The sequence below is a fragment of the Stutzerimonas zhaodongensis genome (genome assembly GCF_003696365.1).
GTDB classification, from domain to species: Bacteria; Pseudomonadota; Gammaproteobacteria; order Pseudomonadales; family Pseudomonadaceae; genus Stutzerimonas; species Stutzerimonas zhaodongensis.
Genome location: NZ_RFFM01000005.1, coordinates 115344 through 172782, shown reverse-complemented (window position 1 = coordinate 172782; position 57439 = coordinate 115344). Strand labels below are relative to the sequence as shown.

The 57439-nt window shown below is 59.1% G+C and carries 50 protein-coding genes (2 of these 50 only partly in view); 23 read left to right on the top strand and 27 right to left on the bottom strand.

What is annotated here, in order from left to right; genetic code table 11:
* Positions 1 to 1365, bottom strand: partial view of an MATE family efflux transporter gene (locus EA797_RS17870; protein ID WP_122167664.1) — the 5' portion only. It extends 21 nt beyond the left edge of the window; 1365 of the gene's 1386 nt are visible here — the first part of the coding sequence; the start codon lies at positions 1363 to 1365; its stop codon lies beyond the left edge, outside the window.
* 121 nt (positions 1366 to 1486) lie between these two features.
* Between EA797_RS17870 and pdxB the strand changes: the two genes are divergently transcribed.
* From pdxB to EA797_RS17830, 8 genes are all read left to right on the top strand, one after another.
* Positions 1487 to 2632: a 4-phosphoerythronate dehydrogenase PdxB gene (gene pdxB, locus EA797_RS17865; RefSeq protein ID WP_122167662.1), complete on the top strand. Its 1146-nt coding sequence runs from the start codon at positions 1487 to 1489 to the stop codon at positions 2630 to 2632.
* 95 nt (positions 2633 to 2727) lie between these two features.
* Positions 2728 to 4761 carry a DNA polymerase III subunit gamma/tau gene (gene dnaX, locus EA797_RS17860; RefSeq protein WP_122167661.1) on the top strand — a complete coding sequence of 678 codons (2034 nt, stop codon included), beginning with the start codon at positions 2728 to 2730 and terminating at the stop codon, positions 4759 to 4761.
* A gap of 16 nt (positions 4762 to 4777) precedes the next feature.
* A complete protein-coding gene (locus EA797_RS17855) occupies positions 4778 to 5104 on the top strand; it encodes a YbaB/EbfC family nucleoid-associated protein (RefSeq protein WP_122167659.1) in 327 nt (108 codons plus the stop codon).
* Positions 5105 to 5234: 130 nt separating this feature from the next.
* Positions 5235 to 5834, top strand: coding sequence for a recombination mediator RecR (gene recR / locus EA797_RS17850; protein WP_122167658.1), 600 nt, complete (start codon positions 5235 to 5237; stop codon positions 5832 to 5834).
* Between the two features lie 189 nt (positions 5835 to 6023).
* On the top strand, positions 6024 to 7013 hold the full coding sequence (locus EA797_RS17845) for an ABC transporter substrate-binding protein (RefSeq protein WP_122167656.1): 990 nt from the start codon (positions 6024 to 6026) through the stop codon (positions 7011 to 7013).
* A 96-nt stretch (positions 7014 to 7109) separates the two neighbouring features.
* Positions 7110 to 7853: an ABC transporter ATP-binding protein gene (locus EA797_RS17840; RefSeq protein ID WP_122167654.1), complete on the top strand. Its 744-nt coding sequence runs from the start codon at positions 7110 to 7112 to the stop codon at positions 7851 to 7853.
* Entirely contained in the window at positions 7853 to 8626 is a 774-nt protein-coding gene (locus EA797_RS17835; RefSeq protein ID WP_122167652.1) for an ABC transporter permease, read from the top strand. Before EA797_RS17840 ends, EA797_RS17835 begins: the two co-directional genes overlap by 1 nt.
* 9 nt (positions 8627 to 8635) lie before the next feature.
* Complete coding sequence (locus EA797_RS17830; RefSeq protein ID WP_122167650.1) at positions 8636 to 9346, top strand: type 2 periplasmic-binding domain-containing protein; 711 nt, start codon at positions 8636 to 8638, stop codon at positions 9344 to 9346.
* 22 nt (positions 9347 to 9368) lie between these two features.
* On the opposite strand, the gene EA797_RS17825 is transcribed toward EA797_RS17830, so the two are convergent.
* The 4 genes from EA797_RS17825 to hemN all read right to left on the bottom strand — a co-directional run bounded on the left by EA797_RS17825 (position 9369) and on the right by hemN (position 12758).
* Positions 9369 to 9983: an SCO family protein gene (locus tag EA797_RS17825; protein ID WP_122167648.1), complete on the bottom strand. Its 615-nt coding sequence runs from the start codon at positions 9981 to 9983 to the stop codon at positions 9369 to 9371.
* 2 nt (positions 9984 to 9985) lie between these two features.
* Positions 9986 to 10534: an adenine phosphoribosyltransferase gene (locus EA797_RS17820; RefSeq protein ID WP_122167646.1), complete on the bottom strand. Its 549-nt coding sequence runs from the start codon at positions 10532 to 10534 to the stop codon at positions 9986 to 9988.
* Between the two features lie 10 nt (positions 10535 to 10544).
* On the bottom strand, positions 10545 to 11279 hold the full coding sequence (gene fnr / locus EA797_RS17815; RefSeq protein WP_122167644.1) for a fumarate/nitrate reduction transcriptional regulator Fnr: 735 nt from the start codon (positions 11277 to 11279) through the stop codon (positions 10545 to 10547).
* Positions 11280 to 11378: 99 nt separating this feature from the next.
* A complete protein-coding gene (hemN, locus tag EA797_RS17810) occupies positions 11379 to 12758 on the bottom strand; it encodes an oxygen-independent coproporphyrinogen III oxidase (protein WP_122167642.1) in 1380 nt (459 codons plus the stop codon).
* Between the two features lie 201 nt (positions 12759 to 12959).
* Between hemN and nadE the strand changes: the two genes are divergently transcribed.
* The gene (nadE, locus tag EA797_RS17805; RefSeq protein ID WP_122167640.1) at positions 12960 to 13787 is read left to right on the top strand and encodes an ammonia-dependent NAD(+) synthetase; all 828 of its coding nucleotides are present in this window, start codon (positions 12960 to 12962) and stop codon (positions 13785 to 13787) included.
* Between the two features lie 54 nt (positions 13788 to 13841).
* Here nadE and EA797_RS17800 read toward each other — a convergent pair whose 3' ends face one another.
* From EA797_RS17800 to ccoN (EA797_RS17745), 12 genes are all read right to left on the bottom strand, one after another.
* Entirely contained in the window at positions 13842 to 14567 is a 726-nt protein-coding gene (locus tag EA797_RS17800) for a sulfite exporter TauE/SafE family protein (protein WP_122167638.1), read from the bottom strand.
* Entirely contained in the window at positions 14560 to 14769 is a 210-nt protein-coding gene (gene ccoS, locus EA797_RS17795) for a cbb3-type cytochrome oxidase assembly protein CcoS (protein ID WP_122167636.1), read from the bottom strand. The genes EA797_RS17800 and ccoS overlap by 8 nt, the downstream gene beginning before the upstream one ends.
* Before the next feature lie 48 nt (positions 14770 to 14817).
* On the bottom strand, positions 14818 to 17259 hold the full coding sequence (locus EA797_RS17790; protein WP_122167634.1) for a heavy metal translocating P-type ATPase: 2442 nt from the start codon (positions 17257 to 17259) through the stop codon (positions 14818 to 14820).
* A 7-nt stretch (positions 17260 to 17266) separates the two neighbouring features.
* Positions 17267 to 17770 carry a FixH family protein gene (locus EA797_RS17785; protein ID WP_122167632.1) on the bottom strand — a complete coding sequence of 168 codons (504 nt, stop codon included), beginning with the start codon at positions 17768 to 17770 and terminating at the stop codon, positions 17267 to 17269.
* A gap of 11 nt (positions 17771 to 17781) precedes the next feature.
* Positions 17782 to 19194, bottom strand: a complete 1413-nt coding sequence (gene ccoG, locus EA797_RS17780) for a cytochrome c oxidase accessory protein CcoG (RefSeq protein WP_122167630.1) — start codon at positions 19192 to 19194, stop codon at positions 17782 to 17784.
* Positions 19195 to 19330: 136 nt separating this feature from the next.
* Positions 19331 to 20248, bottom strand: a complete 918-nt coding sequence (ccoP, locus tag EA797_RS17775) for a cytochrome-c oxidase, cbb3-type subunit III (RefSeq protein ID WP_122167628.1) — start codon at positions 20246 to 20248, stop codon at positions 19331 to 19333.
* The gene (locus EA797_RS17770) at positions 20249 to 20431 is read right to left on the bottom strand and encodes a cbb3-type cytochrome oxidase subunit 3 (RefSeq protein WP_122167626.1); all 183 of its coding nucleotides are present in this window, start codon (positions 20429 to 20431) and stop codon (positions 20249 to 20251) included.
* Between the two features lie 6 nt (positions 20432 to 20437).
* On the bottom strand, positions 20438 to 21049 hold the full coding sequence (ccoO, locus tag EA797_RS17765; RefSeq protein ID WP_122167624.1) for a cytochrome-c oxidase, cbb3-type subunit II: 612 nt from the start codon (positions 21047 to 21049) through the stop codon (positions 20438 to 20440).
* Between the two features lie 12 nt (positions 21050 to 21061).
* Complete coding sequence (ccoN, locus tag EA797_RS17760) at positions 21062 to 22489, bottom strand: cytochrome-c oxidase, cbb3-type subunit I (protein ID WP_122167622.1); 1428 nt, start codon at positions 22487 to 22489, stop codon at positions 21062 to 21064.
* A gap of 344 nt (positions 22490 to 22833) precedes the next feature.
* Positions 22834 to 23769, bottom strand: coding sequence for a cytochrome-c oxidase, cbb3-type subunit III (ccoP, locus tag EA797_RS17755; RefSeq protein WP_122167620.1), 936 nt, complete (start codon positions 23767 to 23769; stop codon positions 22834 to 22836).
* A gap of 96 nt (positions 23770 to 23865) precedes the next feature.
* The gene (gene ccoO / locus EA797_RS17750; RefSeq protein WP_122167619.1) at positions 23866 to 24477 is read right to left on the bottom strand and encodes a cytochrome-c oxidase, cbb3-type subunit II; all 612 of its coding nucleotides are present in this window, start codon (positions 24475 to 24477) and stop codon (positions 23866 to 23868) included.
* Between the two features lie 11 nt (positions 24478 to 24488).
* Positions 24489 to 25913: a cytochrome-c oxidase, cbb3-type subunit I gene (gene ccoN, locus EA797_RS17745; RefSeq protein WP_122167617.1), complete on the bottom strand. Its 1425-nt coding sequence runs from the start codon at positions 25911 to 25913 to the stop codon at positions 24489 to 24491.
* An 81-nt stretch (positions 25914 to 25994) separates the two neighbouring features.
* Here ccoN (EA797_RS17745) and EA797_RS17740 point away from each other — a divergent pair, with 81 nt between their 5' ends.
* Positions 25995 to 26678, top strand: a complete 684-nt coding sequence (locus EA797_RS17740; RefSeq protein WP_122167615.1) for an alpha/beta family hydrolase — start codon at positions 25995 to 25997, stop codon at positions 26676 to 26678.
* An 84-nt stretch (positions 26679 to 26762) separates the two neighbouring features.
* Here EA797_RS17740 and EA797_RS17735 read toward each other — a convergent pair whose 3' ends face one another.
* Both EA797_RS17735 and acnA read right to left on the bottom strand, forming a co-directional pair.
* On the bottom strand, positions 26763 to 28331 hold the full coding sequence (locus EA797_RS17735) for a methyl-accepting chemotaxis protein (RefSeq protein WP_122167613.1): 1569 nt from the start codon (positions 28329 to 28331) through the stop codon (positions 26763 to 26765).
* A 230-nt stretch (positions 28332 to 28561) separates the two neighbouring features.
* Positions 28562 to 31237 carry an aconitate hydratase AcnA gene (gene acnA / locus EA797_RS17730; protein ID WP_122167611.1) on the bottom strand — a complete coding sequence of 892 codons (2676 nt, stop codon included), beginning with the start codon at positions 31235 to 31237 and terminating at the stop codon, positions 28562 to 28564.
* Between the two features lie 290 nt (positions 31238 to 31527).
* Between acnA and rlmM the strand changes: the two genes are divergently transcribed.
* Both rlmM and tusA read left to right on the top strand, forming a co-directional pair.
* Positions 31528 to 32577 (top strand): 23S rRNA (cytidine(2498)-2'-O)-methyltransferase RlmM, encoded by a 1050-nt coding sequence (gene rlmM, locus EA797_RS17725; protein WP_122167609.1) that lies wholly within the window; start codon positions 31528 to 31530, stop codon positions 32575 to 32577.
* 62 nt (positions 32578 to 32639) lie between these two features.
* A complete protein-coding gene (gene tusA / locus EA797_RS17720) occupies positions 32640 to 32891 on the top strand; it encodes a sulfurtransferase TusA (protein WP_122167607.1) in 252 nt (83 codons plus the stop codon).
* 18 nt (positions 32892 to 32909) lie between these two features.
* Here the strand turns inward: tusA and EA797_RS17715 are convergent, their stop codons facing one another.
* From EA797_RS17715 to coxB, 3 genes are read right to left on the bottom strand one after another with little or no spacing between them, the layout of a single operon-like run.
* A complete protein-coding gene (locus EA797_RS17715) occupies positions 32910 to 33269 on the bottom strand; it encodes a hypothetical protein (RefSeq protein ID WP_122167605.1) in 360 nt (119 codons plus the stop codon).
* Positions 33269 to 35800, bottom strand: a complete 2532-nt coding sequence (ctaD, locus tag EA797_RS17710; RefSeq protein ID WP_122167604.1) for a cytochrome c oxidase subunit I — start codon at positions 35798 to 35800, stop codon at positions 33269 to 33271. The genes EA797_RS17715 and ctaD overlap by 1 nt, the downstream gene beginning before the upstream one ends.
* On the bottom strand, positions 35797 to 36690 hold the full coding sequence (gene coxB, locus EA797_RS17705) for a cytochrome c oxidase subunit II (protein ID WP_122167750.1): 894 nt from the start codon (positions 36688 to 36690) through the stop codon (positions 35797 to 35799). Before coxB ends, ctaD begins: the two co-directional genes overlap by 4 nt.
* A 144-nt stretch (positions 36691 to 36834) precedes the next feature.
* Here coxB and EA797_RS17700 point away from each other — a divergent pair, with 144 nt between their 5' ends.
* Positions 36835 to 37299, top strand: a complete 465-nt coding sequence (locus tag EA797_RS17700) for a DUF2231 domain-containing protein (protein WP_122167602.1) — start codon at positions 36835 to 36837, stop codon at positions 37297 to 37299.
* A 75-nt stretch (positions 37300 to 37374) separates the two neighbouring features.
* Here EA797_RS17700 and EA797_RS17695 read toward each other — a convergent pair whose 3' ends face one another.
* Both EA797_RS17695 and EA797_RS17690 read right to left on the bottom strand, forming a co-directional pair.
* The gene (locus EA797_RS17695) at positions 37375 to 37788 is read right to left on the bottom strand and encodes a CopD family protein (RefSeq protein WP_122167600.1); all 414 of its coding nucleotides are present in this window, start codon (positions 37786 to 37788) and stop codon (positions 37375 to 37377) included.
* Between the two features lie 125 nt (positions 37789 to 37913).
* On the bottom strand, positions 37914 to 38756 hold the full coding sequence (locus tag EA797_RS17690) for an ion transporter (protein WP_122167749.1): 843 nt from the start codon (positions 38754 to 38756) through the stop codon (positions 37914 to 37916).
* A gap of 232 nt (positions 38757 to 38988) precedes the next feature.
* On the opposite strand from EA797_RS17690, the gene moaA reads away from it, so the two are divergent.
* The 4 genes from moaA (at position 38989) to ligA (ending at position 47381) form a co-directional block, all read left to right on the top strand.
* Entirely contained in the window at positions 38989 to 39984 is a 996-nt protein-coding gene (moaA, locus tag EA797_RS17685; RefSeq protein ID WP_122167598.1) for a GTP 3',8-cyclase MoaA, read from the top strand.
* Positions 39985 to 40278: 294 nt separating this feature from the next.
* Positions 40279 to 43767 carry a chromosome segregation protein SMC gene (smc, locus tag EA797_RS17680; protein ID WP_122167596.1) on the top strand — a complete coding sequence of 1163 codons (3489 nt, stop codon included), beginning with the start codon at positions 40279 to 40281 and terminating at the stop codon, positions 43765 to 43767.
* A gap of 181 nt (positions 43768 to 43948) precedes the next feature.
* Positions 43949 to 44773, top strand: coding sequence for a cell division protein ZipA (zipA, locus tag EA797_RS17675; RefSeq protein ID WP_122167594.1), 825 nt, complete (start codon positions 43949 to 43951; stop codon positions 44771 to 44773).
* 241 nt (positions 44774 to 45014) lie between these two features.
* Entirely contained in the window at positions 45015 to 47381 is a 2367-nt protein-coding gene (gene ligA, locus EA797_RS17670) for an NAD-dependent DNA ligase LigA (protein ID WP_122167747.1), read from the top strand.
* 123 nt (positions 47382 to 47504) lie between these two features.
* On the opposite strand, the gene queD is transcribed toward ligA, so the two are convergent.
* On the bottom strand, positions 47505 to 47861 hold the full coding sequence (queD, locus tag EA797_RS17665; protein WP_122167745.1) for a 6-carboxytetrahydropterin synthase QueD: 357 nt from the start codon (positions 47859 to 47861) through the stop codon (positions 47505 to 47507).
* A gap of 175 nt (positions 47862 to 48036) precedes the next feature.
* Between queD and EA797_RS17660 the strand changes: the two genes are divergently transcribed.
* Entirely contained in the window at positions 48037 to 49353 is a 1317-nt protein-coding gene (locus EA797_RS17660) for a Na+/H+ antiporter family protein (RefSeq protein WP_122167592.1), read from the top strand.
* A gap of 139 nt (positions 49354 to 49492) precedes the next feature.
* The gene (locus EA797_RS17655) at positions 49493 to 50605 is read left to right on the top strand and encodes an AI-2E family transporter (protein ID WP_122167590.1); all 1113 of its coding nucleotides are present in this window, start codon (positions 49493 to 49495) and stop codon (positions 50603 to 50605) included.
* Positions 50606 to 50637: 32 nt separating this feature from the next.
* Here the strand turns inward: EA797_RS17655 and EA797_RS17650 are convergent, their stop codons facing one another.
* Positions 50638 to 52602, bottom strand: coding sequence for a PhoX family protein (locus tag EA797_RS17650; protein WP_122167588.1), 1965 nt, complete (start codon positions 52600 to 52602; stop codon positions 50638 to 50640).
* A 319-nt stretch (positions 52603 to 52921) separates the two neighbouring features.
* Between EA797_RS17650 and zapE the strand changes: the two genes are divergently transcribed.
* The gene (gene zapE, locus EA797_RS17645; RefSeq protein WP_122167586.1) at positions 52922 to 54046 is read left to right on the top strand and encodes a cell division protein ZapE; all 1125 of its coding nucleotides are present in this window, start codon (positions 52922 to 52924) and stop codon (positions 54044 to 54046) included.
* 3 nt (positions 54047 to 54049) lie between these two features.
* On the opposite strand, the gene EA797_RS17640 is transcribed toward zapE, so the two are convergent.
* A complete protein-coding gene (locus EA797_RS17640; RefSeq protein ID WP_122167584.1) occupies positions 54050 to 54328 on the bottom strand; it encodes a peptidylprolyl isomerase in 279 nt (92 codons plus the stop codon).
* Between the two features lie 239 nt (positions 54329 to 54567).
* Between EA797_RS17640 and EA797_RS17635 the strand changes: the two genes are divergently transcribed.
* The 3 genes from EA797_RS17635 to EA797_RS17625 all read left to right on the top strand — a co-directional run.
* Entirely contained in the window at positions 54568 to 55656 is a 1089-nt protein-coding gene (locus EA797_RS17635; protein ID WP_122167744.1) for a gluconokinase, GntK/IdnK-type, read from the top strand.
* Positions 55657 to 55695: 39 nt separating this feature from the next.
* Complete coding sequence (locus EA797_RS17630; protein ID WP_122167582.1) at positions 55696 to 56973, top strand: TRAP transporter large permease; 1278 nt, start codon at positions 55696 to 55698, stop codon at positions 56971 to 56973.
* Positions 56974 to 57035: 62 nt separating this feature from the next.
* Positions 57036 to 57439 carry the beginning of a TRAP transporter substrate-binding protein gene (locus EA797_RS17625; RefSeq protein WP_122167580.1) on the top strand. The gene runs 607 nt beyond the window's last position, so only the first 404 of its 1011 coding nucleotides appear in the window; it begins with the start codon at positions 57036 to 57038; its stop codon lies off the right edge, out of view.

Below are 57439 nucleotides of genomic sequence, written 5' to 3'. Positions count from 1 at the left end.
CTGACGTATCGCGCGGCGAGCACTTCGTGCCAGGCGAATGCTCAGCAGTACGGCAGCGCAACTCAGGCCTGCGATCAGGCCTTGCCATAGGCCAGCAGGGCCGGTCGGTTCGCCAAGCGTGTCAGTGAGACCAAGCAAGTAGCCCACTGGCAAACCGATGCCCCAGTAGGCAAATAAAGTGAAGATCATCGTCATGCGTGTGTCCTGATAACCCCGCAGCGCGCCTGCTGCAGTGACCTGGACTACGTCGGAGAACTGGAACAGCGCCGCATAGAAAAACAGGCTGGCAGCGACTGCTATGACGGCCGAGTCTGTGGTGTAGATACGAGGAATCTGTTCGCTGAAAAGCAGCATGGTTCCCGCTGAAAAGCAGGCGTATACAAGGCTCGAGACAATACCCACCCCTGCAGCGAAGCGCGCATCCCTAGGCGCACCTCGCCCCAGCGCCTGGCCGATACGAATGGTAATGGCCATGCCCAGCGAAAGCGGAATCATGAAAATCAGCGAAGTGAAGTTCAGGGCGATCTGGTGCCCTGCTACAATGGTCGCGCCTAGCCCACCGATCAATAGGGCGATGACTGAAAAAATACTGGCTTCGGCAAATACCGCAACACCGATCGGCACGCCGACCGAAAGCAGACGGCTCAGTACTGACCATTGCGGCCAGTCGAAACGGGCAAACAACAGGCTGGGTTGGTAGTAGTGGGCGCGGCGCACCCAGATCAGCATGGCCAACAGCATGAAACACATGACCAGCGCGGTAGCCCAGCCGCAACCCACGCCGCCCATGGCGGGCACACCCAGCTTGCCGTAGATGAATATGTAGTTGAGCGGGATGTTCAGCATCAGTGCAAGTATGCCTACCACCATGCTAGGCCGGGTGTGCCCGAGTCCATCGCTGTAGCAGCGCAGCACCTGATACAGCGCAACCGCGGGAAAGCCGCATGCAACTGCACGCAAGTAAGCCATCGTGGGTTCAATTAGGGCTGGCTCGACATTCATCAGGTGCAGAACCGGTTCAGCATTCCACATCAGCAATGCGAACAGCGATCCCACTCCAAGGCCCATCCAAAGCGCCTGCCGTACCAATGGGCCGATCTGGTCGTGCTGGTCGCGGCCGAAACGCTGAGCAACATTAGGCGTAGTGGCCAGAATGATGCCCGTCACCAGCAGAAAAACCGGCACCCAGATCGAGTTGCCAAGCGCCACCGCTGCAAGGTCGTGGGGGCTTACCCGTCCCGCCATCAATGTATCGACGAAGCCCATGGCGGTGTTTGCCAGTTGAGCGATCATCATTGGAAAGGCAAGAGAGAAGAGGGTGCGCAGTTCGGTGCGTACCCGCCTGAGTCGGAGCTCAGCTGGCATTAGGTGCTATCCGGATTGTATACAGAAGCCGCCTAGTCTACGCCGCGGGGGAGGCAATCGGGAAGGCGGCGGAGAGGCGCAGGCCGGTCTAGAATGGGCAAGCTAATGAAGGAGCCTGCTGATGCGCATTCTTGCCGATGAAAATATCCCACTGGTCGAATCATTTTTTTCCGAGCATGGTGAGATTCGTCGCATGCCGGGCCGCAGCATCAATAAAGCCTCACTGGAAAACATCGAAGTGTTGTTGGTGCGCTCGGTGACGCGCGTCGATCGTGAACTGCTTGAAGGCAGCTCGGTGCGTTTCGTTGGCACTTGCACGATCGGCACTGACCATCTCGATATCGACTATTTCGAACAAGCGGGCATCGCCTGGGCAAGTGCTCCAGGTTGCAACGCGCGCGGCGTGGTCGATTACGTACTCGGCAGTCTGCTGGCCCTGGCCGAGGGGGAGGGCGTAGAACTGAAGCGACGCCGCTATGGCGTAATCGGCGCCGGGGAAGTGGGCGGCAGGTTGGTAGAGGTACTTCGTGGGCTGGGTTGGGATGTTCGGGTTTGCGACCCGTTGCGCCAGACACGCGACCTGGGCGAGTTTGTTGATCTCGAAGAAATCATCAGTGAGTGTGACGTCATCAGCCTGCATACACCGCTGACGCTGGAAGGTGAGCACTCAACCTTCCATCTGCTGGATAGCGATGTCCTACAACGATTGCAGCCCGGTACCTGGCTTATCAATGCGGCTCGCGGTGCCGTCGTCGACAACGCGGCGCTGCTTGAACTGCTGGCCCAGCGAACGGACATTCAGGCGGTGCTCGATGTCTGGGAAGGCGAGCCGCAAGTGGATGTCGCGCTGGCAGAACTGTGTTGGATCGCGACGCCGCACATCGCTGGCTATAGCCTTGATGGAAAGCTGCGCGGAACGGCGCAGATCTATCAGGCATTCTGCGCCGGCGAAGGTGTGGAGCCCAAGGTCGAGCTAGTTCGCCTGATTCCTGCGGCGCCGCTTCAAGGCCTATCGTTCGATGCCTCGGTGAAGGCCGAGGACCTGCTGGCAACAATCTGTCGTGCAGTCTATGACCCCCGCCGGGATGACGCAGCGTTTCGTCGAACCTTGAGCGGCAGCGAAGAGCAGCGCCGTGCCGAATTCGATCAGCTGCGCAAAGAGTATCGACCGCGTCGGGAAATCGACGGGCTTCAGATCCACCTCAGCGCTTCGGAGCCAGAACTTGAACGAGTCGTTCGCGCTCTGGGCGCACGCTTGATGCCCTGACCGCCGGCTCAAGAATGGACAGCGACAGGTCGGATGCAATTTATGGCCTGCTCCGCTAGCATTACGCGTCCTCTGCTTTATCCCGCGATGGTGTTATGAGTTATCAGGTACTAGCCCGTAAATGGCGTCCGCGCTCGTTCCGCGAAATGGTCGGCCAGACGCATGTGCTCAAGGCCCTGATCAATGCGCTGGACAGCCAGCGCCTGCACCATGCCTATCTGTTCACCGGTACTCGGGGAGTCGGCAAGACGACAATCGCCCGAATCATCGCCAAATGCCTCAACTGCGAAACCGGTATCAGTTCTACACCCTGTGGTGAATGCTCGGTCTGCCGAGAGATCGACGAAGGTCGCTTCGTCGACCTGATCGAGGTCGACGCCGCGAGCCGCACGAAGGTCGAAGATACGCGCGAACTGTTGGACAACGTCCAGTACGCCCCCAGCCGCGGCCGCTACAAGGTTTACCTGATCGACGAAGTGCATATGCTCTCGTCGCATTCCTTCAACGCACTGCTCAAGACACTTGAAGAGCCACCTCCTCACGTCAAGTTTCTCTTGGCGACAACTGACCCACAAAAGCTTCCGGTGACCATTCTTTCGCGCTGTCTACAGTTCTCGCTGAAGAACATGCCGCCCGAGCGGGTGGTCGAGCACCTCACCCATGTGCTGGGCGTCGAACAAGTACCCTTCGAGGAGGATGCCCTCTGGCTTTTGGGTCGTGCTGCCGATGGGTCAATGCGCGATGCGATGAGTCTCACCGACCAGGCCATTGCGTTCGGCGAGGGCAAAGTGCTCGCGGCCGACGTACGCAGCATGCTCGGGACGCTCGATCACGGCCAAGTATACGGTGTACTGGAAGCATTGCTGGAAGGTGACGCCCGTGCGCTGCTCGAAGCGGTACGTCATCTCGCTGAACAGGGGCCCGACTGGGGCGGCGTTCTGGCCGAGATACTCAATGTGCTCCACCGCGTTGCTGTTGCCCAGGCGTTGCCGGATGCTGTTGATAACGGGCAGGGCGATCGCGATCGAGTCCTGGCACTGGCAAGTGCCTTGCCCGCAGAGGATGTTCAGTTCTATTACCAGATGGGTTTGATTGGTCGGCGTGATCTGCCGCTGGCCCCCGATCCGCGCAGCGGATTCGAGATGGTTCTGCTGCGCATGCTTGCCTTTCGGCCGGCTGGCACCGATGACGCTCCTCGAACACCGCTAAAGAATTTGGGAGTCAGTCCGGCCACGACTGATTCCAGATCAACCAACGTGGCCGGTACGGCACATCTGGCTGCGCCGGTTCAGGCTTCGACAGCGACCCAGACGCCACAGCCAACGGCTGCTGCTACTGTATCGGACCCGCTTTCGACGCAGGGCTCGGCTTCGGCACCTGCCGACCCAGCTCAAGTACCAATTCCTGCTGCAGAGACCCCGTCTGGTGCGGTCGAGCCGACAAAGCCGGAGCGAGAACTGCCTGTCGTCGACGTGCCCTGGAATGAGCCGCCCTCATCGCCGCCAGTTGCGGTTGAAACAGAAGCGATTGAGCAGCTTGAAACGCATGCAGAAGAATCCGAGCACTTGGCTTCCGTCATTGAGGTCAACGAGCCGGATGATGACGAGCCGCCACTGACTGATGAAGATTACTTCGAGGTTGAAACGCAGGCAGAAGCCTTCATGGATGGCCTCGATGATCTCGTCGAGGATCCGGCGCCCGTCGAGCCGGCACCGGCAGTCGAGCCGGCGACCGGGCTTGCCGCTGAGTGGCTCGATATTTTCCTCAAGCTTGGCCTGGGCGGGTTGACCGGTAGTATCGCGGCCAACTGCACACTTATCTCGGTAGAAGGAGATCGCTGGCTGATGCACCTCGACCCCGCGCAAAGTGCACTATTCAACTCTACCCAACATCGCCGATTGAACGACGCGCTGAATCAATACCATGGGCGAACCATCAAACTGGATATCGAGCTGCAGACTCCAGAGCAGGAAACGCCCGCTCAGGCAGCGGCACGGCGGCGCGGTGAAAGACAGCGTGCAGCGGAGCAGTCGATCCAGGCAGACCCCGTTGTGCAACAACTGATGCAACAGTTTGCCGCCGTTATTCGCGATGGCACCATCGAACCCGTAGAACATTCCGAACCCTGATCCGAGGTAGATCCCCATGATGAAAGGTGGCATGGCAGGCCTGATGAAGCAGGCGCAACAGATGCAGGAAAAAATGCAGAAAATGCAGGAAGAGTTGGCCAATGCTGAGGTGACCGGCCAGTCCGGTGCTGGGTTGGTTAGCGTCGTCATGAATGGCCGGCATGACGTGAAACGCGTCAGCCTTGACGACAGCCTGATGCAGGAAGACAAGGAAGTCCTTGAGGATCTGATCGCAGCTGCTGTGAATGATGCGGTGCGCAAGATCGAGCAGAACAGCAAGGAGAAGATGGCGGGCATGACGGATGGCATGCAGCTGCCGCCCGGTTTCAAGATGCCTTTCTGAACACGTCAGGGCGCCGTTCTGGCACCCGCTATGCGACGCCCAGCCGTTGGATATCGCATATCAATGTGCGCTGACGGCTTTGGGCAAGCACTCTTCCAAAGTCTTAGCTTCGTCCCGCACCGGTGAAATCATGTCGTTCAGTCCCCTAATCCGTCAGCTCATCGACGCGCTACGCATCCTTCCTGGGGTAGGGCAGAAGTCTGCGCAGCGCATGGCGCTGCAAATGCTCGAGCGTGACCGTAGTGGTGGCGTTCGTTTGGCTCAGGCACTTACGCGCGCCATGGAGCAAGTCGGTTACTGCAGGCAGTGTCGAACCCTCAGCGAGGATGACCTATGCCCTCAATGTGCCGATCCGCGGCGGGACGATTCGCTGCTGTGCATCGTCCAAAGCCCTGTGGATGTTTTTGCCGTGGAGCAGACAGGGTTTCGTGGCCGCTATTTCGTGCTAAAGGGCCATCTGTCCCCGCTCGATGGACTAGGCCCTGAAGCCATCGGCATCCCCGAACTGCTAGTGCGTGTAGCGGAAGGCAGTTTCAGCGAGGCCATTCTCGCCACCAACCCCACCGTGGAGGGTGAGGCCACCGCCCATTACATTGCCCAGCTGTTGATTCCGAAAGGACTGACACTCAGCCGTATCGCCCATGGCGTGCCGCTTGGCGGTGAGCTCGATCTCGTTGATGGAGGCACGTTGGCCCACGCGCTGGCAGGGCGAAAGACAATAACCCTCTAGCCAACTTTGCCTAACTACCTCTCGTGACTCTCGAACTTATAGCAACGAGTTCGTAGCTTATGGCGTCTAGGCAGTGCCGTAGCGATAATACTTCGTGTAAAGTTCTAAGCCATAAGACAGTTATAGCTTTATGGAATATGTTGCTTCCATTTCGTTATAAGTGCGGCGAGTCCTAAATCGAGGTCGACGATGAAAGCTAAACATTGGCTAGTTCCTGCTTTGGTACTGTTGAGCGCTTTCGCTCAAGCTCAGGAGAATTTCAAGGTTGGGTACATCCGAGTGATGGATGACGCTCAGGCGATGGTTGCTCACGAGGGTGGGTTCTACAAAAAGCATGGCCTGGATGTAGAGCTTGTTGAGTTCAGCTCTGGTACCGACCTGATCAAGGCCATCATCGGGGGGCAACTCGATACGGGCGTGCTTGGATTCACCAACGCTGTTGCATGGGCTTCGAAGGGAGCTGATCTCAAAGTCGTGGGTGGTGCCCAGCAGGGCTATCACTCAATCGTTGCGCGCGAAGGCACTGGCATTGAGAAAATCGAAGATCTTAAAGGCAAAATCCTCGCCTCACAGAAAGAGGGCAGTACTGCCGATGCAGTTCTTCGCGGCGTTACGCTGAAAGATGCTGGGCTGACGCCCAATGACTTGAACATCATGGGCACCAGTCCCGCGGTTGCGGTGCAATCGCTGGTTTCGGGCCGCACTGATGCAGCCTTTCTCTTCGAACCGTACGATCGGATTGCACAACTCGTAGCGCCGGTTAAACAGATCTATGAAATCGGTGAAGTCTGGCCATTCCCGTGCATGGTTGTGATCACCTCTGGTGAAACCTTGGGCAAGCGCAAAGACGCCGTCTGGAAGTCGCTTGATGCACAGCGTGAGGCGATCGAGCTGTTAGAAAATCAGCCAGCAGAAGCGGCGAAGCTTATCGCCAACTACTTCATCGCCGAGCCGACATTGAAGACTCTCAGCCGTGGGGATCTGGCTCGCGAAGTGGTCATCGAAGAGGCCATCGCCACTCAAACATTCAGTGCCAAGCTGGGTAGCGACGATCTGGCTCGCATTCAAGAGTTGGCAGACATTCTTCAGGAGCTTGGCTCACTGAAGACCAAAGACGGTAAGCCGTTCGATACCAGCGGCATCCTCGATTTGTCCTGGCAGCAGGCTCGCGAACTCTGAGGCGGCCGTCGGATCGCTCCATCAACTGCCCGGCCTAGTGCCGGGCAGTGTCATTCAGCCCACAGTCGGGCAGTTACTTGAGGTCTTCAAAGCGCTATGCAGCTCAGGTTTGAAGAAGTAGACAAACGCTTTGGGCAGCTCGAAGTCATCAAAGGCTTCAGCGGTGAATTCGCCCAGGGTGAGCTGGTTGCCCTGGTCGGGCCCTCCGGTTGTGGCAAATCAACGCTACTGCATCTGGTTGCCGGGCTCGAAGACCCGACTGCAGGCCGTGTGCTTGCAGACGGCGAAAAAATTCCCGGCCCGAGTCCTCGTCGCACGCTGGTTTTCCAGGAGCACGCCCTGTACCCCTGGCTTTCCTTGCAGGCCAACGTTGCCATGGCGCTGGAGCTTCAGGGTGTAGCCAAAAAGGAAGCGTTCGAGCAGGCAAAAGCCTGGCTTGCCCGAGTCAGCCTGGATGGGTTCGAGCATTACTATCCGCATCAGGTATCCGGTGGTATGCGCCAGCGTACCGCTCTGGCTCGAGCGTTCATCGCCAAGCCAGAAGTGTTGCTGCTGGACGAGCCGTTCGGTGCACTGGACGCGCTAACTCGCATGGCGCTCCAGGATGTTCTGCGAGAGCTGATCGACGAGCATCAACCCACGGTTCTGCTGGTCACTCACGACGTAGATGAAGCGCTGTACCTCGCCGACCACGTGTTGGTGTTCAGCGCTCGGCCTGCGAAGGTACTGAAAACTTTCAATTTCAAGCATTGTGAAAAAAGCCACGACCTTTCCGAGTTCGCTGCAGAGCGGCGCGAGATTCTCCGGTTATTGGGAATCAAGACGGAGGTAGGGCACTGATGAGCCAGGGACGTCGTTTAACCGGTCCGAAAAAATACCTGGCCGTTGTGTTGGCCATTCTGTTTATCCTTCTCATTTGGCAGATTGCGGCTTGGAGCCTTCCGGCATTTCTGATGCCCGGCATCCCCGTCGTGTTCGAGCGATTGTTTACCACGGTGCAAGAGCCGGTGTTTCGTGAAGGCCTGTATGGCAGCATGAGTCGCTTGGGCAGTGGTTACTGTTTTGCATTGCTGTTTGGCATTGGTTTCGGGTTGCTCGGGGGCGTGTTGTTCTTCTTCCGGGAGATCCTACGCTCGGCCATTGTGATCCTGCAGTCGATCCCATCCATCGCCTGGGTCCCTTTGTTCCTGATCGTGATGGGCTTCGGTAATCTGCCTATCATCGTGGTGGTCGCGCTTGCCGCGTTCTTCCCAATGGCCTTGTCGGTAATGAATGCCACCGAGAGCGTCCAGCCCGTCCATGTAGCAGCCGCTCGGGTCATGGGGGCATCGCGATGGCAGCTATTGCGTCGGGTCTATCTTCCGGCGGTGATGCCGGAGCTCATTACTGGCGCGCAGCTTGCGTTCGGTAATGCCTGGCGGGCGTTGATTTCCGCCGAGATGTTGATCGGATTTGGACAGGGTCTCGGGCGTTCGCTAGCTTACTCGGGCGAAATTGCCGATATGGCAGGGGTGATGATGAACATCCTCGTCATTGCCATTCTCGCCACGCTGATCGATCAGGTCGTTCTGGAAAAATTCAAGCAAAGGATGCTGCGTTACCAGTACGTCTGAGGGGATGCCGTGAAGAAATTCCTGCTGCGACTCATGATGCTGACCGTTCCGGTTTCCGCTGGCGCGTCCGAAAATCCGCTCACTGCAGTCCCGGAAGGTGATTACCGGCCGCTCAAGGCAGCGGAAGCCGAAGTGGTGACGGACGGTTTCGAGGCTGCATGGATCGCAGCGCTGGGTGATTTGATGGGGCGCGAAATCACACTTGGCAAGAAACCAGGTCAAGCAGATCTGCGGTTTGGTGCGGTTCACCCTCGGGCGATTTACTACTCCAGCCGCATTGCTGCACTGACGGCAGCATCATCAGGGCCGGCGCAATGGAAGGATCTTTCTAGCGAAACCTTTTGCGTAATGGCTGGCAGTCCTCATGCCGACTTCGTCGTATCGACTTACGGCGGCGTCGCACGGGAGTATCCAAGCGCAGCGCAAACGCTCATCGGACTGAAGTTGGATGAGTGCCAGGCCGTTGTGGCTGATGAAGTTCTACTGCAGCAGATCGCGTCTCTGCCCGAGTGGCGCCGTTACAACCGGCTGCTGCCTCCGGTGGCCAATCAGGCCTTGGGTCTGGGGGTCAAGGCAGGCGACCCGGCCGTGCAACGGCAGATTGAGCAGGTCGCCTCCAGCCCAGCAGGAAAGACGAAGTTAGCCAGCATTACGCAGCAATGGATAGATGAAGTTGCATTTCAGGCTTACGTGCTGGCTGACACGCTGGACTGTCATTAACTCAATGCATGCCGCCGTAGCGTCACTCAGCTTCGATTAGCTGTGGGAGTGCCTGCTTCAAGCCCTCGAGCTTGAAGGGTGCTCGGATGTGCCCGCGCAGAGTGCCGTCTGGCCCAAGGATGGCCAGGTTGCCACTGTGGCTTACGCTGTAATCTCCCCTTGGTTCCTCTGCTGGGACGAAGGGTAGGCCTAGCGCCTTCGAGAGCTTTTGCAGCTGCTCCATTTCACCGGTCAGTCCCTTGAATCCTGCTCGGTAGTAACTCAGGTAGGTTCGCAGGACGTCTGGCGTGTCGCGCTTCGGGTCTGCGCTGACCAGTATTAGCTGGAGCTGATTGCTGACGTCGGAAGGCAGCTGTGCCAAGAGCTGACGCATATCGCTAAGTGTCGTAGGGCAAACGTCCGGGCATGCGGTAAAACCAAAAAACAGCAGGTGCCAGCGATCCTTTAAGGTTTCCGTTCTCACTAGCTGCCCTTGTTCGTCCAGCAGGTGGAGATTCGGTAGCTCCCGCTCGCGTGGCAGCAACAGGATGTTCGCTTCATCGAGTAAAGCATGGCGGTCCAGCGCAAGGAGGCCTGAGCTGAATGCCAGGAGGCCGGCCGCCAATGTGCTGCGAATGACGGCTGTGAGCAGGGGCATGCTTAGCGCTCGTTAAGCTCGAAGGCGGTCAGGGTGAAGGTAGGGATGCCCATATCCTGAAGCTTGCGAGAGCCGCCCAGCTCGGGGAGATCGATGATCGCAGCGGCTTCGTGGATCTGTGCACCCATACGCCGCACCAACTGGGCCGCCGCAACGAGGGTACCGCCGGTGGCTATCAGGTCATCGAGCAACAGCACCGAATCACCCTCGCATAGGCTGTCGGCGTGCACCTCGAGGAAGGCTTCGCCGTACTCGGTGGAATAAGATGCGGCCAATACGTCGGCGGGAAGCTTGCCCTTCTTACGGAACAGAATCAGTGGCCGGTTCAGTTCGTAGGCAATGATTGACCCGATAATGAACCCACGGGCATCCAGAGCGCCAACATGGCTGAAATCGCTTTCCACATACCGCTGAATCAGGCTATCCGCGACCATGCGCAGCGCCTTGGGCGATTGCAGGAGCGGCGTAATGTCTCGGAACACCACGCCAGGCTTCGGGAAGTCAGGGACAGGCCGGACCAGTGTCTTGATCGAGAACTCATCGAAAATCATGTGGGCTCCGTTAGGCGTCCATGTTTCCACCCGCGAGGGCACATAAGCGGATGGAATCCAGAATGCGGACTTCTTTGCCTTCCGCTTCGAGCAAACCGCTGGCCTGGCAGCGGGTGAAAACTCGCGAAACCGTCTCGACCGCCAGACCGAGATAGTTGCCTATCTCATTGCGTGACATGGGCAGACGGAACTGGTTAGCGGAAAATCCGCGAGCACTGAATCGAGCGGATAGATTGATCAGAAAGGTCGCGATACGTTCGTCAGCGGTTTTTTTGGACAACAGCATCATCATTTGCTGATCGTCTCGAATTTCCCTGCTCATGATACGCATCAGCTGGCGCCGCAATTGAGGCAGCAGCACGCTCAGCTCATCGAGGCGGTCGAACGGAATCTCACAAACTGATGTGGTTTCTAGTGCCTGGGCCGACACCGGATAGGTTTCGGTATCCATGCCCGACAGCCCGACCAGTTCGCTAGGCAGGTGGAAGCCCGTGATCTGTTCTTCACCGGCATCGGTCACGCTGAACGTGCGCAACGCTCCAGAGCGAATGGCGAATACCGAATTGAATGCGTCGCCCTGACGGAAAAGCGTTTCACCTTTCTTAAGTGGACGCCCGCGTTTGACGATGTCGTCTAGCGCCTTCATGTCTTGCATGTTCAGGGAAAGCGGCAGACACAGGCCGGAAAGGCTGCAGTCCTTGCAATTGGCTTGCGGCTGCTTGCGCACCTTGATCGACTCGGACATTGGCAGATCCTGAGAAACCCTACGAAGTGTGCAAGGGTAACTCAGGCAGATGCTCAAGGCCAATTGGCGAAGCGGTCGCAGGGGCTTTGCAACGGTGCTTCAAATGGCTCGGGACAATTGCAGCGAGGGGCTAGGTGAAGGGTGTTCGAACTGCATACAGACCTTGTGTGCCAGCAACCGTCCGGCTGGCAGAATCGTAATCATGTCTTGCTTGAGCAGGATGAGCCCGTCGGTGTTCATCTGTTCCAGCGATGGCCAGATCTCCTCGAAATACGATTTGAACCTGATCCCGAAGACGTTTTCGATCTCCTCGAAACGAAGCTCGAAGTTGCAGATCAGTGACTTGATAACCCGATGCCGGATCTGATCGTCTCCATTGCAGCGCAGCCCTCGCACTGTAGCCAGCTGGCGCTGGTCCATCGATTGCTGGTACAGCGTGATATCGCTGTTGTTCTGGCAGTAGAGATCGCCAATCTGGCTAATCGCGGATACGCCCAGACCGATAAGATCACATTGGCCATGGGTCGTGTAGCCCAGAAAATTGCGCTCGAGCTTGCCATCCTCCTGCGCCATTGCGAGTTCATCATCCGGAAGCGCGAATAGGTCCATGCCAATATATCGATAGCCGGCGTATGTCAGCATTTCCACGCCGTGTTGCAGCATGGTCAGTTTGTCGGGCTGTGACGGAAGCTCCGTGGCGTTTATTCGCCTTTGCGCCATGTGGCGCTCCGGCAAATGTGCATAGCTGGACAGGGATACGCGGTCCGGCTGAAGAGCGATGATCGAGCCTAGCGTGCGCGCGAATCCCGTAGAAGTTTGCCGCGGAAGTCCATAGACGAGGTCGACTTGGATCGAGCGGAACTGCAACGTTCTGGCAGCTTCGATGACAGTCTGGGTCTGCTTCAGGGGCTGCACCCGGTTAATGGCACGCTGTACATCCGGATCGAGGTCCAGCGAGCCGATGCTGATACGATTGAAACCCAGCTCGCGCAACAAGCCCATGGTCGGCCAGTTTGCCTCCCGCGGATCGATGGCAATGCTAACGTCGGCATGATCATCGTCCTTGAAATTGAAATGCTGACGAAGACCGGCCACTAGCCTGCGCAGCTCGTCATGGCTGAGAAAGGTCGGCGTACCTCCACCAAAATGCAGCTGCTCGACGATCTGGCCAGGGTCAAGGTGGCAGGCAACCATCTCGATTTCCTTTTCCAGCCTCTCCAGATAGGGCAATGCTCGTCCGCGGTCATTGGTGATGACCTTGTTTCGGTGACAGTGGTAGCAGACGTCCATGCAGAATGGCAGGTGCACATACAGCGAAAGCGCACGGCGTTCCTGACGGCTGCTGCGAAGCGCATGCAAAAGATCGAATGAGCTCAGGTTGCCGTCGAACCGAAGGGGGGGCGGATAGCAGACATGGCGCGGCCCGTCCTGATCGTAACGATGAATCAGGTCGGCATCCCAGCGAATGGCGTCGAGCATCTTACGGTCTCGGTTTGACTGCGGTAGCAGGATTCTAGGTCTGACGCAGACGCGTAGACTTGACCTGTATCAAGCGAGTCCAGACCCTGGTGCAAGCACTGGGACCGGCGGTACAAGGGTAGGAGATTTATCTGTCGAATTATGGTCGGATTAACGAGTCAGGGTCTTTAACCGTATCGCTCAACAGCATAGGAGAAACTCATGCATAGCCGTCAGCAAGAGATCGCTGCTGCACTTAACGTATGTCCCCCATTCGATGGTCCGTCAGCCATCCAGGCGGAAATCGACCGTCGCGTCGCCTTTATACAGACGTGCCTGCGCGAATCTGGATTGAAGACCTTGGTACTGGGCATCAGTGGCGGCGTCGACTCGACCACCGCCGGCCTGCTTGCCCAGCGCGCTGTAGAAGGCATGCGAGCGAAGGGCGAAGGCGATGACTACCGATTCATTGCAGTCCGGCTGCCTTACCAGGTTCAGCATGATGAAGACGAAGCACAGCTCGCGGTGGACACGATAAAGCCGGACGAATGCCATACGGTGAACATTGGCGCTGCCGTTCAAGGGCTGGCGCAGGCAACCGAGGCGCTTGGTGACCTGACCCCGGAGAAACGTGACTTCGTGTTGGGCAACACCAAGGCTCGGATCCGCATGGTGGCGCAATACACCATCGCCAACGCACGTCAGGGCCTGGTTATTGGTACAGACCATGCGGCTGAAGCCGTGATGGGATTTTTCACCAAATTCGGAGATGGCGCTTGCGACCTCACGCCTCTGGCTGGACTGGTGAAATACCAGGTGCGTGAGCTGGCAGCTGCATTGGGCGCGCCCGAGCAGTTGGTCAAGAAGGTGCCGACTGCGGATCTGGAAGAGCTGTCACCCGGCAAGCCCGACGAGGAAGCTCATGGTGTGAGCTATCAGCACATCGATGAATTCCTGCAAGGCCGAGCGATTCCAGACGAAGCAGCGCGGATCATCGTCGATACCTATGACAAGTCAGCACACAAACGTCAGTTGCCGAAAGAGCCCTGAGCCGACTCCATGGAGCGGTGAGCAGCCGTGTTGCTCACTTTCGTCAAGCGCTGGTCAATGTTGAAGGTGTGAGGACTGCTGTTGATGTGCACTGCTGCCATGGCCCATGACCCATTGCTGATGCGGGCCGGGCAGGGTCCATACACCGAACAGGATTACCGCTATACCTCCGGTCAGGCGCACGCCGCGTTTGCGAAGCATTGCGGTGATGCGTTCTGCGGCGAGGCCGGTTGCCACGAGCACGGGCCAGGTGCCGACACCAAACGCCAGCATTAGCAGCGCGCTTTCTAGCGCGTCGCCCTGACTCGCCGCCCAGAGTAGGGTGCTATAGACCAGACCGCATGGTAACCAGCCCCAGAGCGCACCCAGTAAGAGTGCCCGAGGCACGCTTTTGACTGGCATCAATCGGCTGGCGAAGGGTTGAATATGTCGCCATAAGCCTCGGCCCAAGGCCTCCACTCGCGTAAGCCCGCTCCACCATCCGGCAAGATAAAGTCCCATACTGATCAGCAGCAAAGCGGCTACGACACGTAACGCCATTGCTGCCGGGCTGTTGGCCACGGCCCAGCCGGCAAGGCCTATGAGTAATCCTGCAGTGGCGTAACTAAACACCCGTCCTATGTTGTAAGCGACCAGCAGACGCAGGCGCCTGCCACGCTGCTCCGGTGGGATGGCCATGGTCAGCGCGCCCATCAACCCTCCGCACATACCCAGACAATGCCCACCGCCGAGCAGGCCGAGCACCCAGGCTGACGCCAGCAACGGCAGAAGATCAGTCACTGCCGTCTTTCCTGCCGTCGCTACCTTCCTCGGCCTGTTTTATACCCGCGCGGTGCTTTGGGTCTTCCTCGTCGAACAGGATGCTATGAGCGGGGCCGTCAAGATCATCGTACTGGCCGCTGTCGACGGCCCAGAAGAAAACCCAGATGGCCAATGCAACGAGAACCACGGCAACCGGGATCAAAATGTAAAGTGCGGCCATAAGGGCCTCCAGAAGGTCACGGCAATTCGGCGTTGGCCGTCGAGTGACTTATCCTACGTCAGGCAGGGTGGATTGTCGGGTGGTAGCAGTTGGCAGGCGCGTCAACCGCAAGGCGTTCAGCACGACCAGCAAGGAACTGGCTGACATCCCTAGCGCCGCCCACATTGGGGTCACCCAACCGATCGCAGCGAATGGCAGGATCAAGCCATTGTATAGGCTCGCCCAGGCGAGATTCTCGATGATGATATGTCGGCTTCGACGCGCTATGGAGAATGCTTGGACCAAGCTGTCGAGACGATTGCTGAGCAACACCGCGTCGGCACTGGTTTTCGCCAGATCGGTGGCCGATCCCATAGCCACGCTAATATCCGCCGCGGCGAGCACCGGTGCATCGTTGACGCCATCACCTACCATCAGCACGCGGCGACCTTCGGATTGGAGCCTCTGAAGATAGACCAGCTTGTCTGTAGGCGTCATCCCTGCGTGGGCGTCCTCAATGCCGAGTCGACGAGCAATCTCGCCGACCATTGGCGAGCTGTCACCGGACAGCAGTACGGTGTGCCAGCCTTTATCTCTGCAAGCCTGAAGCAGGGCTGGTGCGTCGTCGCGCATCCGGTCGTCGAGCACCAGCCATGCCAGTGGTCCCTGAGCGTCGCCCAACAGCAGCCACTGCCCATCTTTGCCCGGGATCTCCGGTGCGACGCCTGAGTAACCAGCCGCAACGAAGTCGGGCTGGCCAATTCGAAGAACGCGTCCAGCAACTGATCCCTGCAGGCCAAGCCCAGGAATGCTGTCCACCGCATCGGCAGCTTGGGGCGCACGACCGAATGCACGAGCAATCGGGTGCTCAGAGCGGTTCTCCAGTGCGGCAGCCAATTCCAGGCAGGCATTTGCGTCCAGGTCGGCCAGGGGCTTGATCTCGCCCAGGGTCAGGCGTCCTTCGGTCAATGTGCCTGTCTTGTCGAAGATCACCGTATCAATGTGATTAAGGCCCTCCAGGACGTGGCCACGAGTGAGCAGCAGCCCGAGCTTGTGGAGTGTCCCGGTGGCCGTCGTCAGCGCCGTCGGTGTTGCCAGCGACAAAGCGCAAGGGCAGGTGGCAACGAGCAGCGCTAGTACGATCCAAAAGGCACGTTGCGGATCGATCTGCCACCAGATGAACCCAACCACTGCAGCGGTAAACAGCACGATGAGCAAGAACCACTGAGCAACGCGGTCGGCCAGTTCGGCCAGCCGTGGCTTGTCGGATTGCGCGCGTTCCAGCAGGCCCACAATGGCGGACAGGCGCGTGTTGTCGCCCAGCGCGTGAACCTCGATGGTCAGCGCACCTTCGACATTGAGTGTGCCGGCAGTAACGGCGTCACCCATGCCTCGCGGCTGCGGCAGGTATTCACCGGTAAGAACGGATTCGTCGACACTCGATTGTCCGCTCAGAATGCGGCCGTCGGCTGGAATCAGCGCGCCAGGCTGGATAAGCACGTGGTCACCGAGTTGCAGTTCGCTGAGAAGGATGCGTGCCGTCTGACCCTCATCATCAAGCTTGAGGCAGGACGCGGGTAATAAATTGACCAGCTGTGCAGTCGCTGCAGCCGTGCGTTCCCGTGCGCGGCGCTCAAGAAAACGTCCGGCCAGTAGAAACAGCGCAAACATGCCGACCGCGTCGAAGTAGAGTTCGCCTTGGCCGGTGATCGTCGACCAGACCCCGGCAAGGTAGGCGCCCCCAATCGCCAGTGATACTGACACGTCCATGGTGAGATGGCGGGTCCGCAGATCCCTAACAGCGCCTTTGAAGAAGTCCGTGCAGCAGTAGAAGACGATGGGCGTGGTCAGCAGCAGGGCAGTCCAGCGCAGGATACTTGCCATGCCTGGCGACAGGTCGATATTGAATTCCGGCCAGGTTGCCATGGTGGCCATCATCACTTGCATCCACAGCAGGCCGGTGACGCCAAGTTGACGCATGCTGCGGCGATTGGCCAGTGCGAGTCGCTCCGCAGCCTGGTCCGCTTGGTAGGGGTGTCCCGCATAGCCGATTCGGCGAAGCTCAGCAAGCAATTCGCTGAGTGGAAGGGTGGCGTCGTTCCAGCTGACCCGCAGTCTGTGGTTGGAGAGATTGAGGCTTGCCTCGTTGACTCCCTCCAGCCCACGCAGATGTTTTTCGATCAGCCAGCCACACGCTGCGCAGCTGATTCCCTCGATCATCAGAGCGGTGCTGGCAAACTCGCCTTCGTGTTGCACGAACGGCTGTTGCACATCTTTCCGGTCATAAAGCGCCAGCTCTTCAGTTAGCGCTTGCGGAAGAACCCCGGGGTTGATCGAGGTGTCGCTGCGGTGCAGGTAGTAGCTTTCAAGACCGCCCTGGACGATCGCTTCGGCTACAGCCTGGCAACCCGGGCAGCACATTGGCCGCTGTTCGTTCAGCACGCATGCCCGGTAGGTGCTGCCGGCCGGTACTGGAAGCCCACAGTGATAGCAGGGGACGGGGTTCGCCATCGACGCGTCAGTAACTCAGGTCTATTGGCTGGCCGCTGACGATCTCCTCTTCCTCGAACAGTCGCCAGTCCTGCTCACCCTCGCGCCCGATAAGCTCGACAAAACGTCTGCCGGTCACCGAATCCTGCATCTGCCCTTGATAAACCCCGTCACCCTGGGGCTGTAGAACGATGCGGCGATCTCGCTCGGGCTGCGTTGGGGACAGCAAGCTGAGCACCAATTGCTGAGGACGGCTGGATCCACTGAGTTGCACTTCAGCGATCCCGCGCTCGTCATTGAGGTTCAGCGTGGCCTGCACTTCCATGCTCTCAGCGAGCTTCTCGCGTTCGAGCGACTGATTGATACCTTTGCCGGCGTCGTAATAGTTATCCGATACCAAGGTGTCGGCGTTACGAATTGCGATGGTCAGCAGCGAAGTCCCAAGGACCACTGAAAACGCCAGGATAGCGATAACGAACCAAGCCCAGAATTGTGTGTACCAGCGGGTGTTCTCTTGCTCGGAGTTGCTCATGTACTACCTGTTTATCGAATAGATGGACCGATGAAGCGGCTCTCTGCCTCATCGTTGATCGAATCGTCATCCACGGACCTGATGTGGAAGACAATATCGTTAGTGCTGGAAGGGAGTTGCTCAGGTTTCACCGAAAGCTCAACCGGAACGGTGATCAGTTCACCTGCTTCGGCTTTGATCTCGTTCCGTCCCTCATACTGCAAGCCATCGAGGCCTGTCGCTTCGATGACGAAGGTTTGCTCGCTCTGACCCTTGTTCATTACCTTCAGCGTGTAGACGTTCTCGATCCTGCCTTGCTCGTTTTCCCGATAGAGGACGCGGTCCTTGAGAACGTCGAGCTTGACCAGAGAGCGGTCGCTGACGGCATAGGCGAAGACTCCCATCATCGCTACTAGCGCAACTGCATAGCCGATGAGCCGTGGGCGGACAAGACGGGTCTTCTGGCCGGACAGGTTGTGTTCGGTCGTGTAGCTGATCAGTCCGCGGGGGTAGTTCATCTTGTCCATGATCGTGTCGCAGGCATCGATGCAGGCTGCGCAGCCGATGCACTCGACCTGCAGGCCGTCGCGGATGTCGATACCGGTCGGGCAGACCTGAACGCACATGGTGCAGTCGATGCAGTCACCAAGGCCCATGGCTTTGTAATCCGCCTCTTTCTTCCTTGGCCCGCGCCGCTCACCGCGACGTGGATCGTAGGAAACGATAAGCGTGTCCTTGTCGAACATAACGCTCTGGAATCGAGCGTAAGGGCACATGTAGATGCATACCTGCTCGCGCAGATACCCGGCATTGCCATACGTGGCAAGCGTAAAGAAGCCCACCCAGAACAGCGCCCAGCCGCCAACCTGAAAGGTGAGCAAATCCGGGACGAGCTCGCGAATCGGAGTGAAATATCCAACGAAGGTGATGCCGATGGCGAGGGATACGCCTAGCCAAATCGAATGCTTGGCCAACTTGCGGAAGAACTTGTTGGCACTCATCGGTGCCTTGTCGAGCTTCATACGTTGGTTGCGATCGCCTTCCGTGACCTTCTCGGCCCACATGAAGACCCAGGTAAATACGCTCTGCGGGCAGGTATAACCACACCAGACCCGACCAGCGAACACCGTAATGAAGAACAATCCGAACGCGCAGATGATCAGCAACGCTGAAAGCAGGATGAAGTCCTGGGGCCAGAAGGTGGCGCCGAAGATATAGAACTTGCGCTCTGGCAAGTCCCAGAAGACCGCCTGGCGGCCGTTCCAGTTGAGCCACACGGTACCGAAGTACAGGGCGAAGAGAACGGCACCGCCAACGAGACGCAGATTGCGAAACAGGCCGGAGAAGGAGCGGGTATAGATCTTTTCACGCGCGGCGTAGAGGTCGGATGTCGCATTGACCTTTGCCGGTGGCGTTACATCATGAACGGGGATCTGCTTAGACATCGAATGCGTACCACGGCGGAGGGTGAGTGTCCCGGTCGATACATGCCGACCGGGATCTTTAGCTGACCTGCTGCGAATGGTACGCCTTGATAACCGGAGTCAGGTGCGACTGTAGGTCGCGCCTGAGCTGATGGGATCAGTTCTCCGACTTCTGCGAGAGGCTGTACACATAGGCTGCCAGCAGGTGCACCTTGTCGTTGCCAAGTATTTCTTCCTGGGCCGGCATGCGGCCGTTACGCCCGTAGCGCAGCGTCTGCTGGATCTGCGCGAAACTCGAGCCGTAAAGCCAGACGTTGTCGGTCAGATTAGGCGCGCCCATGGCCTGGGTGCCTTTTCCTTCAGGTCCGTGGCAGGCTACACAGTTGGCCGCGAACAGCTTTTGACCCTGCTCAAGGTCCACGTTGATGCCTTCAGGAATGTCACGACCGGCGAGGGTGCGGACATAACCGGCAACGTTGCGGATGCCTTCTTCGCCGATCACATCGCGCCACGCGGGCATTGCAGCCTGACGTCCGCCCATGATGGTGGTCTTGATGGTCTCGGGTTCACCGCCCCACAGCCAGTCGTCATCGGTCAGGTTAGGGAAGCCGTAAGCGCCCTTGGCATCCGAACCGTGGCAGACAGAGCAGTTGGAGGCGAACAGGCGACCACCCATTTTCAGGGCTTGCGGATCCTGAGCGACCTCTTCAACAGGCATCGCGGCGAACTTGGCGTAGAGCGGGCCGTATTGCTCGTTGGCCTTGTCTACTTCACGCTGCCACTCTTTGACCTGTGTCCAGCCGTCCTCGTAGCCGGGCAGCACACCCTTCCAGTTACCAAGACCGGGGTAAAGCGCCAGATAGCCGAGGGCGAAGATTACGGTGGCGATGAACAGCAGAAACCACCAGCGAGGCAGGGGGTTGTCGTACTCCTCGATGCCGTCATAGGAGTGGCCGACTGTCTCTTCGGTGCTGTCGCTGCGCTGCCCCTTGCGTGTTGCCAGTAACAGCCAGACCAGGGCTGCAATAGTCCCCAGGCTCAGCAGGGTGATGTACCAACTCCAAAACGTGGTCATTTATTTCTTACTCCTGGACGCTTCTTCATCACGCTTGTTGGCGTCGGGCTCGTCTGCGAAGGGCAGGTTGGCGGCCTCGTCGAAGCTTTGCTTGCGTTTGCTGCTGTAAGCCCAGAGCACGATGGCAATGAATGCGACAAATACCAGAATGGTGCCCAGACCGCGAAGAGTCCCGATTTCCATCATGCGTTACCGTTTGTTGGTGAGTGCTGTGCCAAGTACTTGCAGGTAGGCGACGAGGGCATCCATCTCGGTTTTGCCCTTGACGGCGTCCTTTGCACCGGAGATGTCTTCTTCGGTGTAAGGCACGCCTACGCTGCGCAAGGCTTGCATCTTCTTGGAGGTATCCTTGCCGTCGAGGTTGTGCTCGACCAGCCAGGGGTAAGAAGGCATCTTCGATTCCGGTACCACGTTACGCGGGTTGTAAAGGTGCGCACGGTGCCAATCGTCCGAGTAGCGACCGCCTACGCGGGCCAGGTCCGGGCCGGTACGCTTGGAACCCCACAGGAACGGATGGTCATACACGCTTTCACCCGCAACCGAGTAGTGGCCGTAGCGCTCGGTTTCGGCGCGAAAGGGGCGAATCATCTGCGAGTGGCAACCGACGCAACCTTCACGGATGTAGATGTCGCGGCCTTCCAACTGTAGTGCGGTATAAGGCTGCATACCTTCAACCGGCTCGTTGACGACATCCTGGAAGAACAGCGGGACGATCTGCGTCAGACCGCCGATGCTTACCGCCAGGATCATGAACAGGGTCAGCAGACCGATGTTCTTTTCGAGTATTTCGTGATTCTTCATCTATCCGTTTCCTCAGGCGATCTGTGCAGCGGCGTCGAATTCGGACGCCTTGGCCACACGTACAGTGCGCCAGGTGTTGTATGCCATCAGCAACATGCCAGCGAGGAAGAACGCACCGCCGATCATCCGCACCACGAAGCCGGGGTGGCTGGCTTCCAGCGCTTCGACGAAGGAGTAGGTGAGGGTGCCGTCTTCGTTGATTGCACGCCACATCAGGCCCTGAGTGATGCCGTTGACCCACATGGAGGCGATGTAGAGCACGGTGCCGATGGTCGCCAGCCAGAAGTGTGCGTTGATCAGGCCGATGCTGTGCATCTGCTCGCGAGCAAAGACTTTCGGGATCAGGTGGTACATCGAGCCGATGGTGATCATGGCTACCCAGCCAAGAGCGCCAGCGTGAACGTGGCCGATGGTCCAGTCGGTGTAGTGGGACAGTGCGTTGACGGTCTTGATGGCCATCATCGGACCTTCGAAGGTCGACATGCCGTAGAACGCCAGCGAAACCACCAGGAAGCGAAGGATCGGGTCGGTGCGCAGCTTATGCCAGGCGCCTGACAGCGTCATCATGCCGTTGATCATGCCGCCCCAGCTTGGTGCCAGCAGGATGATCGACATCACCATGCCCAGGCTCTGCGCCCAATCCGGCAATGCGGTGTAGTGCAGGTGGTGCGGGCCAGCCCAGATGTACAGGGTGATCAGCGCCCAGAAGTGCACGATCGACAGGCGATAGGAATAAACCGGACGCCCAGCCTGCTTAGGTACGAAGTAATACATCATGCCCAGGAAGCCGGTGGTCAGGAAGAAGCCCACGGCGTTGTGGCCATACCACCACTGAACCATCGCGTCCGTCGCACCCGAATAGATCGAGTAGGACTTGAACCAGGTGACAGGCACCTCAAGGTTGTTGACGATGTGCAGCATCGCCGTCACCAGAATGAAGGCACCGAAGAACCAGTTACCCACATAGATGTGCCTGGCCTTGCGCTTCAGAATGGTGCCAAAGAACACCACTGCATAGCTGACCCAGACAACGGCGATCAGAATATCGATCGGCCATTCCAGTTCGGCATATTCCTTGGAGCTGGTGAAGCCCTGCGGAAGCGTGATAACGGCCAGAACGATGACCGCCTGCCAGCCCCAGAACACGAACGATGCGAGGCCGTCCGAGAACAGGCGGGCCTGCGAGGTCCGCTGGACCACGTAGAACGACGTAGCCATCAAAGCGCATCCGCCGAAGGCGAAGATCACCGCATTGGTGTGCAGTGGGCGCAAGCGACCAAAACTGGTCCATGGCAGGTCGAGGTTGAGGGCAGGCCATACCAGCTGCGCGGCGATAAACACGCCAAGGCCCATTCCGATAATTCCCCACACCACCGTCATGATGGCGAATTGGCGAACCACCTTATAGTTATATGCAGTCTCACTTATTGCTGTGCTCATGCAAGGCTTCCACGCTAATGGCATTTCAAGGGGGCAAAAACGGCGGCAAGTATGGAGAAAGGAGGGGGGCAATGCAATCAAGGCCCAGGCCATCTCACGCCGTTCGGACCCTGATTCCAAGCGTTTTCCATGCTATTTACAGGGTCGTTTTGCACATCATGCCGATGTGTTGAGTCGAGGGCTTCGCCTTGTAATTCTGCGTGACTACGGCGAGTACAAAGAATATTAAAGCAGCGTAATGGTGGGGCAAATGGAGCAGGGGGCGGACGGTCTGCGACAGAGCGTCGCACAGGGTAGAAAATTGACCGAAAACAGGGCGGCGGAGCGCGCCGCCCTATAGAGGGTTACTGCTTGGCCAGGCGTTCAGGCTGTTGCGACAGGCTATAGACGTAAGCGGCCAGCAGATGGACCTTGTCATTACCCAGGTATTGCTCCTGAGCAGGCATCTGTCCGTTGCGACCATGACGTATGGTCTGCTGCAGTTGGGGCAGTGTGGAGCCGTAAATCCAGCCAGCGGAACTGGTCAGCTTTGGTGCACCCATTGCGGCCATGCCTTCACCGTTTGCACCATGACAAACCGAGCACGTCTGCGCATAGACTTGGCCTCCGGCAGCGGTATCGGCGACGGTGCCTTCTGGCAGCGTCAGACCTGCCAGCTCGCTACGTACATAAGCCGCAACGTTCTTCACGCCTTCTTCACCGATCACCTGGCCCCATGCAGGCATCGAGGCGACGCGGCCATGGAGAATGGATGCCTTGATCGTTTCGGCATCGCCACCCCAGCGCCATTCACTGTCCGCGAGGTTCGGGAAGCCGTTTGCACCTTTGGCGTCCGAACCGTGGCACACCGAGCAGTAGTTGGCGAAGAGACGGCCACCAATTTTCAGTGCGCGGTCGTCCTGTGCGACCTCGGCAACACTCATGGCTGAGTATTTGGCGAAGATGGGGCCGAATTTTTCGTCAGCCTGGTCGACCTCACGTTGCCATTGTTTGTCCTGAGTCCAACCGTCCTCGTAGCCAGGCATCATGCCTTTCCAGTTACCCAGGCCGGGGTACAGGACCAGATAGACAATGCCGAATACCAGCGTGCCGATGAACAGCATGAACCACCACTTGGGCAGTGGGTTGTCGTATTCCTCGATTCCGTCGAAGGAATGCCCCATGGTCTTGTCGGTCGTGCCTGGCGATTCGCCCTTGCGGGTTGCGAAGATCAGCCAGAACAGAGCGACAATGGTGCCCAGCGTCAGCAGGGCGATGTATCCACTCCAGAAAGCGTTCATCTGTTACTCCTGGACAGCCCGAACGCTCGAGCTATCCGCGATGTTGGGTCCCTGACGGCTGCTCTTGCAGCACGTCGTTCGCGATAGCGTGCCGCCTCAGCGCTTGTTCTGAAGCGCGGTGCCGAGTACCTGCAGGTAGGCCACCAGAGCGTCCATTTCGGTCTTGCCTTTTACGGCGTCGCCAGCGGCGGCGATGTCATCCTCGGTGTAGGGCACACCAACACTGCGCAAGGCTTTCATCTTCGCGGCGGTGTCCTTGCCGTTGAGGGTGTCTTCCACCAGCCACGGGTAGGACGGCATCTTCGATTCCGGCACGACATTGCGCGGGTTGTAGAGATGCGCACGGTGCCAGTCATCTGAGTAGCGGCCGCCGACCCGGGCCAGGTCCGGGCCGGTACGCTTGGATCCCCACAGGAACGGATGGTCGTACACGCTTTCACCCGCAACCGAGTAGTGGCCGTAGCGCTCGGTTTCGGCACGGAAGGGGCGAATCATCTGCGAATGGCAACCCACGCAACCTTCGCGGATATAGATGTCGCGACCTTCCAGTTCGAGCGCGGTGTAGGGCTTCATGCCTTCAACCGGCTCGTTCACAACGTCCTGAAAGAACAGCGGGACGATCTGGGTCAGGCCACCGATGCTTACCGCCAGGATCATGAACAGGGTCAGCAGACCGACGTTCTTTTCGAGTATTTCGTGCTTCTTCATCTGTCTGCTCCTCAGGCGATCTGCGCGGCGGCTTCGTACTCGGCCGGCTTGGCCGCCTGTACGGTGCGCCAGGTGTTGTATGCCATCAGCAACATGCCGGCGAAGAAGATCGCACCACCAATCATCCGCACCACGAAGCCGGGGTGGCTGGCTTCCAGCGCTTCTACGAAGGAGTAGGTGAGGGTGCCGTCTTCATTAATGGCACGCCACATCAGGCCCTGAGCGATTCCGTTCACCCACATGGAGGCGATGTAGAGCACGGTGCCGATGGTCGCCAACCAGAAGTGCGCGTTGATCAGGCCGATGCTGTGCATCTGGGCACGGCCGAATACTTTCGGGATCAGGTGGTACAGCGCACCGATCGACACCATGGCAACCCAGCCGAGGGCGCCGGCGTGCACATGGCCGATGGTCCAGTCGGTGTAGTGGGACAGTGCGTTGACGGTCTTGATGGCCATCATCGGACCTTCGAAGGTCGACATGCCGTAGAACGCCAGGGAAACCACCAGGAACCGCAGGATCGGGTCGCTACGCAACTTATGCCAGGCGCCCGATAGCGTCATCATGCCGTTGATCATTCCGCCCCAGCTCGGAGCCAGCAGAATCAGGGACATCACCATGCCCAGACTCTGCGCCCAATCCGGCAATGCGGTGTAGTGCAGGTGGTGCGGGCCAGCCCAGATGTAAACGGTGATCAGCGCCCAGAAGTGCACGATCGACAGGCGATAGGAATACACCGGACGTTCAGCCTGCTTCGGCACGAAGTAGTACATGATCCCGAGGAAACCGGCGGTGAGGAAGAAGCCCACGGCGTTGTGCCCGTACCACCACTGAACCATCGCATCCGTTGCGCCGGCATACAGCGAGTAGGACTTCATAGCGGTGACCGGCACTTCCAGGTTGTTGACGATGTGAAGAATCGCCACGGTCAGAATGAATGCACCGAAGAACCAGTTACCAACATAGATGTGCTTGACCTTGCGTGTCGCGAGCGTGCCGAAGAACACGACTGCGTACGCGACCCAGACGATGGTGATCAGAATGTCGATAGGCCATTCCAGCTCGGCATACTCCTTGGAGCTGGTGTAACCCAGTGGCAGACTGATCGCTGCCAGCAGGATCACCAGTTGCCAGCCCCAGAAGGTGAACGCTGCAAGCTTGGGTGCGAACAGCGTGGTCTGGCAGGTCCGCTGGACGGAGTAGTAGGAGGTCGCGAAGAGGGCACAGCCACCGAAAGCAAAAATCACTGCGTTGGTGTGCAAGGGTCGCAAGCGGCCGAAGCTGGTCCAGGGCAGGTCGAAGTTGAGGAACGGCCAGGCCAATTGCGCTGCGATGAAAACGCCGAGCCCCATCCCGACGATTCCCCACACCACCGTCATGATGGCGAATTGGCGGACCACCTTGTAGTCATAGGCGGTACTGGTTGCTGTGTTCATGTATGGGCTTCCATCCACGGTAATGAGCATGTTTGTTGTTGCACTGAGCAGACATTTCTTTCAGTAGAAAGCGGGGCAAGGATGGGCAATGGGCAAATGGCCGGTATTGACGCCGGTCAATACTCGCAGGGCAGTCAGATTCCGCTCGTCAGCGCTGATCACCCGCGCGGCGAAGTGCGGGCAAGTCTGATTCTTGCGCATGGTGCAGGGGCGCCGATGGACAGCCCGTTCATGCAGCAGATGACCGAGCGGCTTGTGGCCCGTGGTGTCGCGGTCTGGAGGTTCGAGTTCGCATATATGGCCGAGCGGCGCAGCACCGGACGTAAACGGCCGCCGAATCGGCAACCGCAATTGCTCGAACAATGGCGTGCTGTGTATCAGCTGGTGCGACAGCAAACCGCAGGGCCTCTAGCGGTCGGTGGCAAGTCGATGGGTGGCCGGATGGCTAGCCTGCTCGCTGATGAGTTGGCCGTCGATGCGCTGGTGTGCCTGGGTTATCCCTTCCATGCGGCAGGTAAACCTGAAAAGCCACGTGTTGCGCATCTGGCGCATATGCAGACTCCGACGCTCATCGTCCAAGGAGAACGTGATGCGCTGGGAGACCGGGATCGGGTGGCGAGCTATTCGCTTTCAACTGCAATTGAACTGCATTGGCTGGAGGCCGCGGATCACGACCTGAAGCCGCTGAAACGTTCAGGGTTCACCCACGAGCAGCATCTGGATGCAACGGCCGATGCGGTTGCGAACTTCCTGGCCAACCTTTGAGCCTGTTCGAATCGGCACGCCCGATACAGCTAGCTGCAACGGGCGTTGGTCTATTCGAAGTGACCGTAATAGACGGGCTGCGCTTCAGCGATTGAAGCGTTCCACCAGGCTGTACTGGGATTGCGCCGTTGCCGCCAGATCTTCCGAAAGCAGCGCCGAGCTTTGCGCATCTCCTGAAGTCTGATCAGCAAGACGAGCGATGTTACCGACGTTATGACTGATTTCGTCCGCTACCGAGCTTTGCTGCTCGGTGGCGGAGGCGATCTGTGCGGTCATGTCGATGATCCGCGCCACCGCTTCGCTGATGCCAGCGAGTGCCTTGTCAGCATCGATAACCCGCTCCACGCCTTGATTGGCCTGATTGCGACCCTGTTCGGTCGTCTCGACCGCCTGACGCGCCTGTTGCTGCAGTTTTTCGATCAACTGATGGATCTGTCCGGTAGCCGCTGCCGTGCGTTGGGCTAGCTGGCGGACCTCGTCGGCCACTACCGCAAACCCACGACCGCTTTCTCCAGCGCGTGCAGCTTCGATCGCGGCGTTGAGTGCGAGCAGGTTCGTCTGGTCGGCAATGCTCTTGATCACGTCGACCACGGTACCGATTTCGTTGCTGTTCTGCGCCAGCGCCGACACAGCATCACCGGTTTCGGTAACGGCGTGCGCCAGCCGCTCGATCGCCTTGCGGGTATCCGAGCCGATCTTCTGACCGTGCGCCGTAAGCTGATTGGCTTGTTCGGTGGCGTCTGCCGCCAGCGCCACATTACTCGCGACCTCCTGCGTGGTAGCCGCCATCTGGGTGATCGCCGCGGCGACCTGTTCGGTTTCATGGTGCTGGCGAGACAAGCCGTCGGAACAGCTGTGTGCCAGCTCGTCCGCCCGCTTGGCTTGTTGTTGGAGCTGAATGGCGCTGTCCTGCAGGCGCGTCAGACAGGTCTTCAGTCGGGCATGTTCGCTGAGCATTGCCATCTCCAGCTGGGCTTCGACACCCTGGCTGTCGGTGTACATCTGCGCAATAAGCGGATCACTGGTCGATTGCCGGGCCAGGCGCAGCAAACGATTCATGCCCCGCATCTGCCAGTGGCGGCCGGCCAGGCCTAAAGGGACAGAGAGCATGGCAGCGAGAACGAAGCCCCAGCCATGATTGAACCAGGCACCGATCATGAAGCCGATCTGGCTGATGATAATGAAGGGCAGCCAGTTGACCGCCACAGGCAGCCACTTGTCACGCCTTGGTACGCCGCTTTTGCCTGCGTTAAGGCGTGCGTATAGCGCTTCTGCGCGTTGCACCTGCTCGCGAGTCGGCTTGGTGCGGACCGACTCATAGCCGATGACCTTGCGCTGGGTATCCAGCACCGGCGTGACGTAGGCATTGACCCAGTAGTGGTCGCCGTTGATACGGCGGTTCTTGACGATGCCCATCCAAGGCTTGCCGTCCTTCAGCGTTGCCCACATATGGCCGAATACTGCAGCCGGAACGTCGGGGTGGCGAATCAGGTTATGTGGCGCGCCGATGAGATCGTTGCGGTCGTATCCGCTGACCTCGGCAAAGATATCGTTGCAGTAGGTGATCTTGCCGGTCAGGTCGGTGGTCGAGATCAGGCGCTGCTGATCAGGGAATGCATACTCGCGCTGAGTGACGGGTTGATTGTTTCGCATTGGGTACGCCTGGCAGTTCGAGGTGGCCCGGGCCACATTCATTTATCCGGTCGAGCCGTTAGGGCGGCATTTAGAGGAATGATGGCAAAATGGCGTCAAATCTGTGACCGTTGTGCTAAGCCAATTAACGGCCGTTCCACTTGAGACTTAAGCGCAAACACGACGACCGGCCAATAAAAAGCCCGTTGCAGACAGGCTGCAACGGGCTTCGACTTGGCGCGTGTGGCGTGTCAGCCTTCGATCAACTGCCGAAGAACGAAGTGCAGAATGCCGCCCGCCTTGAAGTATTGAACCTCGTTGAGTGTGTCGATTCGGCAAAGCACCTGGAAGCTGTCCCGGGTACCGTCGGCGCGCTCGACATCCACAGTTAGGAGCTGCCGCGGCTTGATATCGGCTCCCAGACCGCGAATCGACAACTTCTCGTTTCCGGTCAGGCCCAGGGAGTGCCGACTCTGGTCGTCCACGAACTGCAATGCCAGAACACCCATGCCGATCAGATTGGACCGATGGATGCGCTCGAAGCTCTCAGCGATAACCGCCTTCACGCCAAGAAGATTTGTACCCTTGGCCGCCCAGTCGCGGCTGGAGCCCGTCCCGTATTCCTTGCCCGCGATGACAACCAGCGGGACGCCTTCAGCCTGGTAGCGCATCGCCGCATCATAGATCGACAGGCGTTCGCCGCTTGGCTGGTACAAGGTATTTCCGCCTTCCTCGCCGCCAAGCATTTCGTTCTTGATACGGATATTGGCGAAGGTACCGCGCATCATGACTTCATGATTGCCGCGCCGAGAGCCGTAGGAGTTGAAGTCCTCGGGTTGTACGCCAAGCTGCTGCAGATAGGTGCCGGCGGGGGAACTGGCCTTGATGTTGCCGGCGGGGGAGATGTGGTCGGTGGTGATCGAATCACCGAACAGCGCCAGAATGCGCGCATTCTCGACATCCTTTGGCGGCGTCAGCGGCTGGCCGATGTCCTCGAAAAACGGTGGGTTCTGCACATAGCTGGAATTGTTGTTCCAGGTATAGGTATCGCCCTCCGTGAAAGAAATGGACTGCCAGTGCTCGTCGCCACTGAACACGTCCGCATAGCGGGTGCGGAACATCTGCCCGTCGATCTTGCTGACGGCTTCGTTTACTTCGGCACTGGTCGGCCAGATGTCTCTCAGATACACGGGCTGGTTTTGCTGGTCATAGCCTAGCGGCTCGCTGTTCATGTCGATCCGAGTGGTGCCGGCTAAAGCGAAAGCGACCACCAATGGCGGCGAAGCCAGCCAGTTGGCCTTGACCAGCGGATGCACCCGTCCCTCGAAGTTGCGGTTACCCGAGAGCACGGAGGACACCACCAGGTCGTTATCGGTAATCGCCTGCCCGATCGCGTCCGGCAGCGGGCCGGAGTTCCCGATACAGGTGGTGCAGCCATAGCCGACCAGATTGAACCCGAGTTGGTCCAGGTAGGTGGTAAGGCCGGCCCGTTCCAGGTAATCGGTGACGACTTTAGAGCCAGGGGCCAGCGAGGATTTCACCCAGGGCGCACGCTTCAGGCCGCGTTCGAGTGCCTTTTTGGCGACGAGGCCAGCCGCCATCAGCACGTTCGGGTTCGACGTATTGGTGCAGGAGGTAATGGCAGCGATCACCACTGCGCCGTGCTTGAGAGAGAAGTCTTCGCCAGCCACCGGGACCGAGGTATCGGCTTGCTGAATCTTGCCGCTGGTTTCCAAGAGCAGGTCGAAGCTGGCGCCGATATCTTCGAGAGAGACCCGGTCCTGCGGACGTTTCGGTCCGGCCAGCGATGGTTTGACCTCGGACAGGTTCAGCTCCAGCGTCGCGGTGAAGACAGGGTCCGGAGAATTGGTGTCGCGCCACATGCCCTGGGCCTTGCTGTAGGCCTCGACCAGCGCGATGCGATCCTCGTCCCGGCCGGTCAAGCGCAAGTAATCGATCGTGACCTGGTCCACCGGGAAAAAGCCGCAGGTCGCGCCATATTCCGGCGCCATGTTGCCGATGGTGGCCCGGTCGGCTAGCGGCAAGTGATCCAGGCCTGGTCCAAAGAACTCGACGAATTTGCCTACGACGCCGTGCTTGCGCAGGATCTGTGTGACGGTCAATACCAGGTCGGTGGCGGTTACGCCTTCGTTGAGTTTGCCGGTCAGGCGCATGCCAATCACTTCGGGAATCAGCATAGAAACCGGTTGGCCCAACATGGCCGCTTCGGCTTCGATTCCGCCGACACCCCAGCCCAGCACTCCGAGGCCGTTGATCATCGTGGTATGCGAATCGGTGCCTACCAGAGTGTCCGGATAGGCGATTGTTTCGCCGTCTTCTTCCTTGGTCCAGACCACCTGGCCCAGATACTCCAGATTGACCTGATGGCAGATACCAGTGCCCGGCGGCACGACGCGGAAGTTATCGAAAGCTTGCTGTCCCCAGCGGAGAAACTCATAGCGCTCGCCGTTGCGTTGCATTTCGATGTCGACGTTCTGCTCGAATGCCTTGTCGGTGCCGAATCGGTCAACCATTACCGAGTGATCGATCACCAGGTCGACGGGCGACAAGGGATTGATCCGCTGTGGATCAGCGCCGGCGCGGGACACCGCGTCGCGCATGGCTGTGAGGTCAACCACCGCTGGCACGCCGGTGAAATCCTGCATCAATACACGCGCAGGGCGGTACTGGATCTCGCGGTCGGAGGTGTGCGTTTTCAGCCAGACCGCCAGCGAATTGAAATCATCGGCTCGCACCGTAAGGTTGTCTTCCCAACGCAGCAGATTTTCTAGCAGTACCTTGAGTGAGGTCGGCAAACGGCTGATGTCGCCGAGCTGCTTGGCTGCCTCGGGGAGGCTGAAGTAATGGTAGGTCTTGCCGTTGACGTCGAGGCTACGACGGCAGTTCAGGCTATCCAGCGATGGCATTCGTCTCTCCTTGTGCCCGCACGGCCGGGCTGACTGAGGTGGGGAGCGTTCTCGTTTGAAGCTAGTCTCTGGCGAGATGTTTCGCCATGAACCGTCGCTAGCTCAGGCGACGGAGGGAATCACTGCACCGGTGTTCCGGGCGTCTGTTGCGCTGCTTTCGCAGTTCAGCACGATTCCAGCCACTGCTTAACTGGACCGGAGCAGCAAGCCTTGGGTTCCCCGGTCCGCTATCATGCGCGCCTTTGGTCGCATGGCATGGCGCCGGCGCGCTGGCCACTCAGGATTTTGTTATGAACACATTGCTGCTGCATTGCCGACCGGGGTTCGAGAATGAGGCGTGCGCCGAGATCAGCGACCACGCCGCCCGGGTTGAGGCGACCGGATACGCGCGGGCCAAGCCGAACAGTGCTTACGCCGAATTCGTCTTTAGCGAATCTGACGGCGCGCACCGCTTGATGCGGGGAGTGCGTTTCTCCCGTCTGATCTTCCCGCGCCAATGGGCGCAAGGGCAGTGGTTGGACTTGCCGGAAACCGACCGCATTGGAGTGCTGTTAGAGGAGCTCAAGGCTTACCCCGTATTCGGCAGCGTCTGGCTTGAAGTCTTCGACACCAATGACGGTAAGGAGCTATCGAACTTCTGTCGCAAGTTCGAAGCGCCGCTACGCAAGGCTCTGGAGAAGAGCGGGCGCTTGAAGGATGGCGGCAACGGCCCGCGCCTCTTACTGACGTTCAAAAGTGGTCGCGAGGTTTTCCTCGGCTTTGCTGATGCGGAAAACAGCGCGATGTGGCCCGGCGGCGTTCCTCGTCTGAAGTTTCCGCGTCAGGCTCCCAGCCGTTCCACATTGAAGCTCGAAGAGGCCTGGCACCATTTCATCCCGCGTGACCAGTGGGATCAGCGACTGGCTCCGGGCATGACGGCGGTGGATCTGGGCGCGTCGCCCGGCGGCTGGACATGGCAGTTGGTGAATCGGGAAATCGAAGTGATGGCGGTGGACAACGGCCCGATGAACGAGGCCCTGCTCGAGACAGGGCTGGTGGGTCATTACCGGGCCGATGGTTTCGCCTTCAGGCCAAAGCGGTCGGTCGACTGGATGGTCTGTGACATCGTCGAAAAGCCCGCCAAGAATGCAGCGCTTCTGGAAACCTGGATTGGTGAAGGGTTATGTCGAGAGGCGGTGGTCAACCTCAAGTTGCCGATGAAACAGCGCTACACCGAAGTGAAACGCTTGCTGGAACGCATTGCCGATGGGCTTGCCGAACGAGGTGTGAAGGCGAACATTGGCTGCAAGCAGCTCTATCACGATCGTGAAGAAGTGACCTGTCATCTGCGCCGGCTGTAAATACCTTCAATGCCGTTGCAACTCTTCGGGCGACCATGTCGCTCTGTTTTAAGGAGCTCCTGATGTCTCAATCTGCTGAACTGTCCGCCGACGCGGTTCTGGACGCCACCGGCCTGAACTGTCCGGAGCCGGTGATGATGCTGCATAACAAGGTACGTGGGATCGAAGGCGGCGAGCTGCTCAAGGTCATTGCCACCGACCCGTCAACTCAGCGCGATATTCCGAAATTCTGCGTTTTCCTGGGTCATGAACTTGTCGACCAGCAGGCCCAAGAGGGCACCTACTTCTATTGGATTCGCAAGAAAGCCGATTAGCCGGCTGCCGATCTGGGCTCATACGCACGGCGGAAGAAACGCCAGTTGCAGGCCCACGAACACCGTCGATAGAGCTGCAATGAAGTGGATGCCCGACGCCACCTTGGTGACGAAGACCTGCCGTTCGTTGAGCTCATGCGGCGGTCGTGACAGCTTCCACGAACGCCGTCCAAGCCATAGCAACAGTGCCACCACCAGCAGCGTCGCAATGCCGAAGCTGACGTTCAGCCAGTTCAAGACGCCGCTATTGGGATCAGGTGGCGCAATGGAGCAGACTACTGCGTGCGATCCGTACATCGCAGCGAACCACAGGCTCCATATAGTCAGGCCGAAGGGGATCTGAACCGGGTGAAAGACGGATGTGCGGTTGTATTTCATCAGGCGCCTCCCCAGGCCGATGGAAATAGAACGATCGCCGCGTAGGCACTCCAGATCACGCCCAGGTTGTAGTACCAGAGTTGCTCGACTACTACCGGTTCATAAGGCGCCAGCTTTCCTACGTAACCCAAATTCACGCGCATGGCCTGCAATATTGTGCAGATTGTCGCCAGCGCACAGTGGATCAGGCTATATGCCAGGATCACGAAGATGACCGCATCATGAGCGGTTGCGGTGATCTGTAGATCGGCGCTCAGCAATACCCATAGCAACAGCCCGAACTGCACCGTGCCAATAACCGACACGATCGCCAGATTGATCAACAGGCCACTACTGTCGCCGCGGCGTAGCTTGGCAGGTATGACCCGCATCCACAGAGTCCCAACCGTAAGCAGAATGGCGCTGGCAAGCATGAGCCATCCGTTGAGATTCGAATGCTCCGGCACCACCCACTCTGGCGAGACGGTCCAGAGGTAGAACCAGCCGAATAGCAGTGACAGATACATGGTGCCGTCGGCCAGTAGTGTGACGCCCATGCCCCACAGGCCCGGCCCGTCGAAGGTGCGCGAATGCAGAGGAGGCTCATCCGGCTGGGTGTGTGCATCCGGCGCTGCGGCAGGGTGGGCACCATTCTCCCAAGACCAGCGGAACAGCACGATCACTGTCGCGACAGTCGCTACCAGCGCCAGCATGTACACCTTGTTCAGCAAGCTCAGGCACAGTACGCCGAGGAATACCGAGGCGATGAAGGGCAGCCAGCTGTTGCCCGGCAAGTGGATGATCTCGCGGACCTCACCCGTCAGCGGGTCGGAACCCCATGTTTCCCTCCGACCATGGTCGATGGTCTTCAAGGCATGCTCGGCGCGCGCGATGCTATGGGGCAGATCGGGATCCTTCCAGAGCGGATGGCGGTCAGTCACGTCCGGAAGACTGACGAAGTTGTACGGGCTCGGCGGTAGGCTGGTGGCCCATTCAAGCGTGTCGGCATTCCACGGATTGGTCTTCGCCGGCTGCCCGAAGCGGAAGTGCAACACGATATCCAGCAGGATGGTGCCGATGCCTATGGCCATGATGAAGCTGCCTATCGACGAAATCAGGTTCGGCAGATCCCAGCCCAGGCCCGTGTCGTAGGTGTAGACGCGACGGGGCATGCCCATCAGTCCGGTCCAGTGCATGATCAGGAAGGTGGTGTTGAAGCCGATGAACACCAGCCAGAAGCCCCAGCGGCCCAGGCGCACGGACGGCATGCGGCCTGAGAAGTGCGGCAACCAGTAGTAGAGGCCGGCCATCAGCGGGAAAAACATCCCGCCGACCAGCACGTAATGCATGTGGGCAACGACGAAGTGGGTGTCGTGCACCTGCCAGTCGAACGGCACCAGCGCGACCATCACGCCGGTCAGGCCGCCGCAGACGAAGACGATGAGAAAGCCCACCAGCCACAGCATAGGAACGTGGTAGACCGGTTTACCCAGCCAGAGCGTGGCGATCCAGGCAAATATCTGCACCCCGGTCGGAATTGCCACCAGCATGCTTGCCGCCGAGAAAAAGCCCAGCGCCAGAGCCGGAATACCGACGGTGAACATGTGGTGAACCCACAGCCCGAAACTGAGAAAGCCGGTCGTCAGGACGCCGAGCACAACCCAGCGATAGCCCACCAATGGACGCTGGCAGAACACCGGTAGCAGGGTCGAGACGATGCCGGCACCGGGCAGGAAGATGATGTATACCTCAGGGTGCCCGAATAGCCAGAACAGGTGCTGCCAGAGCACCGGATCGCCACCCTTTGCGGTATCGAAGAAGGGCAGGCCTGCAGCGCGCTCAAGCTCCAGAAGGATGCTGCCGAGGATCAGTGGCGGAAAGCCGAACACGATCATCAGCGCCATTACCAGAATGTACCAGGCGTAAAGCGGCATCTTGTGCAGCGCCATGCCATTGGTACGGGTGCGCAGGATCGATACCACCAGTTCGACGCCCGCGCTGACCGCGGAAATCTCTACGAAAGTGATGCCCAGCAGCCAGAAGTCCGAGTTGACCCCAGGCATGTGCGAGGAGCTGGACAGCGGCGTGTACATGAACCAGCCAGCCTTGGGCGCAACGCCTAGGAACACGCTTGAGAGCAGGATGATTCCGCCGAACAGGTAGCAGAAGTAACCAAGCGACGACAGCCGCGGAAAGATAAGATCTCGCGCGCCGATCATCTTGGGAATCAGGTAGACGGCCAGTCCTTCCATCATCGGCACAGCGAACAGAAACATCATCACCGAGCCGTGCATGGTGAAGATCTGGTTGTAGACCTCGGGCTCCATCAGCACGTAGCCGGGTAGGGCGAGCTGAGTACGGATCAGCATTGCCATCAGGCCGCCAATCAGGAAGAACACGGCGCCGGTAACGAGAAATCGCAGGCCGATTGTCGTGTGATTGACGATAGTCAGTGCCCGCCAACCGCGCGGGTTACCCCAGACGTCGTTGAACTGATCTTGTAACTGGTCAGGGTCAGTACAGGGCACGCTGCTTGTATCGGATTTACTCATGGAGCGAGCGTCTCCAGCCAATCGGCAATCTGGTCGAGGGTTTCAGGGGGAACATCGTCATGCGCAGGCATGCCGTTGCCGAACTTGAGGTCTTTGTGCTCACGCAACCAGCGGCGCAAGCCTTCGTGGTCATTTTCGAGCACGCCCGCGCCCAGGGTTGGTCGCGTCGCCAAATCCGTCAGGTCGGGTGCGCGATTGCCATCGCTGATGCCGGACACGCGGTGACATTGACCACAACGCTCATCAAATGTCTGGCCTGCATCGCCAGGGGCGCGTTGCTCGTACCGAAGATCTTCTCGGGCGGCGATCCAGGCCGAAAACTGCTCCACGGGCTGCGCTTCGACATGGAGTTTCATGTGGGTGTGCTGCAGGCCGCAGAACTCTGAACACTGGCCGTGAAAGATCCCAGCGTGCCCGGCTTCGATGCGAATGACGTTGGTGCGACCCGGCACCATATCCATCTTGCCGCCCAACCGGGGGATCCAGAACGAATGAATCACGTCGGCACTGGTGACGTGCACATCGACCAAGCGGCCTGCCGGGATGATCAACTGGTTGGCGGTGGTGACTCCGCTGTCCGGGTAATGGACCTCCCACCACCATTGATGCCCGGTGACTTCAACTTTCAAGGGCTGCTCGCCCTCGACCGGCAGCGGCATCATGCTGCGACCGGTGGGAATGCCGAATATCAGCAATACGATGATGCTCACGCTCGGCAGGACGATGCCGCCACCGATGACCCAGCGACGATTGATCGCCAGCGCTTCCTTTTCGCTGGTTTCTCGCGGCTTTCGGGCCAGCGCGTAGATCCAGATCGCACTCACGACGATCAGCACCAGCGTTGCGAAAGCAAACATGCCCCACCATACGTTCGCGACCTGCCGCGCCATGGGGCTGGCGGGGTTGAGTGTCGACAACGGCCCATCGCACGCACTCAATAAAGGAACTGCCAGCGCCAGCGTGGTCCATTTGAAAAGGTCGCCGGCTCGTTTGAACGGTTGCGCGGCCAACTTCTTCAGTAGTCGGAGGGCCGAATGGCCAATTATCGAGATTCCATTCACAGCCGCGCAGCGATCGCCGGGCACCCCTTGCATCCGATGCTCATCCATTTTCCCGTTGCAGCGCTGACCGGGCTCCTGCCGGTCGATATTGCGCACATCTGGACGCTTGATGACTTTTGGTGGCGTGCAGGTCTCTGGCTGGCGGGCGTAGGCGCGCTGGGAGGCTGGGTTGCCAGCATATTCGGGCTGATCGACCTGCTGACGGTGCGAGAAATACGGCAAAAGATCACCGCCTGGTGCCACGCAATCCTGGCGGTCATGATGCTCTCGCTGGCTTCGCTCAACTGGCTGCTGCGGTATCAGAATGAAGGGCCCAACGTTCATCTCTGGGCCTTGTATCTCTCCGCCATCACGGCGGCGTTGATTTCCCTGGCAGCCTATCTCGGCGGGCGCCTGGTCTATGAGCATGCCGTTGGGGTCGATCTGGACAAGGTCTGACCTGCTTTCTGAGTACGGCTTGAATCGTTCGGTCATGGGCGCTTTTCGCTTCTGTCGAGCGGTTTGAGTCATCGGTTAGAACGGCTTTGCCAGCACCAGCCATAGCGTTGCGGTGATGAACGTCGCAGTCACCAATCCGAGAAAGCGGCAGCGAATGCTGACGCTCAGTTCGGGTGAACGTTCGACCCGCAGGACCAGCACACCGCATAGGGCATGGCAAAGCACCATGCCTGCCACGGTACTGAGCTTGACGATCAGCCACCCGGCCATGATGCCGTCACGTAGAAAAAGCGCAGTGCCTGAGCCGATGGCGATCAACGCTGCCGGCGTGGCAATGAGGTTGAACACCATGCGTGTCAGGTGGGCGTGGTCACGGTAGAAAAGTGGATCATTTCGCCGGGTGCCGGCGGCAACGAGCGCTGGCAGGTATAGCAAGGTGCCGCACCAGCACAGCAGGCCCACAAAGTGCAGCAGTTTGAGCAGGGGCATCCGCGTCTCCATCCGGCCCTTGGCAAGTCAGAGGTTGTGACAACCCTCTGACGGGGCGGTTCGGCTGGATCTTCCGTTACCTCGGAGGAGACGGGCGAAGTGTCTGCGCCGGCCTCGCGATAAGGTCAGCGTTCGGCGTTGCGCTCGAACAGCTGGCTGCCGCAACGGCTGCAAAATGCCGCGTTTGGTTCGTGGCTCAATTTTTCGCAACTTGGACACTTGTGCTGCAGGCTATCGGCTCGCATCGCAGTGGCCAGCTCCGCAGTAAAAATTCCGGTAGGCACCGCAATGATCGAATAACCGGTGATCATCACCATGGTCGCGACCGCCTTGCCGAGCGGCGTGTGCGGGACGATATCGCCGAATCCGACCGTGGTGAGGGTTACCACGGCCCAGTAAATACTCATGGGAATGCTGGTAAACCCGTTCGAGGGGCCCTCGATCACATACATCAATGTGCCGTAGATCAGCACCATCGTCGTGACGCTCAGCAGGAAAACGATGATCTTCTGCTTGCTGCCATGCAGGGCGACCAGCAGAAAGTTGGCTTGGCTCAGGTACTGGGTCAGTTTCAATACGCGGAATACCCGAAGCATGCGGATGGCACGGACCACCAGCAGGTACTCGGCATCCGGTAATACCAGTGCGATGAAAGCTGGAACCACCGAAAGGAGATCGATCGCTCCGTAAAAGCTGAAAATGTACTTGCGTGGCTCAGGGTGGCAATAGATGCGCACCAGGTACTCGATAAGAAAAATGACGGTGAAGAGCCACTCCAGACCATCCAGCAGTGGCCCATGACGGTCGCTGTACATGGCTACGCTATCGAACAAGACCACCACGAGGCTTGCAAAGATGATGACCAGTAGCCAGGTGTCGAAGCGCTTTCCCGCGGGCGTATTGGTGAAAAAGATGATGATGTAAAGGCGTTCGCGCCAGCCCATCGATCGGAGGTCGTCGTTGTCCATGTACAGCTCCCGGCGAACTTTAGCGGCAAGTATCCCGAGTTCGAACGGCATGTGAAAGGCTCGCTACAGTAACGTGGCGTTGCATAACGCCTCCGATGCGAACCAAGAACGACATTCGATGCAGATTGACCGTTCGGGCTTGCTCCTGGTCAACCGTTGGGTCGGCAGCCTTTGCTACCGTAGGCGATGAGGAATAGTCTTAGCCTTGCGCATCAAGCCGTTGGAGAGCGAAATGCCAGATTCGAAGTTGGTCGATCCATTCGGCCGGCGCATCACCTACCTTAGATTGTCGGTTACCGACCGCTGTGATTTTCGCTGCACCTATTGCATGAGCGAAGACATGGTGTTCGCACCGCGTGCGCAGATCCTAACGCTCGAGGAGCTTTACGCGGTGGCCGATGCGTTTATCTCGCTTGGCGTAAAACGCATCCGCGTGACCGGTGGCGAGCCGCTGGTGCGCAAAGGGTTGCCTGGCTTGCTGTCGCGTCTCGGCGCAAGGAAGGAGCTTGAAGATCTGGCCATCACCACGAACGGTTCCCAGCTGCCGGTTCTCGCCACGGCTTTGCGTGATGCTGGCGTCAAGCGCCTGAACATCAGCCTGGATTCGCTCAAGCGTGATCGATTTGCAGAACTTACCCGCCGCGACATGCTTCATCAGGTTGTCCACGGAATAGATGCAGCCATCGATGCCGGCTTTAGTCGGATCAAGCTCAACAGCGTGATCCAGAAAGGCCGTAACGATGATGAGGTGCTGGATCTGGTGAATTTTGCGGTTGAGCGCGGTTTGGATATCAGCTTCATCGAAGAAATGCCGTTGGGTAACGTCTCCAGTCATGAGCGGGAAATCACGTTCTGTTCCAGCGAGGAGGTGCGCGAGCGTATCGAAGTGGGTCACCAGCTGGTGCGCAGCAGCCATACCACTGGTGGTCCGTCGCGCTATTGGCAGGTTGCGGGCACCGAAACGCAGGTCGGCTTCATCTCACCGCATAGCAACAATTTCTGCGGTAGCTGTAATCGAGTGCGGGTCACGGCGGAGGGCAAACTGGTACTCTGCCTCGGACATGAAGGCGCTCTGGATCTCAAGAGCCTCATGCGTCGCTATCCGGGGGACAGTGAGCGGCTTCGCCAGGCGCTGGTGGATGCGCTGCAGCTCAAGCCGGAGAAGCATGACTTCCGCGCTGACGAGCAAGTCCAGGTGGTGCGTTTCATGAGCGTCACTGGGGGCTGAGATCCCCTTGCCGAGATCGTTCCGAGAGTCGGCACTCTCGCCTCCAATTCCGCCGCGCGCTTTTCATCTCTACCTACGATCCAGGCATGCGGCGCAGCTGCTGGATCGTTGTGCCCAGCGACCTATACAAGCCTGTCAGCTTCTGTGCCGCACGCCTCGAGAGCCAGGCGAGTGGCCGTGATAAACTTCTCGGCCGACCGCCAACACGACTCCATCAATGCCACGGCATCCCCCAACTGCCCAAGGCGAGCACGGCCCAGCTGCTCAAGCCTCGACTGCCATGGATAGGCCCTCATGCGTCTGAAAAGCATCAAGCTCGCCGGATTCAAGTCCTTCGTGGATCCGACCACCGTCAGCTTTCCTAGCAACATGGCTGCTGTAGTTGGGCCCAACGGTTGCGGCAAGTCCAACATCATCGACGCGGTCCGATGGGTGATGGGAGAAAGCTCGGCAAAGAACCTGCGAGGCGAGTCGATGACCGACGTCATCTTCAAAGGCTCGAATACCCGCAAACCGGTCACCCAGGCCAGTATCGAACTGATCTTCGACAACTCCGATGGCACCTTGACCGGTGAGTACGCGGCCTTCGCCGAGATATCGATCCGTCGTCGGGTTACGCGCGACGCGCAGAACACCTACTTTCTGAATGGCGTCAAATGCCGACGCCGTGACATCACCGACATCTTTCTGGGCACAGGTCTTGGGCCGCGTAGCTACTCGATCATCGAACAGGGGATGATCTCCAAGCTGATCGAAGCCAAACCCGAGGATCTGCGTAACTTCATCGAAGAGGCGGCGGGCATTTCCAAGTACAAGGAGCGCCGGCGCGAGACGGAGAACCGTATCCGTCGTACCCACGAAAACCTTGCCCGCCTCACGGATTTGCGCGAAGAACTTGAGCGGCAGCTCGAACGGTTGCACCGCCAGGCCCAATCCGCTGAGAAGTATCAGGAATACAAGGCCGAGGAACGTCAGCTCAAGGCGCAGTTATCGGCGTTGCGCTGGCAGGCGTTGAACGATCAGGTAGGCCAGCGCGAGCAGGTGATCGGCGATCAGGAAGTCGGCTTCGAAGCACTGGTCGCAGAGCAGCGTAACGCGGACGCCAGCATCGAACGTTTACGCGACGGTCATCATGAGCTGTCCGAGCGGTTCAACGTCGTCCAAGGGCGCTTCTATTCGGTTGGAGGCGATATCGCTCGGGTCGAGCAGAGCATCCAGCATGGTCAGCAGCGCTTGCGCCAGTTGCAGGATGACCTTCGTGAAGCCGAGCGGGCCCGGTTGGAAACCGAATCGCACCTCGGCCACGATCGCACCATTCTTGCCACCCTGGGCGAGGAACTGGCGATGCTTGAGCCCGAGCAGGAACTCGCCGCGGCGTCGGCCGAGGAAGCTGCTGCCCAGCTCGAAGAAGCCGAAGCTGCCATGCAGCAGTGGCAAGATCAATGGGAGCGCTTCAATCAGCAAAGCGCCGAACCACGGCGCGCAGCAGAGGTGCAGCAATCGCGTATTCAGCAGCTCGAGCAGAGCCTCGAGCGATTGGCCGAGCGCCAGCGACGGCTCGAGGACGAAAGCGCTTCGCTTGCTGGGGATCCGGAAGATGCCGCCGTAGCCGAGATGAGCGAGCAGCTGGCGGTTGGCGAGCTCAGCCTGGAAGAGCTTGCGGTCGAGCAGGAACAGGTGAATGAGCAAATCGAGCAGCTGCGTGAAGAGCTGCAACAGGCGAGCCGTGCGGAGCAGCAGGCATTGGGCGAGTTGCAGCGGTTGAATGGCCGCATCGCCTCACTGGAGGCGCTGCAGCAGGCCGCCATGGACCCAGGCAAGGGGGTCTCAGAATGGCTGCAGGAGCGCGGGCTGAACGATCGGCCGCGTCTTGCCGAAGAGCTCCGCGTAGAGTCGGGTTGGGAGCTAGCCGTCGAAACCGTACTTGGTGCGGATCTTCAGGCCGTGCTGCTTGATCGTTTAGATGACCTGGACCTGGGGGATTTCGAACAGGGAGATCTGCGCCTCGTCAGCCCGAAGCATGCGTCCATTAACTTGGCCGGGAGCCTGCTCGATAAGGTCGAGTCCAGTGCAGACCTTTCGCCATGGCTGGGGCGGGTTCGACCTGTCGATGACCTCGAGCAAGCCTTGGCGGCGCGAAGCACGCTTGCAGATGGCGAGAGCGTGATCAGCCGCGACGGTTACTGGCTGGGCAGACATTTCCTCCGGGTTCGGCGCGCCGCGGAGGCCGAGTCGGGGTTGCTCGCCCGAGGACAGGAGCTTGAGCGCCTTCAGGCAGAACGCGATGAACGTGAGATAGATATCCAGCAGTTGGGTGAGCGCATAGGCCTGCTGGCTGAAGCTCAACGTGAGCTGGAAGAGCTGCGTGAACAGCAACGTCGTCGACACCAGGATCTTGCTCGGCAGCAGGGCGAGCTGAACGCGCGTCTGTCCGCGAGTCAGGCGAAGCTTGAGCAGCTGAGCCTGCGGCGCCGCCGCGTGGAAGGTGAACTGTTCGAACTCACTGAGCAGCGCGCCGTGGAGACCGAACAACTGGGCGAGGCGCGTCTGAATCTTCAGGACGCCCTGGACGCGATGGCGCTCGATACCGAACAGCGTGAATCGCTGCTGGGGAGCCGCGACGGTATCCGCGAGCATCTTGACCGGGTGCGCCAGGAGGCGCGACAGCACAAAGATCACGCTCATCAGCTGGCGGTTCGCATTGGCTCGCTGAAAGCCCAGCACAACTCAATCCGTCAGGCACTCGAGCGGCTTGAACTGCAATTCGAGCGTGCCATCGAGCGCCGCGAGCAGCTGAACTTGAACCTGGAGGAGGGCGAAGCGCCGCTGGAAGAGCTACGCATGAAGCTCGAAGAGCTGCTGGAGCGGCGCATGGGTGTCGAGGACGAGCTCAAGCTGGCCCGGCTGGCGATGGAAGACGCCGATCGCCAATTGCGTGATGCTGAAAAACGTCGGACCCAGGCCGAGCAGCAGGCGCAGCTGTTACGCGGCCAGTTGGAACAGCAACGCATGGAATGGCAGGCGCTAAGCGTTCGCCGCAAAGCCCTGCAGGACCAGCTGCACGAGGATGGCTTTGATCTGCACGGCGTACTTGCGACGCTGCCGCCAGGAGCCGGCGAGTCGGATTGGGAGGCCGAGCTGGAACGTCTCGCAGCGCGGATTCAGCGACTCGGGCCGATCAACCTCGCGGCAATCGACGAATATCAGCAGCAATCGGAGCGCAAACGCTATCTCGACGCGCAGAACGATGATCTCGCCGAGGCGCTGGATACGCTGGAAAACGTCATCCGCAAGATCGACAAGGAAACGCGTAACCGTTTCAAGGAAACCTTCGACCAGATCAATAGCGGCCTGCAGGCGCTTTTTCCGAAGGTTTTCGGCGGCGGCAACGCTTATCTGGAACTTACCGGAGAAGATTTACTCGATACCGGGGTGGCGATCATGGCGCGACCACCGGGCAAGAAAAACAGCACCATCCATCTCTTGTCCGGGGGTGAGAAGGCGCTGACCGCTCTGGCGCTCGTGTTTGCGATCTTCCAACTCAATCCGGCGCCGTTCTGCATGCTCGATGAAGTTGACGCTCCTCTGGACGATGCCAACGTCGGACGCTATGCGCGACTGGTCAAGGAAATGTCGGAAAAGGTGCAGTTCATCTACATCACGCACAACAAGATAGCGATGGAAATGGCAGATCAGTTGATGGGTGTGACCATGCATGAGCCGGGTTGCTCGAGGCTGGTAGCTGTCGATGTGGAACAAGCGGTGGCACTGGCGGAAGCTTGAGTGGCGCTTGTTCCAGACAATAATCAAGGTGAGCGGAGACCAATAAAAGAGCCGCGCCGGGCGGTGCACATCTACCGTTCGTCGTGCTAGTTTAGGGCGCAATTTTTACGATGCGCAGATGAGCCTGTTCAGCGGCTGTGAATCTGCGTCTTTATCATCGATTTCAGGGGTTCAAGCATTAATGGATATCGGTCTGCGCGAGTGGCTGATTCTCATCGGCATCATTGTTATCGCCGGCATTCTTTTTGATGGCTGGCGGCGGATGCGCGGTAGCAAGGGCAAGTTGAAATTCAAACTGGACCGCAACATCGCGAGCACGCTGCCCGATGAAGAAGAATCCACCGAGTTGCTGGGCCCGCCACGGGTCGTCAGTCGAAGCAACGAGCCTTCGCTTGATGAGACCGATCTTCCATCGATGAGTGCTCGTGAGCCCTCCAAACGCCGTGCCAGTGAACCACGTCAGGGCGACCTGCATTTTTCAAGTGACGATACACCTGTCCCAACGCTGCTTGATCCGGTAGCTGACGAGGACGACAGCGAAGAAACCAGCGATCCCGACCAGGACCTGCCACCGGTCGAAGAAGTGTTGGTCATTAACGTAATTTCCCGTGATGTTCACGGCTTCCGTGGCCCTGCGTTGCTGCAGAACATTCTGGAAAGCGGCTTGCGGTTCGGCGAGATGGACATCTTCCACCGTCACGAAAGCATGGCAGGCAATGGCGAGGTGCTGTTTTCCATGGCCAATGCGGTCAAGCCGGGCACTTTTGACCTGGATGACATCGATCATTTCACCACGCCAGCGGTGAGCTTCTTCCTCGGCCTGCCGGGGCCGCGCCATCCAAAGCAGGCTTTCGACGTGATGGTCGCGGCGGCTCGCAAGTTGTCGCAGGAGCTCAACGGTGAGCTCAAGGACGACCAGCGCAGCGTCCTTACGGCCCAGACCATCGAGCATTACCGTCAGCGGATCGTCGATTACGAACGTCGGCAGATGACTACCAAACGTTGACCAACAAAAACCGCTCTTAAGGAGCGGTTTTTCGTTGTGGCTAAGGCTCAGCAGACAGCCAGCCGAGTTTCAGCCGCGAGGCCGCCATTTTCGCATCGCCGTCCTAACTCAAGATGCCGATGGATCCATCGGACATGCAACCTTTCAAACACGCTAAAATCCCGCACAGAAATCAACATAGGGCCGATCGAGGCGCCGCATTTCGCGCTCGTTCCGGCCTGCTGATATGGCCCTTCATACCATGACGTCCGCCCAGACCGCCGCAGAGCGCATCGCCGAACTGCGCAGCGACATCGACGCCCATAACTATCGTTACTACGTGCTGGACGAGCCCAGCGTCCCCGATGCTGAGTACGACCGACTGTTCAAGGAGCTCAAGGCGCTCGAAGCCGAGCATCCGGAGCTGGTGACGCCGGACTCGCCCACCCAGCGGGTCGGCGGCGCAGCGCTGGCGGCATTCGGCCAGGTGCGGCATGAGGTGCCGATGCTCAGTCTCGGTAACGCGTTCGAAGAACGGGATCTGATCGACTTCGACCGTCGCGCCCGTGAGGGGCTTGATCTACCGACCGGTGATTTGCTCGGCGAAGGTGCCGAGCTGGAGTACAGCTGTGAACCCAAGCTCGACGGTCTCGCCGTGAGCCTGCTCTATGAGAACGGTAGGCTGGTACGCGGCGCCACACGAGGTGACGGAAGTACTGGCGAGGACATCAGCACGAACGTTCGCACCGTCCGCAATATCCCGCTGAAGCTGCACGGCAGCGACTGGCCCGCCGTGTTGGAAGTGCGCGGCGAAATCTATATGCCCAAGGCCGGCTTCGAGGCGCTCAACGCGCGGCAGCTCGAAACCGGTGGCAAGCCCTTCGCCAATCCGCGCAATGCCGCGGCGGGCAGCCTGCGTCAGCTGGACTCGAAGATTACCGCCAGCCGACCGCTCGAGTTATGCGCTTATGGCGTCGGGCGCAGCGACGGAGATCTGCCGGACACCCATATCGGCATACTTGAGGCGTTGAAAAAGTGGGGGTTGCCGATCAGTCGAGAGCTGAGGCTAGCCAAAGGCGTGGAGCAATGCCGGGACTATTTCCGCGACATCGGCGAGAAGCGCGATGCCCTACCGTATGAAATCGACGGCGTGGTGTTCAAGGTCAATTCGGTCGGCCAACAGCGCGAGCTCGGCTTTCGCGCAAGAGAACCGCGCTGGGCCATCGCGCACAAGTTTGCTGCCAGAGAAGAAGTGACCGAACTGCTGGATGTGGAGTTCCAGGTTGGTCGCACCGGCGCGATCACGCCCGTTGCGCGCCTGAAACCGGTTCAGGTTGCCGGGGTGACGGTTTCCAATGCCACTCTGCACAACATGGACGAGGTCGCTCGGCTGGGTGTGATGATCGGCGATACGGTCATCGTGCGCCGCGCTGGCGATGTGATACCGCAGATTCTTGGCGTGATTCCGGAGCGACGTCCCGAAAGCGCCCGTGAGGTTCACGTGCCGGAGCAGTGCCCAGTATGCGGCTCGGCCGTCGAGCGCACTCAGCTGATCAAGCGCAGCAAGGGTCGAGAGTCGTTCAGCGAAGGATCGATTTATCGCTGCGTCGGCCGACTGGCCTGCCAGGCGCAACTCAAGCAGGCGATCATCCATTTCGTATCCCGGCGTGCGATGGATATTGACGGCCTTGGCGACAAGATCGTCGAACAACTGGTGGATGCCGGGCTGGTGGGCTCACCAGCGGATCTGTACAGCCTGAGCTTCGAACAGGTACTCGCACTTGAAGGCTTTGCTGAAGTCTCGAGCCGCAACCTGCTCAAAGCCATTGATGACAGCCGTATGCCGTCGCTGGCGCGTTTCATCTTTGCCTTGGGTATTCCCGACGTGGGCGAGGGCACGGCCAAATTGCTGGCACGTGCCCTGGGATCCTTGGACCGGATTGCCTGTGCCCTGCCGGACGTGCTGGTCTATCTGCCGGATATCGGGCTGGAGGTGGCTCACGAGATCCATAGTTTTTTCCAGGACGAGCACAACCAGTTGGTGATCCGGCAGCTGCGCGAACGGGGCGTGGAGCTACAGGAGGAGGGCGACGTTCACCCTGAGTTTGCAGCCTGCGCTACGCTGGCCGGATTGCTGGATAATCTGAATATTCCTTTCATCGCGGCGACTGGCGCACAGCGTCTGGCGGATCGGTTCGGCAGCCTCGAGGCCATCATCGGTGCCGACTGGCTCGACCTCAGGCAGATCGAACGCCTCAATGAGAAAGCCGCCCGCGCGCTGCGCGACTACTTCGATGAGCCGGCCAATGCGGCGCGTGCCCGAGTCATCGAAGCTCAGTTGAAAGAATTCGGCATGCACTGGCAGAGCGAACGAAAAGCCGCGGAAGGCTTGCCTTTGGCCGGCCAGACCTGGGTCCTGACTGGCACTCTGGAAGCCATGAGTCGTGATGAGGCCAAGGCGCGTCTTGAAGCCTTGGGTGCGAAGGTGTCTGGATCGGTTTCCGCCAAGACCAGTGTCGTTGTCGCAGGGCCAGGGGCGGGTTCGAAACTGATCAAGGCCAACGAGTTGGGCGTTGCAGTTGATGACGAAGCGGCCTTTCTCAAGCGCCTGGCTTCGCTGGAGGCCTGACTCGTAACCCGTAAACTTGTGGGCACGGGAGCTATCGAAAGTTGGTCGCTCATTGCTCACATGGCGGGGCTCCTTTCGCTGGTTGAGTCAGGAGCGGCCGCCAGGGGCGGCGAAACGGTTCGCTTAGTCTCCGCGATACTCGCAGCCGCTGGTGCAGGTTTCGTGAATGCGAACCCGCGACAACTCCGGCAGCAGCGGTTTCAGCTCCTGCCAGACCCATTTTGCAAGGTTCTCGCTGGTCGGGTTTTCCAAGCCGGGCAAGTCATTCAAGTAATTATGGTCGAGGCGCTCATAGATCGGTTTGAAGATTTCTTTGATCTCGCTGAAGTCTCGAATCCAGCCGGTGTGAGCGTCAACTTCACCTTCCAGATAGATGGCGACACGAAATGAATGCCCGTGCAGACGGCCACACTTGTGCCCTTCGGGTACGTGGGGCAGGCGATGGGCTGATTCGAAGGTGAACTCTTTGAATATTTCCACTGAAGCTTCCGGATGGGCAAAGGGCGGCATTTTACCGATTCATGAGTCGCTGTGGTTGCTAAACGATCTGGCGCGAAGACATGGCGCGCTGGTTTCCATGGCGCTTTGACACTCCCGCAGGGTTGGGGCAAAGTGCCCCGCTTTTTATCGGCGTACGTCGCTTCGGGGAGTTGAAATGAACGCAGTGGTAGCGGCAGTCGGCATCATGCTGATTCTCAGCCTGTGCAGGGTCCACGTAGTGGTGGCGTTGATAGCGGGTGCTATCGCGGGGGGCGTACTGGGCGGCCTAGGGCTGGAGGGCAGTTTGGCGGCCTTCAATAAAGGATTGGGTGGCGGTGCGACGGTGGCGCTTTCCTACGCATTGCTTGGCGCTTTCGCGGTCGCGATCGGCAAAAGTGGATTAGCCCATGCGCTGGCGGATCGCGCTCTGGCGATGGTGGGCAAGCAGGAGTCCCACGGCGGCGGCGCGGTCAAGTGGATGATGATCGGCTTGCTGCTCGCGGTCGCCGTATCCTCCCAGAACATCCTGCCGATCCATATCGCCTTCATTCCCTTGCTGGTACCACCGCTGCTCTATGTGTTGAGCAGGCTGCAGATCGACAGACGCCTGATTGCCTGCGTGCTCGCGTTCGGCCTGGTAACGCCCTACATGTTCCTGCCTGTCGGTTTTGGTAGCATCTTTCTCAACGAAATCCTGCTGGCGAACGTGGCCAAGAGTGGTGCCGATATCGAGGGCATCAATGTCAGCCAAGCGATGTTGATCCCCGCGATCGGGATGCTCGCGGGCCTGCTGATCGCGATGTTCAGCTATCGCAAGCCCCGCACCTATGACCTGGCCACGGTCGACCAGTCCAAGGTCGTCAGCGTCAGCTATAGCCCGCTCACGTTGCTGGTGGCTGCATTGGCAGTCGCCGCAGCTTTTGTCGTTCAGCTCTGGTTGGACTCGATGATTCTTGGTGCGCTGGTCGGCTTCGTCATCTTTTCCGTTTCGGGCGTGGTGCGCTGGAAGGAAGCTGATGACCTGTTCACCGAGGGCATGAAGATGATGGCCATGATTGGCTTCATCATGATTGCCGCAGCTGGATTCGCAGAAGTGATGCGCGAAACTGGCGAGGTGAAAACCCTGGTCGATGCCTCGACCCAGTGGATTGGCAACAGCAAGGCTGTCGGTGCCCTGATGATGTTGCTGGTTGGCTTGCTTGTCACCATTGGCATCGGGTCATCGTTTTCTACCGTACCTATCATTGCGGCGATCTTCGTTCCGCTGGGCCTGGAGCTGGGCTTCAGTCCTCTGGCAATCGTCAGTCTGGTGGGCACCGCTGGAGCGCTGGGCGACGCGGGTTCGCCAGCTTCCGATTCGACCCTCGGGCCTACGGCCGGCCTGAATGCTGACGGGCAGCACAATCACATATGGGACACCGTGGTGCCGACATTCCTGCATTACAACCTGCCGCTGCTGGCATTCGGCTGGTTCGCTGCGATGACCCTGTAATGAGCGTCGAATCCCGCTAACTTGATCCAGGCGCCGTCGCAATGACGGCGCGCTGGAGCGTTCGCAGCTGCTTATCTGCCGACCAGCACTACTGGCAGCAATCGCTGACTAAGGGATACAACCGCAGCGATAGGATCCAATCGTGAAATCAACCCTCGAGCAGAAAGTCTTTCTGGCTCTGTTGCTCATCGTGAGCATTGCGTTTGGCTGGATACTTTTTCCGTTCTATGGGGCGGTGTTCTGGGCTGTAATCCTCGCCATCATCTTCGCCCCCTTTCAGCGTTACCTGCAGCGCCGTTTTCCCGATAAGCGAAACCTGACTGCGCTCACCACGCTGTTGGTGTGCCTGTTGGTCGCGGTGTTGCCGGTCATTCTGATTACAGGCCTGCTGGTGCAGGAGGGCTCTGCTCTCTATCAACAGATTGAAAGCGGCGAACTGGACGTCCGAGCGTTCGTTGGCACCGCCAAGGAGATGCTGCCTGATTCACTGCAGCAACAACTGCAGCGGTTCGGGCTTGGCAGTGTCGATCAGATGCGTGACCGTCTGGCCAGCGGAGCCCTCGAAGGCAGCCAGTTTCTGGCAACCAAAGCGTTCAGCTTCGGCCAGGGAACATTCCAGTTTCTTGTCAGCTTTTTCGTGATGATCTATCTGCTGTTCTTTCTTATTCGAGACGGGCGCGAACTGGTCGCAAAGGTCAAACGTGCGATGCCTCTGAGCGAGAATCAGAAGCGCAGGCTGTTCAGCAAGTTCACGCGGGTGGTGAGGGCGACTGTCAAAGGCAACATCGTGGTTGCCGCAACTCAGGGTTTTCTCGGAGGAGTGATCTTCGCGATCCTGGGCATTCCCGGTTCGTTGCTCTGGGGTGTGCTCATGGCGTTTCTGTCCCTGTTGCCGGCCGTTGGTGCGGGGCTGATCTGGACGCCCGTTGCCATCTATTTCTTCATGAAAGGGATGGTGGTCCAGAGCGTGATTCTTACGCTCTACGGGGTACTGGTAATTGGCTTGGTCGACAATATCCTGCGACCGATCCTGGTTGGGAAGGACACCAAGATGCCGGACTATCTGGTGCTGATTTCCACCTTGGGCGGTCTGGCTCTGTTTGGCCTGAATGGCTTCGTGATCGGCCCGCTGATTGCGGCGCTGTTCATGTCTTCGTGGGGGCTGTTTACTTCACCTGAAAGCAGGCTTCCGATTACTTCCCCTGAAAACAAGCGGCTGGTCTCGCCATCTGAAAGCGAGCCGCCGGTTTAACGGCGGCTGCTCTGATCCGGAGCGGCGGTGTGTTAGATCACTCGTCCACCGTCGTCACGCGTGATGATAACAGTGGCTGAGCGCGGCCTGCGGCCAGGGCCGTCCGGCCAGGTGCTGGTGTACTCGGTCGCTGTAGATCCTTCACCCGGATGCTGGATGTTGACGAAAAGCGTGCGAAAGTCCGGTGTGGCGGTGATGCCCGTCACCTCGGCGCCCTTCGGGCCGACCAGGAAGCGCTTGGTTTCTCCGGTCTTCGGATCCGACACCAGCATCTGGTTGTTACCGAACGGGCCACTGCTAAGCTGGCTTCCGCTCATGTCGGTCTGGATCCAGAGTCGACCTTCATCGTCGAACCAGAGTCCGTCCGGGCTCGCGAGGATGTTTTCCTCAGTGAGCGGACGCCCACGTGGATCACGGCTGTCGCTCTGCGGTCCGGCGAGCAGATACAGATCCCACTCGAACTGGGTGCCTATCTGGTTCTTGCCCGACTCGCGCCAGCGGATGATGTGGCCGGTTGGGTTTGGCGCGCGTGGGTTGGCCGCATCGGCTTCCTGACGAGCGCTGTTGTTGGTCAGGGTGAAATACACTTCGCCCGTATCGGGATGCACCGCGCCCCATTCCGGGCGGTCCATCTTGGTTGCGCCGACGATATCGGCTGCGAGACGGGTGTTGATCAGTACCTCGCCCTGATCGGCAAAGCTGACATTGGCCGCCGCGCAGGCCCGCTGGAAATTAGCATCGTCGATGTCCAGGGCCAGCCAGTCACCGCTTCCATCCGGATTGAAACGCGCTACGTACAGGGTGCCGTCGTCCAGCAGTCGGCTATCGCTGCGCTGCGGACGGTACTTGTCGCGGCTTACATATTTGTAGATGTACTCGTTCTGCGAGTCATCGCCTGAATAGCAGACAACCGGCCAGCCTGGCTTGGTGGGCGCGAAGACAAGGCCCTCGTGCGCAAAGCGACCCAGCGCCGTGTGCTTGATCGGCGTCGAGTCCGGATCGAAGGGGTCGATCTCGACGATCCAGCCAAAGGTGTTGGGCTCGTTACGATAGTCGGCGCGCGGGTCTGCGCCCTGCGATGTGGCATCGAAGCGTTGGAATTCGTCGCCACTGACCGTTTCCCAGCCGTAGCGACCGGTGGAGCGAACTCCATAGCGATCCAGATGGCGGGGCAGCTCGGCGTCGCGGCTGGCGAAATAACCAGCCCAGTTTTCTTCGCAGGTCAGATAGGTGCCCCAAGGCGTGTAGCCGTTGGCGCAGTTGTTCAGCGTTCCGCGCGTAGAGGTGCCGCTCGGGCTGTAGCGAGTCTTCATCAGATCGTGACCGCGCGCGGGTCCTTCGATCCGCATAGGGGTTGCGCCGGTGATGCGACGGTTACGGGCGGAGGGCAGCATGGCCCATTCACCTTGAGCGCCCCGACGCACTTCTACGATCGACACGCCATGCGCGTTGATTTCCTTACGAACCTCATCGGCATTGACACGTTTGCCGCCAACTACGGTGGGGCCGTTGGGGTGCAGCAGTGGTGCATCGATGTACTCGTGGTTCAGCGCGAGCAGACCGTGGTCACTCTTGCGACCCTTGAACTTGGCATCCATGGGGAAGAAATGCATGCCGTCATGATGCATGCCGGTCTGCTGGGCCTGGTCTTCAGCGCTGTTGCTGGCGTCTTCGAGAAACGCCGGATAGCTACCGCAGATCGGAGTACCCCACGGAATGAACGCCTTCGCGGTGAAACCAGCAGGCACAGTAATCGTGTCAGCACGGGTCACGCCCACTGCGTTGAAGGGCAGGCGAGTGCGTCGTTGAAACGGCAATCCGCTGCCAAGCGGCGCGGGTTCGGCAGCTCCGGCAACCGAGGGCAGGCCGCCCAGAAAGGCGAGAGCACCGAACGCAGCGCCACCAGCCACAACCTTGCGGCGACCGAGATTGATCACGTCCTCGATATGAGGATTGCCAGAACGGTTACTCGGCAGTTCATCGCCGTTGCCGAACATTATGTTTTGATTATCGTCAGTCACGACGCAGCTCCATTAGGTAATCGACGGAACTGTGACGCTAGCCTGGGCTTGCGACAGCTTAATGACAGTGCGCAGGCGGTCGACAAACGGTTTCGCTTGTTTATTTTGTTTCCTATCGACCACAAAGCGCTGCGAGCGGTTACGGCATATGGTCCTGCGCTGCCATCTAACCGGCCTGGCCATCGTTGCTTGTAGAACATGCATCGTGTCACTGAAGCGTCCAGTACGCCGTTCGTCCACTCTGGGAAGTGCTCTGCGCTACCATCGCGTCCTCAGTCTCAAGACACGGATTCAGATGGAAGCCAACGCTCCGCTTGCGCTGTACCAACAGGCTATTGCCGTCCATGGCTTCGTCAGCGACGCGGCCCAGCTCCGCGCAGTTGAGCAGCTTCAGCGCTGTTACGACGCCCTGCACGGTAACGTAGCTTTAAACGTGCAGAGCGGCGTCTATCTTTGGGGTCCCGTTGGGCGAGGCAAGACATGGCTGATGGACATGTTCCATCGCAGCTTGCGCGTTCCGGCCAGGCGCCAGCATTTTCATCACTTCATGCGCTGGGTGCATGTCCGGCTTTTCCAGCTCAATGGCACTGCCGATCCGCTGCGTGCGTTGGCGCGTGAGCTGAGCGAGGAGGTGAGGGTGCTGTGTTTCGATGAGTTGTTCGTAGGTGACATCGGCGATGCAATCATTCTTGGCCGGCTGTTTCGAGTGATGTTCGACGAAGGTGTGGTGATCGTTGCCACGTCGAATCAGCCACCGGCCCAGTTGTACTTCGACGGCTTCAATCGGGAACGCTTTCTTCCAGCGATCGCGGCGATGGAGCAGCATATGGAGGTGATCAGCGTGGATGGCGGTGCGGACCATCGTCTACGTCCCGGTGCAGCAGAGCAGCGTTACTGGGTCAGCGAACCTGATGCAGACGGCGCACTGCGGTCAGTATTCGACGCATTGGCTCAGGGCCCCACGACCTCCGAGCCGGCGCTGCTAGGGCGACGGCCTCTGCTTGTCGTCAGGAGGAGTGAGTCAGCCATATGGTGCCGCTTCGCCGCGCTATGCGGGGAGGCATTCTCGGCGTTGGATTTCATCGAGCTTTGCGACCGTTACTCGTCCGTTCTGCTCAGCGATGTGCCCAGGTTGGGTAGCGAGCAGCGCGACGCTCGTATCGCTCGTGGTACCGAAGACGGTGCAGCGCGGGTGGTAGCAGGGGATCGCGAACTGCCCAGGCTTGCGGCTCACGACGACAGCGTCCGACGCTTCATTGCGTTGGTGGATGAGTGTTATGACCGTGGTGTACCGCTATATCTCGAAGCAAGGGTGCCGCTGGATGAGCTGTATACCCAAGGCTATTTGTCATTTGCGTTTCGCCGGACTTTGAGCCGGCTGCATGAGATGCAGCTAAGCCGATTCGGTGGCGCCAACTAGGCCTCAGTCCCGGTAGAACACTTGCACCAGGTGATATCCAAACTGACTTTTGACCGGACCATGAACCTCGCGCAGAGGCTTTTTGAAGATCACCTGATCGATACTCCGCACCATCTGTCCGGGGCGGACTTCGCCCAGGTCGCCGCCTTTCTTGCCGGACGGGCAGGTCGAATATTTCTTCGCCAGCACATCGAAGGCTTCGCCACTGGCGATGCGCTTTTTCAACTGGACAGCTTCGGCTTCAGTTTTGACCAGTATGTGCCGGGCCATGGCTTTGGGCATTGCGCGTCTCCTGAGTATGGCGCGATTGTAAGAAGCGTACCGGGAAATCCGAAGCCGTAAATAACTCTCTATTGCGCCAATATTTAGCCGTAACCCGACGAACGGTAGTTATTGCAGATTTATGTTAGCGCTACCATCACGCCACAAACATAATGCAGCACCTCGATGCTGCCGGAGACCAAGTAGTGGATTCCCACTCCCACAGCGATCTTTCTGCCACTGGCCGCGCGCTGGTCGTCATGGGCGTTAGCGGTTCGGGCAAAACCGAAACCAGCCACGCCGTTGCCGATGCGTTGGGCTTTCGTCACATCGAAGCAGACCATTTCCACCCTGAAGAGAACGTTGCCCGCATGCGCGCCGGTACGCCGCTGTCTGACGCGGACCGTGTCGAATGGCTGCAGAAGCTCGTCGTCGAGATGCAACGGGCCATCGACGACGGCGTAGGCTTCGTACTGGCCTGTTCTGCACTCAAGCGTCGCTACCGCGATTTGCTGCGAGATGCGGTTGCAGAACTACGGTTCGCCCACCTATCCATCGATTACGACACGGCGGTGCAGAGGGTTGGCGGCCGTGCTGGGCATTTCATGCCCATTTCCTTAGTGGACAGTCAGTTCGCCACGCTCGAATCTCCCGAAGGCGAGCCTGGTGTTCTTGTAGTCGATGCCAGCCAGTCGCGCGACCAGGTTCTGGTGGAGATCGTCGATTGGATGCAGCGCGCACCAGGGTTGGAGATCAGCGATGCCGAGGGTCATTCCGCGGCTCCGCTTGATAGCGCTAACACCGGCGTTGGCAAAGGCGCCGAGCTGACCAGTCCGCCCATCTATAGCGGCAAGCTTGCACTGGGGTTCGACCGCATCACCGATTGGCTGATGGCGGCGTTGTTGGCGTTCATGGTGGTCGTGGTGTTCAGCAGCGTGGTGCTGCGCTATGCGTTCGGCACCGGCTGGACCGGTGCTGAAGAGCTATCCCGACTGGCTTTCGTCTGGCTGGTGTTCGTCGGTGTCGCGTCCAGCATGCGTCGCGGCGAGCTGATGGCCTTCAGCATGATTCGTGATCGCTTCCCGGTGCTCTTCCGTCGCGTGGTCGATTCCATCAGTTGGTTGCTGGTAGCTGGCGCCAGCGGCATGGCGGCCATGGGCGGTTGGAACCAGATGCAGTTTGGCTGGACGATCAACAGCCCGGTGGTGGGTTATCCACTTGCCGTGGCGATGCTGCCGGTTATGGCCAGCATGATTGCGCTCGGCGTCTTGGCACTCGTGCAGCTGGTGAATGTCTGGCGCGAGCCTCCACGACCCCATGTTGCCGATGCCAACGTAACGGCTGACTGACTCCGATAACAACAGGGCAACGCCCGCCGAGGTTCCTGAATGACTGTCGTCGTTTTTCTTTCTTCTCTATTTGGCTTCATGGCATTCGGCATGCCGATCGCGTTTGCGCTGATCCTCACCGGCGCGGTGTTGATGTGGTACCTGGATTTCTGGGATGTCCAACTGATTGCGCAAAATCTGCAGGCCGGTGCCGACAGCTTTCCATTACTGGCCGTACCTTTCTTCATCCTGGCCGGCGAGCTGATGAATGCCGGCGGGATCTCTCGCCGGATCATCAACATGGCCAAAGCCTACTTCGGCCACAAGCGCGGCGGGCTGGGCTATGTCGCGATTGCTGCATCGGTGCTTCTGGCGAGCATGTCTGGGTCTGCGCTGGCAGACACGGCCGCCTTGGCGACATTGCTGTTGCCGATGATGCGAGAACGAGGCTATCCGTTGAGTTCATCATCCGGGCTGGTGGCGGCGGGTGGCATCATTGCGCCGATCATCCCGCCGTCGATGCCCTTCGTCATCTATGGCGTGGTCACCAACACATCCATCAGCCAACTCTTCCTCGCCGGCATGGTGCCCGGATTGATCATGGGCATCGGACTGATCGTTGCCTGGACCTTGATTGCTCGCAATATTGATGAGCCGCCACAGGAAAAGGCCACCTCTGCCGAGCGCCGAAAAGCACTCGTCGATGGCGCAGCCGCGTTGATGTTGCCAGTGATCATTGTTGGCGGTTTGCGCGGAGGGCTGTTCACGCCAACCGAAGCCGCGGTTGTCGCGGCAGTCTACGCACTGGCCGTCTCGACCCTGCTGTATCGCGAGCTGAGCTGGAGCGGGGTGGTGGAAGTGCTTACCCGCGCCAGCCGCACCACGGCATCGGTGATGTTCCTATGCGCCGCGGCCATCGTTTCGGCTTACATGATCACCCTGGCTCAGCTTCCCGATGAGATCGCCACCATGCTCGGGCCGCTGGCGCAGGATCCGAAGTTGTTGATGGTTGCCATCATGGTGCTGATGATCGCGGTGGGTATGGTGCTCGACCTCACACCGACCATCCTGATTCTCGGGCCGGTACTGGCGCCCATCGCCGTGAAGGCCGGTATCGATCCTGTGTACTTCGGCGTGATGTTCGTCTTGATTGGCTCGATCGGCCTGATCACCCCGCCAGTAGGTACAGTACTTAACGTCGTCGGCGGAATAGGGCGGCTGCGCATGGAAACGCTGGTGCGCGGCGTAACGCCGTTCTTCGCCATCTATCTGGTCATCGTGGCATTGCTGATCGCCGTGCCATCGATCATCACCGTTCCGCTGCAGTGGCTGCGGTAGCTACAGGTCTCGTTCGACAAAAACAAGCTTCATCCACCCACAACAACAAAAGGTACGACAGCATGAAACGATTTCTCATAGCGGCACTGGCCGTCACCACCCTTGGCAGCGCCATCGCGACAGCACATGCGGCCGATGACGTTCGCTCTCGGATGATTCGCTTCGGTTATGGCCTCAATGAGGACAGCAACCAGGGCCGCGCCGCCAAGGTGCTCGCCGAGGAAATTGCCAAGGCCTCCGATGGCAAGCTCAAGGTGCGTACCTTCGCGTCGGCCAGCCTTGGCTCCGATGACCAGATGCAAAACGCACTCATGGGTGGCGCCCAGGAAATGATGGTCGGTTCGACCGCGACACTGGTGGGCATCGCGAAGGAAATGGCGGTATGGGACACGCCTTTCCTGTTCGAAAGTGAAAAGCAGGCCGATTACGTGCTGGATGGCCCGGTCGGCCAGAAGGTTATGGACGC

What these genes read in the sequence shown, in the direction of transcription:
- EA797_RS17790 (WP_122167634.1), bottom strand. Translation starts at nt 17,259, where the DNA reads ATGGCGAACCCCGTCCCCTGCTATCACTGTGGGCTTCCAGTACCGGCC.
- EA797_RS17630 (WP_122167582.1), top strand. Translation starts at nt 55,696, where the DNA reads ATGACTGTCGTCGTTTTTCTTTCTTCTCTATTTGGCTTCATGGCATTC.
- ccoN (WP_122167622.1), bottom strand. Translation starts at nt 22,489, where the DNA reads ATGAGCACAGCAATAAGTGAGACTGCATATAACTATAAGGTGGTTCGC.
- nadE (WP_122167640.1), top strand. Translation starts at nt 12,960, where the DNA reads ATGCATAGCCGTCAGCAAGAGATCGCTGCTGCACTTAACGTATGTCCC.
- ccoO (WP_122167619.1), bottom strand. Translation starts at nt 24,477, where the DNA reads ATGAAGAAGCACGAAATACTCGAAAAGAACGTCGGTCTGCTGACCCTG.
- EA797_RS17840 (WP_122167654.1), top strand. Translation starts at nt 7,110, where the DNA reads ATGCAGCTCAGGTTTGAAGAAGTAGACAAACGCTTTGGGCAGCTCGAA.
- EA797_RS17700 (WP_122167602.1), top strand. Translation starts at nt 36,835, where the DNA reads ATGGCCAATTATCGAGATTCCATTCACAGCCGCGCAGCGATCGCCGGG.
- ctaD (WP_122167604.1), bottom strand. Translation starts at nt 35,800, where the DNA reads ATGAGTAAATCCGATACAAGCAGCGTGCCCTGTACTGACCCTGACCAG.
- EA797_RS17820 (WP_122167646.1), bottom strand. Translation starts at nt 10,534, where the DNA reads ATGATTTTCGATGAGTTCTCGATCAAGACACTGGTCCGGCCTGTCCCT.
- EA797_RS17735 (WP_122167613.1), bottom strand. Translation starts at nt 28,331, where the DNA reads ATGCGAAACAATCAACCCGTCACTCAGCGCGAGTATGCATTCCCTGAT.
- EA797_RS17695 (WP_122167600.1), bottom strand. Translation starts at nt 37,788, where the DNA reads ATGCCCCTGCTCAAACTGCTGCACTTTGTGGGCCTGCTGTGCTGGTGC.
- moaA (WP_122167598.1), top strand. Translation starts at nt 38,989, where the DNA reads ATGCCAGATTCGAAGTTGGTCGATCCATTCGGCCGGCGCATCACCTAC.
- zapE (WP_122167586.1), top strand. Translation starts at nt 52,922, where the DNA reads ATGGAAGCCAACGCTCCGCTTGCGCTGTACCAACAGGCTATTGCCGTC.
- EA797_RS17690 (WP_122167749.1), bottom strand. Translation starts at nt 38,756, where the DNA reads ATGGACAACGACGACCTCCGATCGATGGGCTGGCGCGAACGCCTTTAC.
- EA797_RS17660 (WP_122167592.1), top strand. Translation starts at nt 48,037, where the DNA reads ATGAACGCAGTGGTAGCGGCAGTCGGCATCATGCTGATTCTCAGCCTG.
- EA797_RS17770 (WP_122167626.1), bottom strand. Translation starts at nt 20,431, where the DNA reads ATGGAAATCGGGACTCTTCGCGGTCTGGGCACCATTCTGGTATTTGTC.
- tusA (WP_122167607.1), top strand. Translation starts at nt 32,640, where the DNA reads ATGTCTCAATCTGCTGAACTGTCCGCCGACGCGGTTCTGGACGCCACC.
- EA797_RS17635 (WP_122167744.1), top strand. Translation starts at nt 54,568, where the DNA reads ATGGGCGTTAGCGGTTCGGGCAAAACCGAAACCAGCCACGCCGTTGCC.
- hemN (WP_122167642.1), bottom strand. Translation starts at nt 12,758, where the DNA reads ATGCTCGACGCCATTCGCTGGGATGCCGACCTGATTCATCGTTACGAT.
- EA797_RS17640 (WP_122167584.1), bottom strand. Translation starts at nt 54,328, where the DNA reads ATGCCCAAAGCCATGGCCCGGCACATACTGGTCAAAACTGAAGCCGAA.
- ccoO (WP_122167624.1), bottom strand. Translation starts at nt 21,049, where the DNA reads ATGAAGAATCACGAAATACTCGAAAAGAACATCGGTCTGCTGACCCTG.
- ccoS (WP_122167636.1), bottom strand. Translation starts at nt 14,769, where the DNA reads ATGGCCGCACTTTACATTTTGATCCCGGTTGCCGTGGTTCTCGTTGCA.
- rlmM (WP_122167609.1), top strand. Translation starts at nt 31,528, where the DNA reads ATGAACACATTGCTGCTGCATTGCCGACCGGGGTTCGAGAATGAGGCG.
- smc (WP_122167596.1), top strand. Translation starts at nt 40,279, where the DNA reads ATGCGTCTGAAAAGCATCAAGCTCGCCGGATTCAAGTCCTTCGTGGAT.
- dnaX (WP_122167661.1), top strand. Translation starts at nt 2,728, where the DNA reads ATGAGTTATCAGGTACTAGCCCGTAAATGGCGTCCGCGCTCGTTCCGC.
- EA797_RS17855 (WP_122167659.1), top strand. Translation starts at nt 4,778, where the DNA reads ATGATGAAAGGTGGCATGGCAGGCCTGATGAAGCAGGCGCAACAGATG.
- recR (WP_122167658.1), top strand. Translation starts at nt 5,235, where the DNA reads ATGTCGTTCAGTCCCCTAATCCGTCAGCTCATCGACGCGCTACGCATC.
- EA797_RS17845 (WP_122167656.1), top strand. Translation starts at nt 6,024, where the DNA reads ATGAAAGCTAAACATTGGCTAGTTCCTGCTTTGGTACTGTTGAGCGCT.
- EA797_RS17650 (WP_122167588.1), bottom strand. Translation starts at nt 52,602, where the DNA reads ATGTTCGGCAACGGCGATGAACTGCCGAGTAACCGTTCTGGCAATCCT.
- EA797_RS17740 (WP_122167615.1), top strand. Translation starts at nt 25,995, where the DNA reads ATGGGCAATGGGCAAATGGCCGGTATTGACGCCGGTCAATACTCGCAG.
- ccoP (WP_122167628.1), bottom strand. Translation starts at nt 20,248, where the DNA reads ATGACCACGTTTTGGAGTTGGTACATCACCCTGCTGAGCCTGGGGACT.
- zipA (WP_122167594.1), top strand. Translation starts at nt 43,949, where the DNA reads ATGGATATCGGTCTGCGCGAGTGGCTGATTCTCATCGGCATCATTGTT.
- fnr (WP_122167644.1), bottom strand. Translation starts at nt 11,279, where the DNA reads ATGTCCGAGTCGATCAAGGTGCGCAAGCAGCCGCAAGCCAATTGCAAG.
- EA797_RS17785 (WP_122167632.1), bottom strand. Translation starts at nt 17,770, where the DNA reads ATGAGCAACTCCGAGCAAGAGAACACCCGCTGGTACACACAATTCTGG.
- EA797_RS17825 (WP_122167648.1), bottom strand. Translation starts at nt 9,983, where the DNA reads ATGCCCCTGCTCACAGCCGTCATTCGCAGCACATTGGCGGCCGGCCTC.
- coxB (WP_122167750.1), bottom strand. Translation starts at nt 36,690, where the DNA reads ATGGCGCGGCAGGTCGCGAACGTATGGTGGGGCATGTTTGCTTTCGCA.
- pdxB (WP_122167662.1), top strand. Translation starts at nt 1,487, where the DNA reads ATGCGCATTCTTGCCGATGAAAATATCCCACTGGTCGAATCATTTTTT.
- acnA (WP_122167611.1), bottom strand. Translation starts at nt 31,237, where the DNA reads ATGCCATCGCTGGATAGCCTGAACTGCCGTCGTAGCCTCGACGTCAAC.
- ccoG (WP_122167630.1), bottom strand. Translation starts at nt 19,194, where the DNA reads ATGTCTAAGCAGATCCCCGTTCATGATGTAACGCCACCGGCAAAGGTC.
- EA797_RS17715 (WP_122167605.1), bottom strand. Translation starts at nt 33,269, where the DNA reads ATGAAATACAACCGCACATCCGTCTTTCACCCGGTTCAGATCCCCTTC.
- ccoN (WP_122167617.1), bottom strand. Translation starts at nt 25,913, where the DNA reads ATGAACACAGCAACCAGTACCGCCTATGACTACAAGGTGGTCCGCCAA.
- ligA (WP_122167747.1), top strand. Translation starts at nt 45,015, where the DNA reads ATGACGTCCGCCCAGACCGCCGCAGAGCGCATCGCCGAACTGCGCAGC.
- ccoP (WP_122167620.1), bottom strand. Translation starts at nt 23,769, where the DNA reads ATGAACGCTTTCTGGAGTGGATACATCGCCCTGCTGACGCTGGGCACC.
- EA797_RS17835 (WP_122167652.1), top strand. Translation starts at nt 7,853, where the DNA reads ATGAGCCAGGGACGTCGTTTAACCGGTCCGAAAAAATACCTGGCCGTT.